Below are 57671 nucleotides of genomic sequence, written 5' to 3'. Positions count from 1 at the left end.
GACTCCGTCTAATAAAATTAAAAATCTTTTTAAAAATGCGTAATTACTTTTACAGGCATAACATCAGTGAAGTTACAGGAGCAGCAAAACCAACTAATTAAGCGCCTCGATGGCATTTTTTAAACCTTGTGGCACTTGGCTGGCGTCTTCTACGTCTTTCACGATCGCCTGCCCGACGATCACATCTGTCCCATTAAAACTCATGGTTGGCGAGCCATACAATTCATAGCCTTCATTTAAAGCTTTGGTCACACGGGCACAGAAATTGACATCATCTTTACCAGTTAAATAGCGATACACTTTCATCGTTCAGTTCTCTTCTAGCGACGCGATATTTTAAACCATTCAGCGTGTGGCTTAAATTTGCCTGAATTATTTTCAGTATTTACATTTTTGCCCATCATTTTATCAATAGAAATAAAGTCTTAACAATTTAAAGTAGGCAGTTTGTGTTTTGTCGCCTATGATCGGTATTAGATAATAAATGATGATCTTGAGGAACATCACATGGCAAAAACGGCTAGCACACCGGGTCGTCGCTTTATGAAACTTGCCAGTATGACGGCAAGCATTGCTACTAAAACCGTTTCCAATTCCATCCGCAATATCACTGCCGATGAAGAACAGAAAAATGCATCTCGCAGTAAACTTTTTCAGGACATCGGTCTGCAAATTGCAGACACTTTGGGTGAAATGAAAGGTGCGGTGATGAAAGTCGGACAAATTGCCTCGCAGTACAAAGACATTTTTCCACCTGAAGTCGCAAAAGCGATCAGTAAATTACAACGCCAAGCGCCAGCCATGCCTTTTGCTGAAATTAAGGCCCAAGTAGAACAAGAACTCGGCAAACCCCTCGCGCAAATTTTTAAAAGTTTTGAAGAACAACCTTTTGCCGCTGCATCCATTGGGCAGGTGCATAAAGCCGTGTTACCTAATGGTCAGCAGGTGGTGGTGAAAGTGCAATATCCGGGTGTCGAAGAAGCCTGTGAAAGTGACTTAAAACAAGTTCGCCTTGCCCTTCGTCTGATGGGCGTATTGAAAATTGATCGGAAGTTACAAAACAAGCTATTTCGTGAAATTCAGGACAGTTTGGACAACGAACTGAACTACGAAATTGAAGCGCAAAACTTAAATGTGGCCCGTGCGTTTCATAGTGCGCTGGATGACAAAATCATCATTCCACAGGTCTATAAAGATTATTCTTCACGTCATATATTGACTTTAAGCCTAGAGCTTGGCGACAGTATAGAAACTGCCAGCACATGGTCACAAGAAACACGAAATGCCTTGGGAAGACGCTTATTCCGTACCATTGGCCGTGAAATTTTCTTCCTTAAACGTTTCCACTGTGACCCACATCCGGGCAACTTCGCCTTTCGTGAAGATGGTTCAGTCATCGTGTATGACTACGGCGGTGTGAAAACCCTGTCTCCTGAAATCGTGTCGCACTTTAAGCAATTGATTAATGCTGCACGCAAGCACGATATTCCACTGATGGAACAGCAACTTGATGCCCTACATTCCCTCAATGAACTCGGTAAATTCCCTGCGGACTTGTATGAACAATGGCTTGAAGTACTGATGCGTCCACTGACCACACAATACGACTTTGCTGAAAACTCAGCGCACCATGACGGGGTAGAATTAATTAAGCCTTCTCTTAAATACTGGGATGTGTTTAAACCGTCACCGGATACCTTGATGGTGAACCGGACTGTTTCAGGACATTATTGGAATTTGATTCATTTGAAAGTGCATGACAATCTCAATGATCTTTTTGATGAGTTGGTCCCACCTAGCGCTTAAGTGAATATGACGCGCTGATTGCCTGATGAATTTCGGGCAATATTTGCATTTTATATTGTTATGTTATAACATTTCTTTAATCAATAAATTTAAGGAACAGAAGAATGCGTGCCAACATCCATCCCGAATACCGTGAAGTGCTCTTTCATGACACCAATGCCAATGCCTTTTTTGTGATTGGCAGTACTTTAAGCACCAATCAAACCAAAGAGTTTGAAGGCAAAACTTATCCATATGTGACGCTCGATATCTCAAGTGCATCACATCCTTTTTATACAGGTGAACAACGCCAAGTGAATAACGAAGGACGTATTGCGAACTTTAATAAACGCTTTGCGCGTTTCAAACGCTCACAATAAGTTCAGTTTCGATTAAGTTTTTTCTTTTAAAATTAAAACATTAAAGAAGTTCAGGGTTACCCTCCTCCAGCCTGAGCTTCTTTTTTTTATGTCTGAAATTTTGTGGATTTCAAGCGTTGTTTTAAACATCTATTTTTAAAATCGACTGAAATAAGTAATATCCCAGTCCCAATACGATGACGCCAATCACCACACTGGAAATGGCATAACTAAATGCCAGCCCACTTTGCCCTTGTCTAAGCAGTTGGAAGGTTTCTAAGCCGAAACTTGAAAATGTGGTAAAGCCACCTAAGATCCCGACCATAAGCAATAAGCGTGCTTCATTTTGTAGAACGGGATATTTTTGGCTAAATGCAAAAAACACACCTGCACAAAAGCAACCTAAAATATTCACCCACCATGTTGCCCACGGAAAGAGCACGGTTGGCTTGGCCAATAACAGTCCTGCTGCATAGCGAAGTGTTGCCCCAATTGCGCCGCCACATGCGACCAAAAGCCAGTTCATAGTTGTCCTACTTCAACATCATTGGTATCTACAATTTAGGCAACAGACTGCCTAAGGTCTCCCTTCAATATACACGCATTTAATTTACGCAAATAGTGTTAAATGTTTGGGCCAAAGCTTGCTATAGTCTGCAACACTTTGCGGTATTTTTTATTGAAAGAGGACATTATGGCTCAGGAATTATTAGATCAACTTCAAGCAGGGACTGCGAAATTTTCAGATGTGATTGCATTTATTGAAGCGCGTTATAACCACACAGCAACCGCTTTTACCAATGGCAAACAAGCCAATGCAGCAACTGAAAACCAAGGCAGTGCCAAAGTATTTTCTTTTGCCCAATTGAATGGTCTAAACCAAGCTGAAACATTAAGTCTTTTTGCTGAACATTATGCTGCTGTTTTGGCGACACCAGACGCAACTGACCACCAAAACATTCGCCAATTTATGCAAAATGGTTGGGAAGGTATTCAATTTGACGGTCAAGCGCTCAGCGCGAAATAATGCTTAGGTGGACGTTCTAAATCTGTTCGTCTGCAATAAAAAAAGCCAGTACAAATACTGGCTTTTTTTATCGTTGGTCATCAGTTCAAATCAAGACACTCGAACTCTGCAAGTCCATTCAGCCATCGCGGTTTTTTCCCAAGCTCGTGCATGCTTCAAATGTAGTAATTCTTCACCGGCAGTCAATGCGGTAAAACGATAAGTTTTTTGACCACCGGCACCAAGCACTGGTGTCGCATCTGCAGCAGCTTGTTGTTGAGCTGATTGAAACACTTCTTCAACTTTAAAAAGTTTCGGTTGCTCAGCCAAAGACCATACATATCCGGTACTTGGATTTTCGTTTAACAGTACTTCTAAAGTTTGTCCACGATCCATCTCAAGCAAGGTCGGACAACTTTGCTGTTCAGTAAATACATGGGTTTTCCCATCTACAGTTGAACTCATACTGGTACATCCACCAAGTGCCAAACCACTCGCCAACATTAGACTCAAAATAAGCTGTTTCTTTATCGTCATTTTCATCATCAAATTATTTTACCTTGAATCTAATGCACACCGATTTCAATACGATCTCGATGCAATCGAAGTTTAGCCTTTGACTTTTTCAATCCACTGAATCGAACTTACACGAAAAACCTCACAAGCCCCATCACCCGTATCTGTTGGGGTCAAAGATGAAGTCCAAACTAAATCTTTGTCTTTCACCTCAACCAAATCCCCTTTTAAACGCACGAGATCGCCACGTTTCACTTGAGTAATTTGCTTCGCAATTTGCGGGTTTGCAGGAATGATGTGCATATTCGACACCATCATCATGGCTTGCTTTTGCGGTACAGGAACGCGATCCATTTTCCAATTTAAGAAACGGTCATATTGATTGACTGAAATCGTCCGAGCAATTTCTGGCTCTGCAAATAAGCCCCAACTGACCGCATAATCGATCGGAGAAAATTTTGCTTGTTCATCTGTTTGATAGGTTTTAGAACCTAAAATTCGGAAATCACCTTTAAATTCTTTCAAGGTAGAAATCGACTGGCCTTTGGCAGCAGGTGCTAAGCCTTTGGCAATATTATAATCTGAAGACGCTTGGACACCGACATTCAATAAAAAGCCTGCAAGCACAGTACTTAATGCAATTCGCTTGATCATCGCGTTATCCTCTTACCCTGTAATACTTCACATTACTCAATTTTAATTCTGCAATTGAGCCGACTTCATCTATTCATAATGCCCCAACCTGAACATGAGCTTAAAATCGCGTAGGTTGAGCCTGATGAATGTCGTTTTCACTAGTTGTAACTCTATATTACGCACACAGTCTGCATAAACCTTATGAACTTGGTAACAAAATGCTGTTATTCAGTCAATTGGCCCATATTCATGCTCCACGACATGATTTACACTTAAAAAAAAGCCAACAATAATGCCCCCTATGATTTATAAATTTTATCAACAACACATTTTTCCGCATCTTTTAAATCAAGTCATGCAAGTACCAAGCTTGATGGATAAACGACGCGAACTCCTGTTAGCTATATCTGGTGAGGTGCTCGAAATTGGCTTTGGTACAGGTTTGAATTTAGCGTTTTATCAAAATGTCGATACGGTTTTTGCCCTTGAGCCCAATCCCGATATTTTTCATTTAGCTGCTGAACGTGTACATGCAGCACCTTTTGAGGTACAGCATATTTTAGCTGGTGCTGAAAAATTACCCTTTGCAGATGAAAGTCTAGATCATGTCGTGAGTACATGGACCTTATGCAGCATTGCCGATATTGAAACTGCGCTTGAAGAAATCTACCGTGTCCTTAAACCAACAGGGACATTTCATTTGGTTGAGCATGTACAACACAATGAAAATCGAAAAATTAAGCAGTTACAGCATTTACTCACGCCCATTCAAAAGAAAGTCGCGGATGGCTGTCATCTGGATCGTAATATGCAAAAGTTGCTTGAAGATGCCCAGTTTGAATGTTTTGAAACGCAGTATTTTGATGCTGAAGGCATTCCAAAAATTGGTCAGCGCATGTTGCTCGCCCGCGCACGGAAGTTGAGTTAAAGCGTCCAAGGCCATGTTTAAGCACAATCAAATCTAGATAAAAATACCTAGTCTTTGATTAATCGAATGGCATTAATTTTTAGGATATGACAGGGCTTTTTATTCAACACATTATAGGTGTTATACGACTTCCCTGTTTTGATGGAATGTACATCCACCCATGCACCCAAAATCTCCACACGATCCCCTGATTTTAAACGACGAATACGATTTGCAACGTCTTCGGATTGAGCAATCACACTGACATTTTGCAATTCGGAGTTGAGCTGTTCAACTTGTGTCGAGGGCACGTTTTTCGCTTGCACGTTAAAACAGCGGTTCTGCTGCGACCACTCAAGATGATATTTTAAAGACTGGATATCATTTGCACCTGAACTCAGTAGCAGATCAATATTGCTGACATAGGCCAAGTCTTGAAAGCCACCCACCACGGTCGGTGCGGCCGGATGTAATGTACGACTACTCGCACTGTAGTAGCGTTTATCCAACAGCAAATATTCACCGGAAAATGCCTGAGTCGCTGTGACCTGAAAATTTTTCAGCACACCAGTTTGCTCTAAATGTGGAATGGCACGAAAATATTCAGACCATATCCACAGCATGAGCGCAAAAACGGCTGCAGTCGCTAAGAGTTTTTCCATGTGGATATTCTGTCCTTATTACTTTTCGACGGTTCTGAGGCTGAGTCACGCGAGCTTAAATATGCTCAAAATCAATTCGGATGGTTTCAAAACGTACTCGCCCTTCGGCAATGGCTTGAGCAATCGCTTGTTGCCCTTTGGTCAAACGTGCCCCACCACTTTTAATATCAATCAGCACCACTTCGATGTCTTCAGCGAGTCCATCACCATCACGAAAGTCGGTATAGCCATCAAAAACCACATAATCGATCGGGTCACCGAGAAACTTTGCATCGCTAGGTAAATATTGAAATTCGGGCATGATCGGCGCCATTTGTTCGGCCATTTTGCCTTTTAAAACAGCACGACTGGTATTTACACTGCGTTTTTGTGCATGGGCCAATGCCTGCTGATGTTCCAATTCTAGTTCTGCAATATATTGCTCATATTCTGCCTTAATCCTTCCATTGCGACTGCCACTTAAAATTAAGGTGGTCAGTACAATCCCAATACACGCGCCAATGAGCATGGCCATCCAGACAGACATTTAAAATTCCTAATCTTTTTAAGATATTACAGCGAAACCTATAGAAAAAACTTAGACTTTGGTTCTTTGTCATATTCCCCGCATTAAACAATGATATGCTAGGGATGAGCAGAATAAAATCTATTTAGGTCGATGAAAACGATATTAATTGCCAATCAAAAAGGTGGTTGTGGCAAAACCATCACAGCAATCAGTTTAGCCTCTGCACTTGCGCAAAAAGGTTATAAAGTGGCCTTGGCAGATGCTGACAATCAAAAGTCTGCACGTCAATGGCTCAAACAGCGCCCAGAGACTGCCGCCCCAATTCAGAGCCTAGATTGGCGTCATGAAAAATCGATTGGTGATGTGCCGAAAGGGATTGAATATCTAATTATCGATGCTCCGGGTGCGTTATCGGGTGAACATGCAGATCAGTTGGTGAGTGAAGCTCACGCCATCGTTACCCCGCTACAACCATCTTTCTTCGACATAGACTCGACCCGTCGTTTTTTAAAGCATTTACAAGAAATTAAACGGATTCGTAAAGGTAAAGTCCAAATCTTATTGCTTGCCAATCGTGTAAAACACAATTCTGCTCATTCCAAAGAAATTCAAGATTTTTTCAATAAAGTTGAACAACAGCCCGTTGCTTGGATTTCTGAACGTACCGCTTATGGTCAACTTGCCATGCAAGGTCTTTCGGTTTTTGATAAAACGCAAAAATTGTACCTCGGAATGCAACAACAATGGCAACCTGTGCTCAATGCCATTATTGAAGACGAAGCCGAGTGGTTTTAACACATCATTCCACATTTTGTTGATATAAAGGCCAATCTTGCAAGGATCTAGCCTGAAAGATATTCACCATAAGTTAACAAGCTCTCGTTTTCGGGAGCTTTTTTTTCGGTTAAGATTGAACACAACATGATGAAAAAATCAGAGCACGCATTGCCAACGTTCGCACCTACATTACAAAAAGTCTTATTGTTCGGATTATTTTTTATCCTGATTTTTTTGAGCTTTAGCGTACTCAAATACTTTATTGTGCCCGTTGTTTGGGCAGCGATTATTGCTTATATGACTTGGCCGCTGTATCAATCGGTGCATCGTTTTTGTGGCAATCGTGCAAATCTAAGTGCGGCGCTGATGATCTTACTGGTGGTGCTCGTGGTGGGTCTGCCGGTGATTTTTGCGATTTTCTTGCTACAACATGAAGGCCGTAACTTGTATTTTGAATTACAAAAGCAAGTTTTCTCTGGTCATGTCAATGTGCCTGATTTTATTCGCCAACTGCCGTTTATTGGTAAAGAAGTCAGTCGTACCCTGCATGAGCTGAACAATGACCCGAACAGTATTATTCAATCGGTACAAATTTGGATTCAGGGGCATTTGAACTACGGTAAAGTTTTGGTCGGCGAAGTCAGTAAAAATATCTTTAAGCTGTGTTTTGCCGTGATGTCTTTATTTTTCTTCTATCGTGATGGTCAAACCATTTTAAGTCAGGTCAGTAAAGCCCTCGAAATGGTCATTGGGCCACGTATTCATCATTATCTTGCCACCATCTCGGATACCACACGTGCCGTAGTGTATGGCATCGGCCTCACCGCGATTGCCCAAGCTTTACTTGCCGGCCTCAGCTATTTTGTTGCCGATGTGCCTAACCCGATGTTATTAACCATCATTACCTTCATGTTGGCACTGATTCCTTTTGGCCCACCGATTTCATATACCGCTGTGTCGTTGTGGTTATTTTCACAAGGTCAAACCATTGAAGCCATTGGCGTCATGGCTTGGGGTGTTTGTGTGGTGAGTACAGCCGATAACGTGATTCGTCCTTTAGTGATTTCAGGGGCAACGCAGATTCCATTCTTATTAATCATGTTTGGTGTTTTGGGTGGGATCGCCAGTTTCGGTCTTGTCGGTTTATTTATCGGCCCAGTGATTTTGGCAGTATTGTTAGCCATTTGGCGTGAATGGTTGCATGAAACCCAAATTGAAGCCGTCATGATGCCCAAAGCAACATTGGCACATAACTTAGACAATATAGATGATAAGCCTGAACAACCTTAATTCAGGCTTGAATTCATTAAACAAATATTACAATCAAATACTTAAATTATCTGTCATCCTGTATCCGCATCTGTTTCAATAGTTGAAACTCCATAAAAACAGACAGGATGCCAAACATGTCTTCACTATTTAAATTCGGTGCGCTTGCTGCGGTCAGTGCCCTGATGTTTACAGGCTGTGCGAGTACCTCGACTTCAACAGGTCTGAATGCAAAAACCGTGACGGTCAATGCCGTGACTGCTCAAGGTATTGGTCAAAGCATCGGTCAAATTAACTTGGTTGATAGCCCTGCTGGCTTGGTTATTCATACCAATTTAACCCAGCTTCCTCCGGGTCCACACGGTTTCCATATTCATGAAAAAGGCTCTTGTGCCCCAGCTGAAAAAGATGGAAAAGCGGGTGCTGCACTCGCTGCGGGTGGTCACTTTAACCCTAAAGCTGCACCTCACCACGGTACACCGTTAACCGGTCACATGGGTGACTTACCGATCCTTCAAGTTCAAACGGATGGCACAGCAAAAGTGAATTTAATTGCACCGCGTTTGAAATTGGCGGATGTACAAGGCTTAGCCATCATGGTCCATGCCGGTGGTGATAATTACTCTGACGACCCTAAACCTCTAGGCGGTGGCGGTGACCGTATTGCCTGTGGTGTGATTCAATAATCAACCTTGCACATAGATTTGAATAAGCGGACTTTAAGTCCGCTTTTCTATTGAATAAAAATTGACAGTTCACAGAAAAAAGCTCAGTCTAATTTACAAAATCATTCGAATACTACAGAACTCTGTGAACACGCGACTCTCTTGGTTTCAACAGTTTCAATCCAGTGCAATCATTATGTATTGCCTGCAAATTTGTATTGTTTTGAGTGGCACCACGCTCGGATTATATTTTCTCGGTTTTCATAGTTTTATTGTTCCCGTCACCTTAGGTGCGATTGCTACCGCGCTCACGGACTTTGATGACCGGCTCAGCATCCGACTGCGTAATTTGCTCTATGTCTGCGTACTCTTCTTTAGTGTCAGTAGTATTTTAGATTTTCTCTATCCCTATAAGCTGCTGTTTATCTTATATCTTTCACTGTCCAGTGCAGGATTTATTTTATTAGGAGCTTTGGGGCAACGCTATGCCACGATTTCTTTTGGCACGATTTTACTGTCGATTTACACCATGTTCGGCTTGGGCGAATATGACACCTGGTATTTTCAACCCAGCTGCTTTGTTCTAGGGGCCTTATGGTATGGCCTGACCTCAATTCTCTTTTACCTGATTAAACCTACCCTACCTGTACAGGACAATCTCTCGCGTTGTTTTTTACAAATCGCCGAAGTACTGAATGCAAAAGCACGCTTATTTGACCCAGATAATGTCAACAATGTGGAACACTTACTGTATGAATTATCGCTCAAAAACAGTGATGTCATCCCGAGTTTAAACACGACCAAAGCTTCTTTACTCACCCGTTTAAAAGCCTCAAGAGCCAATAAAAATACCATCTACTGGCTGAATTTATATTTCTTGGCACAAGATATTCACGAACAGGCCAGTGCGAATTATTTACACTACGAACAAATTCATCAGAATTTTAGCCGTACCGATTTAATTTTTCGTTTTCAAAAAAATATTCGATTACAAGCGCAGGCTTGCCAACAGTTGGCCTACTGTATTTTGCATCGGCAGCCCTATCAGCCTGATCCCATTACTGCGCAAGCACTGGCACATTTGCATGCCTCTTTGCAGGAGTGGATGGCGAATAATCCGCAAAATATAGAAGTGAAAAACCTACAGCTGATCTTGAGTAATTTGGACAGTGTGCAAGAACGTTTTTCGCATGTGCAGGATTTAGATCATTCACAGCAACAGGCCTATCAGCAGCATATCGACAACCTCAATTTACTCGATGACGATATTCACGGTTTGCATGATTTATGGCTCAAATTGAAACAGCATTTGAGTCCAGAATCTGCCTTATTTCGCCATGCTGTTCGCATCGCTTTTGTCTTTGCTATGGGTTATGCCATTTCACTACTGCCCTTTGCCAAAAATGGCTACTGGATATTATTGACCAGTTTATTTGTCTGTCAGATGCGCTATTTTGCGACCAAAAGTCGTTTAAAAATGCGGACTTTGGGAACCATATTAGGGGTCTTACTTGGCATTCCTATTTTGTATTTTGTGCCGAGTGTCGAAGGTCAATTACTACTGACGATTATTTTTGGCGTGTGCTTTTTCTATCTGAGTGCCAAAAAATATGCCATGGCGACCCTCATGGCAACCTTAATGGTCTTGCTGATTTTTAATTTAAAAGGCGCTGGTTATGCGGTCATTTTACCGCGTATCGTTGATACCCTACTCGGCTGTTTTATTGCATGGTTCGCAGTGAATGTGATCTGGCCAGATTGGGACTTTCGCAATATTTCCAAGACCATTCAAAAAAGCTCTGCTGCGACCCTGCATTATTTTGATGCCGTGGTTGAGCAATATCTCCATGGGAAAACCAATAGCATTGATTATCGGCGTGCCCGTCGTTCAGCCCATAATGCTCAAACTGAACTGTCGAGCATGATTTCAAGTTTAAGTACCGAGCCTGAACCCGACCAAACTTTGATTCAACATGCTTTTCGCTATTTGGTCTATAGCCATAGTCAGCTCAGTTATATTTCGGCATTGGGGAGCCACCGTGAACAGGTACAAGACCAACAAGTCCTTGAACTGCTGCAATGGTGTCAAAGCACCTTAGACGACGTCTTAATTCAGCAAAAACCGCTTAACCCTGAGAAAATTCAGCAAAAACTTTTCGAAATTCAAACACTCAGCACTGAAGAAATGCGGTCTAATCACCTGCAACTGGTGCTCAAGCAGATCAGTTTATTATTAGAAACATTAGCCGAACTGATTCAGCTTCGAACACAGCTGATTCAGGCAGAAATAAAATAGAATCATTTGAGACTCATAATGAAAATGCTTAGTTTAGGTCTTAAACGCCTCATATTACCCACGATTGTGGCGACCTCATGTTTAGCTGCGTCTTCTGTTTTTGCAGCACCGACAGCACAAGATTTGAAGCGTATTTTGGAATGTCAGGCCGATTACGACACCTACCATGACACTTTACTCGATTATGAAAAGGCTCTGGGGCAATTGGGCTGGAAACGCCATGATGACCCACATCAACCGTTTATTTATATCTATAAAAATACGCAAGCTGTTGAATTTTTTGGCATGCCGACCCAAGAAATTGGCCTGTCTTCAAATGCAGTATTCGCGATCTATCGCCAAGCCGATGTGAAAAAAATTGCCCAAAAATATGGTATTGAACAACATCCGATGTTTGCCAATATGCCATTTTTCCGTGGTGAAAAAATCCTACGTACGGAAGCTGAAACGGATGATCTGCATGCCATCAATCACAAACTAAGCCTGTCTGAAATGACCGGAAAAAGCCCGATGATTTTACTCGGCTGTAACTATGAATTTGATCAGGGTTCGATTGAAGACGCCTTAGCGGATCTTGAGGATTAATCCGAGTAGATAACTCAGAATTAACTTTAAAAACATTTACTTAGATTCAATATGCGAATCAATTATTTCAACATGAACGCTTCGTTCCTGCTGTGCTTTCAGGTACACTCAAGGCTGAAATCACTTTGAATTTAGACTTCGCATGAATATCAAGACCTTACGCTTTGTGGGCCTACTCGAAGGCATCTCCTTTTTATTATTATTGTTCATTGCTATGCCAATGAAGTACCTAATGGATAATCCAATATTGGTCAAATACGTCGGTATGGGACATGGCGTCTTGTTTATTGCCTTCTTGGTGGTGCTATTTGTGGTCTGTGAAAAGCAAAAATGGTCGCTCAGTGTATTTCTAATGGGCCTGATTGCATCGATTTTGCCTTTTGGCCCGTTCATTTTCGATCGCAAATTAAAAAATGCAGAACAACCGGCAACATCAAATTAAGACGGTATACAGCAAATAAAAAAGCCCAATATTGTTCTACACAGCATTGGGCTTTTTCTATGATGGCATGAACTCGAATTTAAAATTCACCCGTCAATTTGCGCTGCCGCATAATATCTCGCACCACCAAGCGTGGTAGGCTGAACCACAAGATAATGAGGGTAAATCCCGCCAAACTATAGGCCCAAAGGCCAAAGTTTTCATACAGCACGCGCACGATTTCGATCACGGCAAAGAACGTCAGCATCATGATTACAGACACTGCCGCAGCCACTGTGCCCTTCGACATTTCAGACGACATTAAGGCAAAACGATAGAGCACAGAAAAGCTAATCCCTTCACCAAAACTGACCAAACTCATGCCGAGAATGAGAAAGGTCAGAAAATAACTTTCAGTCATCGTCCCAATCACCACGAGGCTCGTTCCGAGTAACATCAGCGGTAGCCCGATCATCACAGACTGACCTAGAGGCAATTTGTCGATGATTTTAATCAGGACAATATTACCGATGATCAGCCCGCCCAAAACAGGAAACTGTGCCATGCCGTATTGCATACTACTCAGTCCAAGCTGCTCCACCAATATGACTGGAGATAGCGCAATCCAGAGCATCAGTGGCATTGCCACCATCGGTAGGCCCAGTGTCAGTGCCAAAAAGCGTTTATTTTTTAACACCTGTTTAAAGTCATCAATGATATAGCCCACCGGTTGCTTGGGGATGCTGATGTGTTGAGTCGGCATCTTGGCTTTTAAACCAAACCAACTCAGAAAAGATAAAAATGCGATTCCAATAAAGCCCCAATGCCATGACACATGATCAATCATAAAAGCACCGAGGACAGGGCCGATCAGTGGTGCCAGTAGTGAAATATTGGCCATGATCGCCATGACTTTGATGGCATCACGCTCTTCAAAAGTTTCCTGAACAGCAGCATAGCCCACGGCAGAAATGACCGACAAACCAAAACCTTGTAAAAAACGCAACGTTAAAAAGCTTTCGATATTATGCGTGAGCAATATCGCTAGACAGCATAAGCTAAAGAATGCCACACCACCCAACAGGACTTTTTTACGGCCTAATCGGTCTGACAATGGCCCTAATATCGCAGCAACACACGCACCTCCCAATAAGTAAAATGACATCGACGAGGGTGCCCATGCACTACTCACGCCAAACTCTTGGGTAATCGCAAGCATGGCGGGTTGGACTAAGTCGTTTCCGATATAGACAGAAAATTCAAATAAAACCAGTGCCAAGGGAAACATTAAGGTAGCACGACTTAATTTTGTGGTTTGTACGTTTTGCATTGTTATCTACATATCAAATGTGTGCTGTCGAGCTTGAAATGACAAATAGGGAGAGACACTTCAGCCCAATGACGAGCACTGTAATATTAATTTTAAAAATGAATTTTCGGCGTATCCGCCATATGTGCGTCGTATTCACAAGACGCTAGATAGAGATAAAATGAACTTCAACGAACCGATCTGTCGGTTTGAGTCCGACTATTTTAACAGTGTTTGCTGGCGTTGTATTGGTCTTTTTAAACTACCGTTTTTATGGTTTTTCATTGTCTGCTTTTTGGATAAAGCGACCTTGTTTTAGGTCCTCATAGGCTTGCATGACTTCTGCAAAATGATTCATCACAAAATAACCTCGCCCATAGATGGGCTCATTTAAAGGCTGCGCTGATAAATACAACATGTGACTATCTTCGACTGCCGTCAATTCTACATTTTCACCTCGGCTCGACATGACTGCCATATGCTGTGCATTTAACGGTTCATCTGTTTCAGTAAATTTCAGTTTGCCTGAGCGTAAATATACCAGCGTGGTATCCCCTTCTTGTGCAGGCAGTGTGATGCTTTGATTGGCTCTGACAAAGACATCAAATACTTGCATAGGCGTATGTGTTTCTGCGGGGCCGTGGGCTGTTAAATATTGCCCTGCAATCACCCTTACATAACCAGCATCTTGGGCTAAATTCACAATAGGAATACTGGCTTTGGCTAAGCTCTGATAGCGTGCAGGATTCATTTTATCTTTAGCAGGTAAATTGACCCACAATTGCAATATTTCAAATGCTCCGCCCCGCTGTGCAAAGGCATGGCTAAAGACTTCTTCGTGTTGTATGCCTGAAGCAGCAGTCATCCACTGCACATCGCCCTCACCAATGACACCACCGCCGCCAGTCGTATCATGATGTTCAAGTTCACCTTTAAACACTAAGGTGACGGTTTCAAAGCCTCGATGTGGATGTTCCAATACGCCTTTTTTCAGTTTGGTTGGTTGCAGTACTCCAGGCCCTAAATGGTCGAGCAATAAAAACGGCGAAACGGTATTGCCCAACTCATAATGGGAAAAAACTGAAGTCACAGGTGCAAAGTCACCGACAGGTGAGCCTGATTCATTAACGTGAATAAAAGCGAGGGTTTTCATCATAAATTTGAAATCTGATCATGATTTGAATTCGATTCAATATTATTAAAAACTATACGAACTCACGAGAATATTTTTAGGATTGAATATTCTATGTTTAGGATGAAAATTAAGATACGCGGAAACTCATCCGCAACTGTCCGAGTCAGGACACATTCAATATGTAAAGTTTCTGCGACCTACACAATTGAAGATGGTATTTGACGAGTTTTGCGGATGAAAGATGGTTTTGCTACTTTTGCCGAAACAAAAGTAGATACGAGCTCCAATCATCGAATTTAAAATGAAAGGACCCCGTCATGCTGAATATTTAGTAAGAAATTTAGACCTTAACTTTTTATAATTTAAGGACACTTCGCCGATTGGAAAGTCTTGGTATTTTTACCACGTTGGCACTGATATTCCTTCTGCGTATTTACACGCTGCCAGTCACCATCCACCAATCTAAAACTATAAATGGTACGAACCGATTTCACCGAATCATCCATTAAACCCGTTTCCGTCACTTTCACCTGCCCCGCATTTGGCGACTCAACACGGTTAAAGTACTGACGAATTTCCACAGTCGACAGCTCTTTACGCAAATCAGGACGTTCTTTTAATACCTGATCGAGTGGCGTAGCAGAAGAACCGACTTTAGACACAATTTTCTGCGTTGTCGCACAACCCGCCAACATCCCCACACACAATGCAGACACAGCAATTAAACGATACATAGAAGCAACTCAAATTTATTATTCAGACCTATCATGCCGAACATTTGTCCAAAACACTATTTAAGCAATGTAAAAGAAGTACCTCACTCCACAAATCAACGTGCGGTCTCTCATCCATGTGCGGCTAAAAAGGCCTGCTATAACCATAAAAAAACGCATCCGAAGATGCGTTCTATTAGGTCTTTAAAAATTAAAGATCGAACAATTTACCTGGGTTCATAATTGCATTTGGATCGAATACTTTTTTCAATGCTTTCATATATTCGATTTCTTCTGCTGAACGTGTGTAATCGAGGTAAGGCTTTTTAGTCATACCCACGCCATGTTCTGCAGAAATTGAACCGTCATATTTTTTCACGGTTTCAAATACGTATTTGTTTACCACTTGGCATTTTGCAAAGAATTCATCTTTACTTAAATCCGCAGGTTTCAAAATATTTAAGTGCAAGTTACCGTCACCAATATGACCGAACCAGCAAATTTCAAAGTCTGGGTAGTTCGCTTCCACAATTGCATCAATTTCTTTAATAAATGCAGGAACATGTGTAATCAGAACTGAGATGTCATTTTTGTATGGTGTAAACGGTGCGATTGACTCTGAAATGTCTTCACGTAAACGCCATAAGCTGTGTACTTGGTCTAAGCTTTGGCTCATCACGCCATCCAGTACCCAACCTTGTTCCATGCAATGTTCAAAGATTTCCATTGCCGCATCCATGATCGGTTCAAATGGTGCTTCAAACTCAAGTAATACATAGAACGGACATGGTGTTTCAAACGGACGTTGTACATGACCATTGTCTAATACTTTTTGCATCGCAAGTTCACCAAAGAACTCAAATGCAGTCAGGTCGATTTTCTTTTGGAAGGCATGTAGAACAGGCATAATCGCATCAAAATCAGGCACACCGAGAACCAATACTTGTAAGTCATGGGGTTGGCGTTCAAGTTTGATTTCAGCTTCAGTCACGAGGCCCAAAGTCCCTTCACCACCAATAAATAAGTGTTGAAGCGCATAACCAGTCGCGTTTTTGATCATGCCTTTGTTCAAGCGCAGGACGTCACCTTTACCTGTAACAACCGTCATGCCCAACACCCAGTTACGAGTCATGCCGTATTTGATGACTTTAATACCACCGGCGTTGGTACCAATGTTGCCGCCAATTTGTGAAGAACCTGAAGATGCAAAATCAACTGGGTAGTACATGCCTTGTTCTTCAGCATAGTTCTGAAGTTGTTCGGTCACCACACCTGCTTGTACGCGAACCATCCGGTCAGCTGGGAAGAATTCCAAGATTTGGTTCATCTTGTCCATGCTCACCACGATTTCACCGTTAGCAGCCACAGCACCCGCAGACAAACCTGTACGACCGCCACTTGGTGTGATCGCTACATTAAATTGGTTGGCAAGTTTTACAATCTGTTGAACTTGTTCTGTGCTTGAAGGGAAAACGACGACCGACGGGTTTGGATCGAAGTGCTTAGTATGGTCACGACCCCAATTTTGGAGACTATCCGCATCGGTTTTAATTCGGCTTTCGCCAACAATAGCGGTCAATTGGGTCAATAACTCTGGGGTTAAAGCGACTGGAGCATTCATCGTTTTCAGACCTTGCAAGAAGTAAACAAGTTTTTTAAAGGTCCAGACTTCATTCAGTCAAAACTGCGGTAACGCATATTTCAAGGGAAAAAGCCTGAAACAGAGCGCATCAAAATGTCAGGGAATTGGTCATGATGATTTTGAGCGGCACCATTATAAGCTATAACTGGGCTTTTTTTGACAAAACCCAAAGAAAAACGTGATTTCAAAATGTCACGAGGAATATGACCAAGTTAATTAGACCAAATCTAAAAAGTATTGACTCATCATTCGCCAAAATAGCCATGACGTCGGTCATAAAGGAAATGTATATCAGGCGACTTCCTATGCTATTATATGCGCACTAAATTTGGCCTTTGTAGCGGAGCCGTAATGAGCCAACATCTTTCTTTACCTAAAGATAAAATTCGTTTCTTGTTGTTAGAAGGCGTTCACCAAAACGCAATCGACACTCTAAATGCTGCTGGATACACCAACATTGACTACCGTAAAACTGCGCTTGAGGGTGAAGCGTTGAAAGAAGCGGTTAAAGATGCTCACTTCATTGGTATTCGTTCACGTACTCAATTAACTGAAGAAGTTTTTGAAGCGGCGAACAAACTGATTGCTGTGGGTTGTTTCTGTATCGGTACAAACCAAGTGAACTTAAATGCTGCAATGATTCGCGGTATTCCAGTATTTAACGCACCATACTCAAATACTCGTTCAGTTGCTGAACTAGTACTTGCAGAAGCGATTTTATTGCTTCGTGGTGTTCCTGCAAAATCTGCTTCAACTCACCGTGGTGGTTGGAACAAGTCTGCAGTTGGTTCATTTGAAACCCGTGGTAAAACTTTAGGTATTGTTGGTTACGGTTCGATTGGCTCGCAACTTTCTGTACTTGCTGAAGGTTTAGGTATGCACGTAATTTATTACGATGCTGTAACTAAACTTCCAATGGGTAATGCACGTCAAGTCGGTTCTATGGGTGAACTTCTTGCCAATGCAGACGTCGTATCTCTACACGTTCCAGACGTTCCATCAACTCGCAACTTCTTCGGCAAAGACCAATTTGCTCAAATGAAAGAAGGTGCAATCTTCCTCAATGCTGCACGTGGTACATGTGTCATCATTGAAGATCTTGCTGATGCAATCAAATCTGGTCATATTGCTGGTGCAGCTGTAGACGTATTCCCGAAAGAACCTAAAGCAAACGGTGAAGAATTCGTTTCTCCACTTCGTGGCTTAGACAACGTGATTTTGACTCCTCACGTGGGTGGTTCAACAATGGAAGCGCAAGCGAACATCGGTCTAGAAGTAGCTGAAAAATTCGTTGCTTACTCTGATAAAGGTATGACTTTATCTGCAGTGAACTTCCCAGAAATCGCGTTACCGTTGACTGAAGGTAAACACCGTTTACTTCACATTCACAAAAATGTGCCGGGCGTTCTTTCAAAAATCAACAACTTGTTTGCTGAACACGGTATCAACATCTCTGGTCAGTCTTTAATGACCAAAGGTGATGTGGGTTACTTAGTGATGGACGTTGACGCAACTGCCTCTAAAGAAGCATTGGATACACTTCACGAAGTTGAAGGTACGATCCGAGTTCGCGTATTGTTCTAATCGTATTAGACACTGAAGCCACAGCCTTCGGGCTGTGGTTTTTTTATTGTTATAAACTTTTAAAATCTGGCTAGTGCCACTCTCCCGCTCTTCGAGTCATCGAAACAAATTTAGTTTATGCCAAATTTTAAAGTTGCACCGGCTGTCCAAGCACCGCTGATCTTGCTTATTGCCATGATCAGCATGCAAAGCAGCGGTTCATTTGCCAAATATCTTTTCGGTCAATTTCCCATACTGACCGTTTCGGCCATGCGTTTAATGCTAGGCGCTTTGATTTTGGCGATTATTTTTAAAGTTTGGCAGATCAATTTTAAACAAGTGAAATGGTCGTCGATCCTCAGCTATGGCTGTGCCTTAGCAGGGATGAATGTATTATTTTACTTGTCGATTGATCGTCTCCCGCTCGGCATTGCCGTCTCTTTTGAATTTATTGGCCCGCTCAGTGTCGCACTATTTGCTGCACGCCGAAAATTTGACTTTATTTGGGTCGGACTGGCTATTTTAGGCCTTATCCTACTTTTTCCTTTTGACCAAGCTGCACAAAGACTTGATCCCGTTGGCATTGCCCTCGCCCTTGGTGCAGGTGCCTGCTGGGCACTCTATATCGTGGCAGGTCAGAAACCTTCTGGCGTTTCAGGCAACCATACAGTTTGTTTAGGTATGTTTGTCGGCATGTGTATGCTTATGCCGATTGCATTATTTGTAGGGATTCCTGCGCATGCCTTTGAACCGATGAGTCTCCTCTATTTTCTTGCTTTAGCCACCTTGGCCAGTGCAATCCCCTTTAGCTTAGAAATGATTGCACTCCGCAATTTAACGGCGCTCAGTTTCGGAACGCTTATGAGCCTAGAACCTGCAATTGCAGCACTCTCTGGTTTTGTCTTTTTAAATGAACAATTACTTTGGACCCAGTGGTTAGCCCTTGCTGTCATTATCTGTGCCTCGATTGGGTGTACCTATACCACGCAAAAAGCCAAAGCCATTTAAATTCAAAATATGTTCCCATGACAATGGATGAACTACATGAATCTCAGACTCAATTTTTTGAATTCAAATTGAATCATGACGTGCTCAGTCCTGCTCTTACATCAGCCGAGCCATAGAATTTTAAATTCAAAATCCATCATGATTTGATCAAATGTTAAAATTCACTCAATTGTCAGCATTACCCGCTATACTGTACTGATTCAAAAATAGGGCTTAACACCGCCCAACAACTGTGTGCCACATGCCAAATTCACAACTTCTTGCTGTTGTTTTCATGGTGCTCTCCATGATCTCCTATCAGATCAGTGCTTCCTTTGCCAAACAACTGTTTTTGGTACTAGACCCACTGAGCGTGACCATTTTAAGGCTGTGTTTTGCCTCGATTATTATTTGTTTGATGTTTCGCTCTTGGCACATTTTAAAACGACTTTCATTTTTAAAATGGCGTGATTTACTCTGCTATAGCGCAGCCCTGTGCCTCATGAATGTCTTATTCTATATGTCACTGGGCAAACTCCCTCAAGGCATTGCCGTTGGACTGGAGTTTATTGGGCCGCTAGGTTTGGCGCTGCTGTCGATAAAAAATCGTAGCGACTATATTTGGGTGTTTTTGGCGATCTTAGGGATTGCGTTGATGGTGCCTTGGGGACAGGCTCAAAGCGGCAATTTCTCACTGATTGGTGCAGCTTGTGCATTGGCTGCCGGACTCTGTTGGGCCTTTTATATTTATTTCGGGCAAAAAGTGGTACACCAAAATATTGGCATGCATGCACTGACCATTGCCATTAGTTTATCGGCATTGACCTTATTACCTATCGGCCTCTATAACAACGCAGCAGCTTTAATGGACACACAATATTGGCCTAAAGCACTGTTGATTGCCATTTTAGCCACAGCGATTCCCTATGCCCTAGACCTCAAAGCCTTAAAGATTCTAAGCAAGCTAAGCTATGGCACATTGTCGAGTATCTCACCTGCTTTGGCAGCTATTACGGGTATGGTTTTATTGGGAGAACGTATCGGCATGTGGCAATGGATCGCACTGCTGTGTATTATGCTCGCCTCAGTCGGGGTGACGATGCGTTCCTCTAAATCGGAAACAGCCAACTAAATTTTTAAAGGCAAAATAGTTAAATAAAAATGGCGGGATTGCCGCCATTTTTCAACACCTTGTCTAAGAACTCCTACATCTAAGCTTTTAAATACAAGGCTTTTAAATACAAGGTTCGAAAAAGTCTAGCTTCTATAAAGGACTTAACCAGTCAGGCTGTCTTTATCTGCTTTTTTATATTTTTTATACTCGGCTAAGTATTGTTTAGCCAAAGCTTCTTTTTGCTTATCATCCAATATTTTACCGGCTTGTTGAAAGAAACCGTGTTCCTCTTCCTGTAAATGATGATGCACAGTTTCTGAAAGTTTTTTGGCAATGGCCAGCCAGCCCGGATTGCTAAATTCAGTCTCAGTCAACTGCTCTAAAAGTTCGTCCATTTCATGATGTTCAGCCAAGGCATGACGGGTAATATTCAGCCCCGAATCGGTCATCATTAAAGGAATATAAAAATATCGGTCTTCCCCGACAGCATGCGCGAATAATTCATTTTTAAGTCGGTCAAACAAATCCCGACGTTCTGGACTATCACCAGAAGTTTGTACTAATTGTTCTGCAAGCGCTCTTTGTTGTTCATGACTTTGACGTAAAGCTTCAAAAATATTCATTCTGATGATGCCCTCTGATGCTTAGCGATAGCTGAGTATTTTTTTAATTCAGCAAAATAAAGTGCTTCATTTTTATACTAAACATATCCGCATCAGAATACAGCGCAGCTCTGTTAAGTTTTGTTTTAAGCTTGTCCTGTAAAGGTTTGATAACCCAACCGTACAATCAAAATACTCACCAAAATCAAAAATAGAATTCGAATAAAGCCACTGCCGTATTTAATCGCTGCACGTACACCAACGATCGAGCCTAATATATTCGCCACAGCCATCATTAAGCCTATAGCAAATAACACATGGCCTGTGGGCGCAAAAAAACTCAGTGCAGCCAAATTGGTGGTTAAGTTGGCCACTTTAGACAAAGCAGAGGCATGCAAAAAGTCGGCTTGTAGATAACGAATAAAAAAGAAGATAAAAAAACTGCCCGTCCCAGGCCCAAAGATGCCGTCATAAAAGCCAATCACCAGACTACCCAGAGCGGCAAGACCGAGGATTTTAGGGGTCAGTTCTTGGCGTACATGCACCTGACCAAATTGTTTTTTGGCAAAGGTATAGATCGCAATCACGATCAACATGACCAAAACAAAAGGACGTAAGACTTCTTTAGGAATCATTGATACACAGGCTGCGCCCACAAAAGAAGCAACAAATGCACAGCTCGCAATGACCGCAAGTAATTTCCAACGGAGTTTGACTTGGCGTAAAAAGGAATAGGACGCTGAAGCCGTACCAAAGATCGAAGACAACTTATTGGTGCCAAACACCGTCGCCGGAGATAAGTGCGGCATGGCATTCATAATGGCTGGAATTTGAATTAATCCTCCGCCCCCCACTGCTGCATCAATTGCACCGGCAAAAAATGCAAAAAATAAGAGGCTTAAAATAATTTCAATTTCCATAATTTGGCTTCAGTGGCTGTTGATGACTATTCAAGATTTAATACACGTTTTGGTACTAAGCGCTTACGATCGGTAATTTCCGCTAGACCTAAGCAACGTTCCCCATCAAATACCAAAACCTGCGCTTCCGCAGCATGCTCAATATTACTTTCCATTCCACGACTAAAATATTCAGCTCGACCTTCCGGCGCTTGCACTTTGCAGAAATGATCGACAGGTGAATACACCGGCAGCAATAATGCTTCACGCTCAGCTTCGGTCAGACTCTCTAAATATTCAATAGTGTAAGTTGGATTGAGATCAAAATGCCCAGTTTGCGTACGGTGTAGATAGGTCAAATGTCCAAAAGTACCCAATGCTTTGGCAATATCTTCGCCTAAAACACGAATATACGTGCCTTTGGAACAGGTGATGTCGAGTGTAATACTATTCTCATTAAATGATAATAACTCGATGGCATAAATCGAAATTGGACGTGCTTCACGCTCTATTTCTATGCCTTTACGCGCCAACTCGTACAGCGGGCGACCTTCTTTTTTCAGCGCAGAATACATCGGTGGAATTTGTTGAATATCCCCTACAAATTGCGCCAAGACATTTTGAATATTTTCTTCAGTCAATGTTGGAACAGCTTGCTCTAATAGTATTTCACCTTCCACATCACCCGTCGTGGTACTGTGTCCTAAAAAGACGGTGGTTTTATAACGTTTAGTCGAATCCAATAAAAAATGCGAAAACTTTGTTGCTTCACCCAAACAAATCGGCAATAAACCTGAAGCCAGCGGATCAAGCGCACCAGTATGTCCTGCTTTTTGTGCACGAAACAACCAACGCACCTTCTGTAAGGCTGCATTCGAGCTAATACCTAATGGCTTATTCAAAAGAAATACACCATGTACAGGACGACGTTGGATCTTAGGAGAGGCTTTTTTCATGTCAAAATTTGGCTAATACAGGAACAGCGCAATGGTAACAACCCACATCTAACGTTTACAACTCTTCTATGTTTTTATCTGCATTTTATGTCATATTGAGTTCGCATTTAGAACTCTAAAACAATTAAAAACGGAATAAAGGTGCATTGGGATATGCAAAAAAATAAACTTTGGCTCATCATTGCCTTGGTCGTTATCGCAGTTGCTGCATTCATATATTGGCTTGCGCCAAAAGCATCACAAAATGATCCTTCAGATCAATCGATTCAACAACAAAATACGCCTTTAGCTCAGGGCGAAACCGCTACGGCTCAAGCAACAAGCGGTTCTTCGCTGCTCAGTCCAAGTCAACAAGACACGGAAGTTAACTGTCAAATCAGTATGGATGGTTCAAACCGTTTGATCGTGAATGAACAAACACGGAATTGCTTTGAATATTTCATTACTCAGTATGGTGAAAAGTCGATAGATCAAATTAAAAAGGATTTTAAAGCCTACATTGCACAAGGTCATAAAGAACCTGCGCTGTCCCAAATTTATGATTTGTGGGATCGTTATATGAAATATCGTGAACAGTTAGGTCATTTACAGCCACCAAGCGACGACAAAGAATCACCACAATATTATCGCTCGATCTACAGCAGCACACAAAATTTAAGAAAACAGTTCTTTTCTGATTATGAAATTGAAGGTTTATTTGGCAAGGAAAATACTTATCACGAATACACGCTGAAACGGATGGAAGTAGTAAATGACAAAAAACTGTCTGAATCAGAAAAAGCCAAAAAACTAAAAGCCCTGTTTGATGAACTCCCAGAAGATTGGAAAGAAAATCTGGAACAAATCAATAAACTTGAAGATTTACGCAAGCTCACAGCAGACATTAAAGCCCGTGGTGGTTCAAGCGAAGAAATCCATCAAATGCGGTTAAATTTAGTGGGTCCAGAAGCTACTCAGCGCCTTGAAAATCTAGACAGCCAGCGCAGCTCTTGGAAATCTAGCGTAAATCAATACCTCACAGAGCGTGACAGCATTGTGAAAAGCAATATGAGTGACAGTGCGAAACAACAAGCGGTGCAGCAACTCCGTAATCAACATTTTAAATCGAAGGAAGATCAGCTCCGCGTCAGTACCTTTGAATCTGTGCATGATCAAGGTGGAAAATTACCTTTCGCAGAATAACTGCAAACAACAATTTAAAAACAACTTCAATTTCAGGATGAAATGATGAAAAAACCACAAGCTCTTTTATGCGCAATCATCGCTGCATCAGCAGTGATCTCCAGCACACAATCCCAAGCGGCGCCAGGACTCCAACATGTCACCGCCAACAGCTCGGCAAACTATGCCAAGACCAAATATCCGATTGTGTTTACCCATGGTATGTTCGGGTTTACTCGCATTGGTTTTGACAGCTTTGGCATGGATTATTTTTATCAAATTTTGCCAGATTTAGCTCGTAATGGGGCCAATACCTTTGCTGCCCAAGTTTCTCCGCTAGAGTCGACAGAAGTCCGTGGTGAGCAATTGCTCTCTCAAGTCGAAGAAGTTCTTGCTCTGACCGGCCAACCCAAAGTGAACCTCATTGGTCATTCACATGGTGGACCGACAACTCGCTACATTGCAGCGATCAAACCTGAATATGTGGCTTCGGTGACTGGGGTTGCAGGCACTTATCGTGGCTCTCTAGTCGCAGATAAAATCCAAGCGAATAAAACTATTAACTCAGTCTTTGGGGTCCTTGGCGATCAACTCTTAGCACCGATTATTACTTGGGCTGAAGGCAACTCGAGTCTACCCAACAGTGTTGATGCATCACTTACCGCGATCAGTGAAAAAGGTTCTGCTGAATTTAATGCAAAATTTCCAACCGCAGCACTGGCTGCGAACTGTAATCAGTCGGGTGCCAAAGTCGACAATGGCGTGTATTACTACTCATGGACAGGTACAGCACAAACCACGAATGTATTAGATGTACTAGATACAGTGATTAGTCAGCTTGCCCCTTTGGCCTATGGAAATCGTGACAATGACGGTTTGGTTGGACGCTGTAGCACCCACATCGGACAAGTAATCCGTGATGACTACAATCACAACCACTTAGATGAAGTGAATATGGTCTTTGGTCTACGCAGCCTATTTTCACCTGACCCAGTTGCGCTCTACCGCCAACATGCCAATCGTTTAAAATTACAGGGACTGTAACTTCAAAAGTTGGCTCCCTTTCAGCACTGAACAGGACGTCTTTGGACGTCCTTTTTTGTTTACAATTTTTTTATTTGTACGCATTAAACAATTTAATTCAATAAGTTATTAAATGATAACAACTAAAATAAATAGCAAAAATAAAAGACGAATGTATATAAATATACTTGTCACCTCAATGCCGTCCATGTCCTAAAATGACATGGAATTTCAAACCGAGCATGAAAAAATGACAAGGCATCTTTGTCTATTCAAACTCTCTAAAATCAAAGATATGGCTTGGCCAATCACAAAGATGTTGCTTAAAAACAGAGAGTATTTTCATTATTAAAAAGTAATAAAAACAACATCAGATCAAGGAACATTTATGCGATCTTTAGTAAACACGGCCAAGATGGCCTCTGTAGCTGCAGTTGCAGGCTTAGCGATGAGTATATCGGCAAGCACTCAAGCTGCGCCTAGCGTCCTTCAGGTGAAGGAAACGGCAAAATCTGACTACGCAAAAACCAAATATCCAATTTTAATGGTGCATGGTTGGCTCGGTTGGTCACGTATCGGCACCGACACCATCGGACTAGATTATTGGTACCAAATCTTGCCAGATATGGCACGAAATGGCTCAACCGTATTCGCAGCGCAATTATCTCCTGCAAATACCACAGCACATCGTGGCGAGCAGTTAATTGCACAAGTTGAAGATGTTTTGGCTATTACAGGGAAGCCAAAACTTAACTTAATCGGTCACTCTCATGGCGGCCCAACTGTATTGTATGTTGCTCAAACAAAACCACAGTACATTGCGTCTATTACAGGTGTTGCAGGAACCTATCACGGCTCTAAAGTAGCGGATGATATTCAAGGCAACTCACTTTCTCGCACTGCCTTTAATATTTTAGGTGACTATATTGTCGGCCCACTGATTGCTTTAGGTCAGGCAAAACCTGAGCTTGAAATTGATTTCGATGCTTCTATGAAATCATTATCACAAACAGGTTCTGCTGCATTTAACAGTACGGTTGCAAAATCTGCTGTAGCTGACGGTGTTTTGGCATCTTCAGAAAATTGCAGCAAAAACTTAAAGCAAGTCGACAGCAAAGGCATTCAGTACTATTCATGGACCGGTGTTGCACAAACCACGAATCTACTTGATATCGATACGATCCTGATGCAACTCGGACCATTGTCTTACGGCAATAAAGACAATGACGGTATGGTTGCACGTTGTAGTGCTTATATCGGTAAAGTCATTAATGACAGTTACAAACTTAACCATACCGATTTAGCCAATATGATGTTCGGCTTAACAGGTCTATTTGCACAAGATCCTGTGGCGCTGTACCGTCAACATGCAAACCGTTTAAAACTGCAAGGACTTTAATTCTTATCATTGAAATTTAAATGCAATAAGGGGGCTTCGGCCCTCTTATTTGCTTTTATCAATCTGAAAATTCATGATCTTTTATTTTGTTACATTTAGCGTCACAGTTAATCTCTTTCAATTTGCAACAGGTGGTCTTTATTGCTTTATTAGAAATGACAATAAATATTGTCATAAAACAATAATACATTGAGGATCGCTCATGAAATACGGATCATTTTTAGCAGGTTTAATTGCAGCTACATTCATCGGTAATGTATCTGCATCGCAAGCAACCCAAGTCACTGCCAAAGCTAGTTCCAGCTATGCAAAGACCAAATATCCAATCGTATTCAACCATGGTATGGGTGGTTTCATTACCGTTGGTACGGACTCATTTGGACTCGACTATTGGTATCAAATCCTTCCTGATCTTGCCCGAAATGGTGCAAATGTTTGGGCAACTCGCGTATCGCCTTTTAACTCTACCGAAGTGCGTGGCGAACAGCTTCTACAACAAGTTCTTGAAATCCAAGCACTCACAGGTGCGGATAAGGTGAATTTGATTGGACACAGCCATGGTGGGCCAACAATTCGTTATGTTGCCGGTGTGCGCCCAGATGTGGTGGCTTCATTAACCAGTGTTGCAGGACCTCATCAAGGCTCCCCTGTAGCAGACTTAATTTTAAAAGCTGAAGGCACCGCTGTCGAAGCACCCTTAGTCGGAGCTGTGAATTTTGTCTCTAAAGCCATTGTTTGGGCGCAAGGTCTAGATCCAACGACTTATCCTCATGACGCATTGGCAGGTGGTTCAAGTTTAACGCTAGCGGGTTCTGCAAAGTATAACGCCGCATTCCCTCTGGGCTTGCCTAAATCCAATTGTGCTGATGGCAATAGCGTGGAAAAAGGCATTTACAACTATTCATTTACAGGCGTTGGCCAAATCACCAATATTTTAGATTTAGACTCAGCCCTAAAAGTGACCGCATTACTGATCGATGGCGGAAAAGACAATGATGGCCTCGTATCACGCTGTAGTGCCAAATTTGGTAAAACCATTCGTGATAACTACAACTGGAACCATTTAGATGAAGTCAACCAAGTGCTTGGTCTCAAAGCGTTGTTCGCACCAGATCCTGTCGATGTTTATCGTCAACATGCCAATCGTTTAAAACTTCAAGGTTTATAATTTAGTAAAGCTATACATTAAACCCTGTAAATTCAGGGTTTAATGATATTTTCATTAATCAATATACAAAATATCTTTCATTCTATCGATTAGTTCTCACATTTTTCTTTCCTTTTTTATAATCCTTAATGACAATAAAAATTGTCAGATAGGCAATTTTGTCTATTTCCAAACTAAACTGAATCAAAGTTTGAAAACCAAAACAAAAAGAAAGGAATGAAAAATTGCTCTGTGCCACGCTCCTTGTAAGTATGGCAGTGACCCAAACGCATGCTGCATTGGGTATACAGCAAGCGACCACTAAAAAAGTCATCGACAATTATGCTGAAACCAAATACCCCCCTAGTGTTTGTACACGGGATGTTTGGTTTTAATCGCTTAGGCGGTGCCGTTTTTGGTCTAGATTATTGGTATCAAGTTCTCCCTGATTTAGCAAGCCATAAGGCTACGGCCTTTGCTACACAAATCTCCCCGTTGGAGTCCATTGAAGTTCGCGGTGAACAACTGTTAGACCAAGTTGAACAAGTGGTTGCGATTACTGGCAAACCTAAAGTGAATTTAATTGGTCACTCACATGGTGGCCCTACGGCTCGATATATTGCGGGTGTACGACCTGATTTGGTTGCCTCTGTCAGTACGGTCGCAGGAACCAATGACGGTTCACCTGTGGCAGATTTAGTACAGAGTGTCCCGATTTTAAATGGCGTATTAGCGACTGTTATGGATGCCTTAATGACCCCAGTGATTAACTTCGCCCAGCAGTCTAACCTCCCTTCAAATTTTAAAGCTTCGATCTACAGTATGTCTCAACCGGGTGTGAAAGCCTTTAACGCAAAATTTCCACTCGGTATGCCTGCAACCAAATGTGCTGATGGCTCAAGTGTTGCCAATGGCATTAGCTTCTATTCATGGACAGGTATATCTAACACCACCAACTTACTTGATCCAGATACGATCTTTACTGCAATGGAGCCAATTGCATTTAGCGGACAACCGAACGACGGCTTAGTGAGCCAATGTAGCAGTAAATTGGGTAAAACCGTCCGTGATAATTATAAGTGGAACCATTTCGATGAAGTCAATCAAGTATTGGGCTTGAAAGGACTATTTGCACCAGACCCTGTTTCAGTCCACCGTCAACATGCCAACCGTTTGAAACTTGAAGTTTTATAACTTTCTTTCATGCATAAAAAAATGCGCCTAAAGGCGCATTTTTTTACAGCGTTGTAAAACAAATTATTTTGCTTTACGAGCTGGTAATTTTTCACGAATACGTGCAGCTTTACCAGACAATTCACGTAGGTAGTAAAGTTTAGCACGACGAACGTCACCTCGACGTTTCACTTCGATACCAGCAACGATTGGTGAGTGAGTTTGGAATACACGCTCAACACCGAAACCGCTAGAAATTTTACGTACTGTGAACGCAGAGTTCAAACCACGATTTTTCTTAGCAATTACAACACCTTCAAATGCCTGAAGACGTTCACGCTCACCTTCTTTTACTTTAACTTGAACAACTACTGTGTCACCAGGAGCAAAAGCAGGGATGTCTTGTTTCAACTGTGCATTTTCAACAGCTTGTACTAAAGGATGTTTACCGCTCATGGGGTATCTCCGATTATGCGAGTTAGAAGAGGTCTAATCATCGCTGGGGCTAGAGGCTAAAGCGCATAGACCCGATTGACTTTCCCTTTATGCTTGACCGCTTCAATGCATAAAGAGCCTAATATAAGATTTAAAAAATTAAACCTTGGAATCTTTTAGCCATTTCTTTTGCTGCTTGGTCAATTCAACTTTTTCAACCAACTCAGGTCGGCGTTCTAAAGTGCGTTGATATCGCTGCAAAAACCGCCACTTCTCAATATTGGCATGATGTCCCGATTTTAATACTTCAGGAACATCTAAACCTTCAAAATGGTCTGGCTTGGTATATTGTGGGCAATCTAAAAGACCATCCACAAATGAGTCTTGCACATGTGATTGCTCATCAGACATTGCACCCGGAAGTCTCCGAATCACACTATCCAATAAAACCATCGCAGGGAGTTCACCACCAGATAAAACGTAATCGCCTATTGACCATTCCTGATCAACATATTGTTGGATCAAACGCTCATCTACACCTTCATAACGACCACACAATACAATCAATCCATCATATTTGACGAAATCTTGTACCGAAGGTTCATTTAAGGTTTTTCCTTGCGGCGACATATACACCACAGGGACATGAACAGCACCCGCTTGCTTGGCAAGCTGTTTGGCACGATGAATTGCTTTCGCTAATGGCTCAGCCATCATCACCATACCTGGACCACCACCAAATGGACGTTCATCCACTCTTTTGTAGTTGCCCTCAGCAAATTCGCGTGGATTGATACAATGAACTTGCACAATGTCACGTTTTGCTGCGCGCCCGCTAATACCGTAGGCTGTAATCGCTTCAAACATTTCAGGAAAAAGCGTAATGACTGCAAAAAACATCGCAGACTCCTCTATTTTCCTGCTGCGTCAATCCTTAAAGGATTAATAATCTACGCCCCAATTTACGTAGATACGACCAGCTTCGAGATCAACACGCTGTACTACATCTTTATGCCATGGAATCATTCGCTCTTCGCTATCGACACTGTCAGCAGTAGCGCGAACTACCATCACGTCGTTAGCACCTGTTTCAAACAATTCGTGGATTTGACCGAGGTTGACTTCTTGTTCATCTTCTCCAAGACCTAACACTGTTAAGCCCTTCAAATCTGACCAGTAGAACTCATCCACGCCTGCTTGAGGCAGTTGCGATTTAGAAATCCAGATATTTGCGCCAACCAAGTTATCTGCCGCGGTACGATCACTCACACCTTTTAGCGAAACAACCAAGCCTTTGCCATGTGGTTTCCAACGTTTTACATCTACTGTTTGCCAACCTGCTTTGGTCTCAATGTACCAAGGGAGGTAGTCAAAAATATTGCTCATAGGTTCTGTATTGGAATAGACCCAGAGCCACCCATTTAATCCATATGCTGAACGTAGCTGTCCAATCTGAATACGATCTTCGGGAACATTCTGTGTTGGTGTCATGGGTAACCTACTACTAATTAAGCAGTAGCTGCAGCTTTCTTAGCTTCAGCAGCTAAAGAAGCAACACGTTCTGAAGGTTGAGCACCTTGTGAAACCCAGTGAGCAAAACGGTCAGCATCTAAACGAAGTTTTTCTGCTTTACCTTGAGCTGTAGGGTTGAAGAAACCGATACGTTCGATGAAACGACCGTCACGTGCATTACGGCTATCAGTCACAATGATTTGATAGAACGGACGTTTTTTAGCACCACCGCGTGCAAGACGAATAACAACCATGATAGAACCTTATAGTTTTTACGGATTATCCTTGTACCGACCATCGATACAACTCAAACCCCTTTCATAGAGGGCAATATTTTACGTGATATTTGCCCTGAATGAAAGATCATTTTTTGTTTATCCACAGTTTTGAATTTGGATTATTTGCCGTCCCAGTTAGAGGTGGCTGATGGGATACATGGTGTGCCAGAATTTTTGTCAGAGCCTTTAGTCCAACAACGCTCCCCTCGGGAGTTTAAAACCAGATGTCCATTACCCGATTGTTGCTGCCCATCTACTGGTGTCGCAGTTAAAACCCATGCATCGCCCGTCATTACTCCATTTTCAGAGGGAGTAATGACTAAATTATAAAGTGTCTGACCATTACGGGGTAAGATACTTGGAACGTTTAAATTAGCAATACTCACACCATTAAGACTGTAATTATTAACTTTAAAGTTAATTAAGTTTCTTGATACTTCCAATATTTCTGCTTGAGCTGCAACCCTTTTTGTCTTTTGTGTATATTCTTGGTAGCTAGGATATGCAAAAGCAGCTAAGACGCCAACAATAGCAACAGCTATCATTAATTCGACCAACGTAAAACCACGATTTACCATTGCTCAGCTCCATCACCACAACCCGTACGACTAACTAAATTTGCTTTATTTTTACACTTATTACCTTCGCTCGTAAGCAAAAAGTTAAAACTCTTATCTTTTACAAGTGAGTTAGACGAATTTTTCGTTACAACAATCGCCCAGTGTTGAGCTAAACCCAGCGTATCAGTATCAGGATCATTACAGGAAGCATCAACTAAAACTTGATTATTTGCACCATTATCAACCAAGTTTAATGTGAACTGCACATCTGCACCCACAGTATTAATTGGATAGTTAATAGCCGTTAAATTATCTACTGTACCACCATAGTAATCCTGTAAATCAAAGCATTTATAAGTAAAATTTTTTGCCTTATGCTTTTCCAGAAGAGTGGAAATTTTAAGCATCTCTTGTGTTACACCAGCCTCTGCTGCTCTACGAACGTAGGCTTGATAACTTGGAAAAGCTATAGCTGCAATAATAGAAATAATTATAATAACAACCATTAATTCTATTAATGTAAAACCACGATTAAAAATTATCTTCACGTGTTCCTACCTTTTCTCAAACCAACGTGTTGGATTTAGCACACGATTACATTGCCAAGTACCTATACCAGCAGTATTTGTAGATAAAGTAAAATTACCGCAACTGTTTCCAGAGCCGCTAGAATCTCCTTTGTTAGCCAATGCTAACCCCTGAATCCCTTTGCCAACAACATTTGAATTTTTGTATTCACCACCTACCAATTGAACTCTGAACCCAGATTTTTTTTCTTGAGCAGAGTCAATAGCTCCTGCTGTCGTTATGCAAACACCAAAAGGCAAACAGTACTGCTGGCGATCTGTTTCACCAATGACACGTGGTAAGCATGGATCTTGAGGACTAATACCAGTACCTTCTGGATCATACACAGGTATAAACAAATTATTTCCAATTGCAATCGGTTCCTCAAATGCTTTTAAACCACCAGATTGTCTAAATGTATTATTCGCCAATTCGCCTGCTTCTGTAGTATCCCAACTCCAAGACAGTGAGCGATACCATCCCTGCTTATGCGTTGTTGCATTAAAAAACTTGCTATAGATTGTTTCGTTACCAGAAATACTATTTTGTGGATTCTGAAGTAAATCAGCCAGTGTCAAGTCACGCGTCTTTAAGCGGTTCTTACTTGGTAAAGCTTCCTCTGTAGTAGCAGATGTATAATCGCCAGTAAGTGCTCTATTCGTGATCAAATCTTTATTAATAAAGTCCAAATCAAACAAACCATAAACTTTATTGGTCGGACGGTTTGCTAAAGCTACTAGTGGACTTAAACCATCTCGCCCTTTAACAGGAGCAACATCTAATGGCGTACTGCGATCTCCAGAAGCAGCACCAACCAAAATAAATGTTTTGCCATCCTCATCATGGATTGTCAAAGTCACTGGTTCATATAACCGTGGGTTATCACCATTCGTTATTGCTGCCCCTGCTGATGTAGTTGCTAAATTCGCCAATCTAACGGTACGAACACCGAAATTCGAATATGTGGTAGCACCACTAGATGTACTTTTGGTTTGATAGTTATCCATATCAACACGGAAAACCTGGCCACCTAAATCACCAAAGTACAAATGATCCACATAACCATCGCCGTCTCGGTCTAAAGTACTAATACGTGAAACAATACTATGTTTTAAATTAGGATTATTCGCATCAGAGCCAGTGTTACTTACCCAAAATAAACGCTTTCCAGTTTCAGCATCAACTACATAAACAGCATTACCTTTTGCCTCTGTTTTATTACAGGTATCAACAACATTTCCAGCAGGATCTTTTAGTTGATATTCTGAAGGATTAGCTACACCTAATTTAAAACGTGGATATTCATAACACGCATCATATCCACCGCCAACAACCATCGCCCGAGTCGGCACACCTTTATAACGAATATTAATTAATACAGGTTTAGACCAAGACTGCCCCATTCTAGTGTAATTTAATTGATCTGTTCCTATTCTAAATTTAAGCTTCGGCGCACTGGTATCGAGTACATCTAAGGCATAATAGCTAGACCCCCCCATTCTTAACCCGCCAAAAACATTCATTTTAGTTGCTTTAATCTGCGCATTTGGATAAGTCCCTTCTGTTCTGTATTCAGAATCAACTATCCATGGTGAATCAACTCCATGTGCAGGTGCTGGTGTACCGGAACCTGCTTTAACTAGAGCATTAGAAGAAATTTGGTTATTTAATATTTCTGTTGGCAAGAACACCATTTGTTCCTCACCAGTTGCTCCATCAACAATATGCAAACCACCTTCCATCGAACCATACAAAACAGATTGCTTACGTGGTTTTAATATTGTTTTGTCTGGAAGCTCAATATCACTTGTTGCCAGCTCGCCTGACTCAGTTACAGTGCCTGAATATGTCATTTGTACTGGAAATGAATGAATAATTCCTCCCATTGAAAAATATGGAGAACCTTCATAATTTACTTCCGAATCTGTAGGTATAGCTTCCAAAGCGGTGTCTACTTTAAAACCAATGTAATTTAATAGTTTTAATCTAAGCGCTATTGGAAAACTTTTTAGAATGTCTTGACTCTTAAAGCGATCTAAAATTGTACTTTTCGAGCTGGTTGTTCCAGCTGATAATTTAGGTACCTGTAGCAGTGGTTTAGCTTCATCATAATCACCATTACTTTTTAAAGTAGATAAAGCCGTAACCTTAGTAGCATCTGCACTTGCAGCATCAGTAAATACTTTTCTAAACTTTGCAGTGCTTGATACAATAGGAACTGGCATCATTTCATAGGCGCCGCCTACGTTAATTTTCCCACCATCATTTTGAGTCCGCGCACCCCATAAATTTTTTGTTGCGGTTTCAAAGTCACCTTTCGCATTAAAAATATTAGTAGACCCATCAACCAACACGCCGTTGTTAAGACTATATTTTTTTAAGTTTCCAACCCATGCCAATAAACTTGGCTGCGCAGGATTTGGCTCTAACATACGGAGGTAACCTACGTTTTGTAATCCATTCGGGTTCAACGCATCGACAGGTACAGAAATTGTTCCTGTCGGTAAAGGCGCTAATGGATCCGTTCCTAGATTATCAATAAAGTTTAAAACACTAGTTGTTACATCTGCTGCTGAATTCCCTGTATAAAATCCACCGTTACCATAACCGCCAACTGGATTTGCATAATTAACATTATTTTTAGTTAATCCGTCTGTTTGATAGTACGAACAATCATCACCTTTCAAACGAGACCCTAATTTACAAGCATTTTTAACATTATCTTTAGCCAAACTATTAAAATCAGAGCCAAATCCAACAAAAGCTGTTTGAATTTTTACTCCAGCATAATTGGTATTACTATATAATTTTTGCGCAAATGCTCCCATGCATTGCCAACCAGTATCATTTTTAATATTAGATAAATTAGTACCAGTTGATGAACAACTGAAATCAGATAATGTTGAACTGTTTGGATTTGTTAAAACCTTCTGCATAATTTCTTGAGATTCCGAATCGCTAGTACCATTGGGTTCGCCATCGGAAAGAATATAAATACCTTGTCCATCACAGCTAACACGCTTAGACGCTTCTGGCAAAGGTGACTTATACTTTGAACCATCTCTTGCATTAATGGTAGATTCATAAAAAGATGAATTTTTCAATGAATAATAATATGTATACGTATTATCTGAATCTGAGGTTAATTTATTGAGAGTAGTATCAGATGGCGCATTAATATCTTTAATATCTTTCCAACTACAACTATACCAGCCACAGTCTTGTTTATACCATTTAATCGGAGCCACTTTCGTTTTTCTATATAATGCTGTTGAAGACTTTATAATAGGACTAGTCCCCATTAAATAAGCTGCAGCCTCAGCATATGCATGTGCTGTAGGAGTGTTTCCATCTGCAGATAATCCACTCACGGCAGTTTTCAGAGCTACACGTTGTTCCGAACCCACGGCCCCTAATTTTTTTGCTTCTACTTTTATTACACCTGTTTTACCATCTCCCCCATAAGAATAATGCCCTAACCCCATTACAATATTTTCTAATTTGGGATCCGTACTATTTAAGACAGCATTTAAGCCATTTTTCATTGCCTTCAAACGATTAACGTTTGATACGCCTGTACCATTCGTCATACTGCCAGATGTATCTAACATCATTACAATAGTCTTCTGCCCTGCAGTAGGCATTGCATAAATTTGTAAATCGCTCGCTTGAGTGACACCACTGCACATCAGTGCTGTCAAAGAAGCACTTAGCACAGTCATTTGAATTTTTTTAGGTTGCATAATATATCTCCGACTTTGCTTAAGGTGCTTCTGTTTGGTTTAAAAATGCCGCCAAAGTAAACTCTTGTACCTGACTTACTACAGGAATATTGTATTCACTAAGACAATCTCTAAGCGTTTTCTTATTTGATAAATCTTCATTCAAATTATCAGATATATAGGTTTTATTTGAGGATAAACAATTTGTTTGAACATCATCCAAACTTACATTTGCATAAGCAGGTAAAAAAGCTGTCGTAGTTACTCGAATAGTATCCTGAGATATCAAATTTTTTGGTAAACCTGTCCCTTCACTTAAGTTAGTGCCCCTCACTAAATTATCGCCTGGACTTTTTGTGACATCTATTGATTTAGGAATAGTAATTGCTACTTGGGTAACCACGGCCTGTCTAGCACTACCAAAATCCCTTTTAATGTTGCAAAACCCAGAAACACCACTATTGACCAATCTAGCATCATCTCCACTATCATTCGCAGTAATGACTGATGTATCAGCATTTAATCCAAAAGCCCTATTATTGGTTGGCTTATAACAGAAAATAAATTCCTTATTTACACCTTTATCATCAATAGCTGCACCAACCGCTGTCGTATAACTAACAAGCCTACTTAAATCTGCAGTATTTAAATATTTATTTAATGGTGTATCTGCAGATTGACTAAGCAATTGGTTTATCTGCGCATTTGTTGCTACACCTAAAGAGGTAATCCCCATTTTAATAGCATAAGTTCCAACGACCATAATAATTAAAAGCAAAAAGAGAACGACTATTAAAGTTGCTCCTTTTTGTTTATTGTTAAAATTTATATTAGTTTGATTAATCATTGTTTCGCCCCAAACCATTTCTAAGTGCTACTGTCGCAATATATAATTGTCGTGGAACTCTGTTCGCATCAGTTGTATCAGTCAATGTACCTGATAGCTGAGGTATTGAAGAACCAAATAAATCATATATTTGAGCAGGATTAATATTTTGACTCGGCACTGAACTATCAGAACGAATTAATGTACTTAATTTCACTGCAACTAAACGCATATTGTTTTTTGTTTTAAATGTATCTATATCGTAATACGCCAAATTTCCAGTATCAGTCATCCCACCTAACAAAACTTTAAATTGATCAACTTTGGGAATAACAATTTGGGAATTAACACCCAATCCACTAATCTCTGTTGGGTTATTCTGTACTGGATTATCTTTTACAATCTCTTCAGTAGTACCATCCCCATTTGTTTTTTGTTCAGTAATAGTTGCTGGTGTTGGTGTATTAGCATCACAAACTAGTGATAAAAAGTTATTATCCTCTCTTAAAAAATATCGCTGAACAATCAAATCACCTGCTCTAACAGAAATACCCTCGCAATTGAACATTGTAGTAGGCGCAACAAATTGTATCGTCAATTGATCACTTTCAATATCTGACATATTTGATGGTCCATTAGTTTGACTAACAAGATTCTCTGCCGAAATAGTCGCACCAAGGTTCGCATTTAAATTAGATGTATTAGTCCCTGCAGTTAAAATTACTCCACCTCTAGGAGTATCTGATTTTATTTCATATTGATTACTATTTCCAAAATTCAACATTTGAATATCTTTAATAATATAATCAATACCAAACAAACCACTATCTTGTATCTGAGAGTTAGCTTCTTGCAATCTAGTTGTAATAAAACTCCCTAAAATAAGCTGAACGGCTGCAGCTGTTACAATTAATCCTAAAACCAATGCAATCATTAACTCTAACAATGTGAACCCTCGTTGCTTTTCATGAATAGTCATTAATAAACCTCCATCATCATGCAACTAGAACCAACTACATAAACACCGGCAGCGCTCATACATTGACTCGTATTTTGACGTATATCTGTGTCACCCCAAGCAGCAAAAATACAATTTCTACGATCAGCCGCAGCAACACTTGTCGTACCCGGACAATTCTCCATACGCAAATGCAGTCCAAAATTACGTGCATTTGCTTGAGCTTGCTGAACATCATTTCTTGCCATTGCAGTTACATCACACCCAGTATTCGTTGGATTTATGCACGCTGTGGAAATTGTAGTAGGTATATCTTGATTAACTAAAGCCATGTATGAAGCTCTGCCTGCGTTGTTCGCTCGCATGCTTTCAGCAAGACCTTTTAATACAAAAATAGCATGTGATCTTTGTGCTGCTTCTGTTGATGCTTCAACTGCTTTTACTTGCAGTGCGGTATATCCAAGAACGCCAATAGATAGTAAGAGCAATGCCACTAAAACTTCCATCAGACCGACACCTTGTTGACTTTGACTTATCATCAACATTCCCCTTCTTCCATTGACTCAAATGCACCAATAATCGAAAATGTAATAATCTTTGCTTTTTTTAATTTTTCTGAGCATAAAGTTATTGTTCTAGGATAATTCTCTATCTGATCTTTTAATGCACCATCCACTAAAATTTGATCAGAAACCCATTCTTTCTCACCATTTTGATTAGTTTTTTCTTTCATTTTTACAAAATTTCTTGGCAACATCATACCCTGTGGACTAAATATGATATTAGGTGGGGAGCTATATCCTTGTGGGATTTGCTCTAACTTAATATTGACATTATTAGATACCCAAAAAAAATTAGTTGGTGTTACAGTCGTACTACCATTTAATTGAACAACCGTATTCGTCCTAAGTAAAATAGCCTGACTACGCGCTTGGCTTAAGACCAAAACCAACTCTTTTGCATTTGCTTCTAAAGCTTTTTTATTGAGCAAATCCCCAAACGAAGGCGCAGCCATCATGGCAATAATTGCCATCACAGCAATCGTCACAATCAACTCAATTAACGTAAATCCATTATTTTTCTGCATACTCCCCCCAAGGCGCGCCAAACTTTACCCTATTAAAAATAATATCTAATTAAATTACAAAACAAACACAAATAAGGATAAAAGGCATAAAAAAACAGATAATTGCCAAAAAGCAATTATCTGTCAATTCTTAAAAAAATTCAGAATGTTAAGTCATTAACACTTTATGCCTGAGTTACAGGAATACGTAACTCTTTTGGCAAACTAAATGTAATATTTTCTTCGCGGCCATCCAACTCTTGCGGCGCTTTTGCTCCCCAATCTTGTAGTCGCTGAATTACTTGTTTAATTAATATTTCAGGTGCAGATGCCCCAGCCGTCACCCCGATTTTGGTATTTTCAGCAAACCACTCGTGTTGAAGCTGATCTGCATTATCGACCAAATAAGCATGCTTACCCATACGCTCAGCCAGTTCACGCAAACGGTTAGAGTTTGATGAGTTTGGTGAACCGACAACTAAAACAACATCGCATTGCTCAGATAAATCACGCACTGCATCCTGACGGTTTTGCGTCGCGTAACAAATATCATCCTTACGTGGTCCTTGAATTTCAGGGAATTTTTGACGCAACGCATCAATCACTTTTGCAGTATCGTCAATAGAAAGCGTGGTTTGCGTTACAAAAGCCACTTTTTGTGGATTGCGCACGACAAGTTCAGCAACATCTTGCTCATCTTCAACCAAGTAAATTGAGCCGCCATTTTTATTATCATATTGACCCATCGTCCCTTCAACCTCAGGATGACCTTCATGACCAATCAAAATTGCTTCAACACCCTCTCGCGCATACTTAGTCACTTCAATATGCACTTTAGTCACCAATGGACAAGTCGCATCAAAAACTTTTAAACCGCGATGTTCCGCTTCTTGTTGTACTGCTTTAGAAACACCATGTGCACTAAAAATCACAATATTGTCATCAGGCACTTCATCAAGCTCATCTACAAATATCGCACCGCGTTGACGTAAATCATCTACTACAAATTTGTTATGTACCACTTCATGACGCACATAAATTGGCGGGTTAAAGCATTCAAGCGCACGGTTCACAATCGCGATAGCACGATCTACCCCTGCACAGAAACCGCGTGGATTAGCTAAAACAATTTCCATAGAATCCTCAATGCCCACTCATTTTTTACGGGTATCACTTGAAATAAATGTAAACAATAGACGTCTGACTATTTAGTTTGGCGCGCGTCTACTCTAAAATAGAGAAGATATTTTATCATATCAGGAAAAATATCATGTCGGGTCTCTTGTTTGTCGTTTCTGCTGCATCGGGAACGGGCAAAACATCCCTCGTTAAAGCCCTGCTTGAACGTGTAAACAATTTACATGTCTCTGTTTCTCATACCACTCGTGGTCAGCGTCCTGGCGAATTAGACGGCGTACATTACCATTTTGCAAAAAAAGAAGACTTCTTATCTTTAGTTGAAGAAGGTGGTTTTATTGAATATGCAGAAGTTTTTGGTAATTATTACGGCACAGCACAACGTACAGTTAAAGAACAATTGGCGAAAGGCCATGACGTTTTACTTGAAATTGACTGGCAAGGGGCTGAACAGGTTCGTAAACTTTTTCCTGAATCTAGACAAATCTTTATTCTCCCGCCAAGTCAGTTTGACTTACGTCAACGCTTATCAAACCGTGGCACTGACTCAGTTGAAGTGATCGAACACCGCTTAAGCTGCGCAGTTGAAGACATGCAGCAGTATGTAAATTTTGATTACGTCATTATTAATGATGATTTCAATAAAGCCTTACATGATTTAGAGTCTGTAATTATTGCCAATCGTTTGGTTTTAAAACAGCAAGCGACACGTCATCAGCAGTTAATTGAAAAATTAATCACGCCGACTGAGCAGTGATTAAAACTTGAGTCTATAGACAAAGCACCTTATACTGCACAGTCTGTTAAAAATTTATATTCAAACGAGAATTCTTATGGCACGCGTAACCGTTGAAGATTGTTTAGACCATGTAGACAACCGCTTTGAGCTTGTACTAGTGGCAAGCAAACGCGCGCGTCAATTGGCACGTCAAGGTATCGAACCTACTGTTGAGTGGGACAATGACAAACCAACCGTTGTTGCTCTTCGTGAAATTGCAGCGGGTCACGTTTCTAAAGACATTTTGAAACAACGTGAACAAGACTACCAAACTTCAAGTTTAGACCTTGCACTTTCTGCAAATAACCTAAACTTAGACGGTTTTTCTTTCCAATAAGATAAACCTGACCTTAAAAGCCTAGTTTTTAACTAGGCTTTTTTTATGGATTCTCTTTAATATTTTACTCAGAACAGTTATAACATAAGCTTAAGAAGTGCAAAGTAAGCGAAAAAGATTTTCATTTTTTTCAACTAAAAAATTGACAAGTCATGCAATATGCATTTCATTAAAGTATTAACCGTTTCATTTGTAAATCAGTAGTAAAAGGGTGTTCTATGCCAGGCCCAATGGTCAGCCAAGCCAAGCAACAGTTAAATGTGATTATCGACGCTTACCTTTCAGGAAGTGATGTCGAACGCGTGCTTGAAGCTTGCGACTATGCGGATATTGCCCATGATGGTATTACGCGTAAAAGTGGCGAACCCTACATCCTCCACCCGATTGCGGTGAGCTGTATTTTGGCCCATATGCGTCTTGATGCGGAAACTTTAATGGCCGCTTTACTGCATGATGTCATCGAAGATACCGAATTTACAAAACAAGATATTACTGAAAAATTTGGTCTGACCGTTGCTGAACTCGTCGACGGCGTCACTAAACTCAGCCACTCTAGTGATAAAGAATATAATAAAGCCGCATCCTTCCGTAAAATTTTGCAAGCAACCCTACAAGACCCACGTGTCATTATTATTAAACTGGCAGATCGCTATCACAATATGACCACACTGGGTGCTTTACGCCCCGACAAACGTGCTCGTATTGCCCAAGAAACTTTTGAAATTTTTGTGCCTATGGCACGCCTTGTCGGTATGAATGAAATGGCCGACAACCTTGAACATTTGTGTTATCAAAATCTCGACTTAGATATGTATAACAATGTTCAAGAAGCGTTATTACAAACCAAACCGAAACGCTGCGAATACCAGACCAAGTGGGAAAACAACCTCACCACCTTGCTAGAACAACACCATATTTCAGGTCGAATTAAAAAGAAGAATAATAATATTGAATTACTTCGCCACTTTGTAAAAAACGATATCGATCTGCAAGAGCTCACCCATAGTCATGCCTTTGAAATTATTTTACAAAGTATCGCAGACTGTGACCGACTTGCAGACATCCTCAAAGAAAGCTTTAAAGTTCTTAATTACGCCGATCATATCCGTCGCCCACTCCCTGGTGGCAACCAGTCACTGATGATGCGCTTAAAAGGTGAAAAGACCATTTTATCGCTAACCATCCAAACAGAGTTGATGCGTAAAGCGGCGCGCTTTGGTGTGGTTCTCGGTGAAAATGCACCACAAGCTTGTCGCTCAGCGATCCAAGCCTCCATGCAAAATTTAAACGTGTTAGTCGATGGCGCATGTGCCAAGACCACATTTAGTGAATTACTCGATTATCTACATCAAGAGAAAATTTGGGTTTATACCCCACATGGTCATTTGCATGAACTCCCTCAGGGTGCCACAGCGGTTGATTTCGCTTATTCAGCAAGCTTATTTTTGGGCAACCATGCCGTTGGTGCGAAAATTGATGGGGAAACCAAGCCCCTTTCAACACCATTACTGAGTGGTCAAGTGATTGAAATTATCACTGATGTTCTTGCAACACCAAACCCTGACTGGCTAAGCTTTATTAATACCCAAAAAGCCCGCCGCGCATTACAAAATATCCTCCGTGACCAAGACCAAGATGAACAACGTTTAGTTGGTCAGCAAGCTTTAAATCGCGCATTAAAACTCTTTAACCGTTCTGTAAGTGATTTGACATTAGCGGATTGGGAAAATGTGCTGAATTGGCGTCATTTAAATGATAAAGAACAATTATTTGAACAGATTGCCGTGGGTGATTTACTGCCTCAATTGGTTGCCAATCACTTATATGCTCAAGACACCATTCAGACTTCAAACTCTGCACGCTTGATCTTGGGCACTGATGGTGTCGACGTTAAATATGCGCACTGCTGTAACCCAGTTTTAGGCGATCCAATTCAAGGGCATTTATCACGTCGCGGTTTGATTGTGCACCGTTCTCGTTGTCATAATTTATTGCATGAACAGCATTTACATCCTGAAAATATCATGCCTTTACACTGGACTACAGAAGACAGTGAGGACATTAGTTTTACAGCCTATTTATGCTTAAACATGCTGTTAAATGATGAACAAATTTCAGAGCTGATCTATCTATGCCGTAAAGAAAAAGTCGGTGTAGAAACTGTCCGTTCACATGAAGAAAAAACCTATGTGAATATTGTTGTACACAATCGTAAACAAATTGCCGAAATTATCCGTAATTTAAGAATGTATTTTGGCTTCCCACGCATCAGTCGTTTGGCACAACCTGTTGCCATTGCTGAGCCTGCGAAAGTTGCCAGCTAACCTGACACCGCATTTTTATATATGTTGTGTCTGTGATGATAATAGGAGAAATAGATGTCCCGCCAGGTAATCCATACTGAAAATGCACCCGCTGCAATTGGTACTTACTCACAAGCCATTTTAGTGGGCGACACTTTGTATTTATCAGGTCAAATTGGCTTAGATCCATATAGCATGGAGCTGGTAGAAGGCATTGAAGCTCAAATTCGCCGTGTATTCGACAACTTAAAAGCGGTATGTGAAGCTGCAGGTGGTACGCTAGCCGATATCGCTAAGCTGAATATTTTCCTCACTGACCTTTCTAACTTCCAATTGGTCAACCAAATTATGGGCGAATACTTTGCTCAACCTTACCCAGCACGCGCAGCACTCGGTGTTGCTAGCCTACCAAAAGGTGCCCTAGTTGAAATGGATGGCGTGGTGATTATTAATCAATAAGTTAGTAAACATCGCTTAAACCCTTCACTAAATATCACATTCTAAAAGATCAAAAACCTTTCATGGAAATCTGAGCATTACTCAGATTTCCACTTAAATGACATTTTTTATTCAAAAACCCAATCACCTTAGAAGCATTTTTAAATGATTTTTATTGACAAACGATAATAATTATCAATAATATTACTTATCCTATTTATTCACTTGGTTTGATTTCATGTACGTTTGTTTGTGCCGTGGTATTACTGATCAAGACATTAAAGATGCAATTGCCAATGGTGCAGAAAGCTATCGTGAAGTTCGCGATATGCTTGATTTAGGCACCTGTTGTGGTCGCTGTGCTCCTGAAGCTCGTATGATCATCAGTGATGAAGTTGCGCAAATTGTAGCCCGTATCGCAATTGCTGCTTAAACCAAGTTTTTAATTTTCATCTACAATCATAATTATAAAACCAATGGTCTTCGACCATTCCTCCTCCCCCGCTTCTAACTCTAAGCGGGTTTTTATTTATTAAAGCACTGAAAATTAGTGCCTTGTTTTGATTGTGATTTTCATTTGCTGTTCTATAAAATACTCGCTAATTTGCACTTTGTTGTTTAAGATATTTCTATTCTAATATCGAATTTATATTGCTTAGTTCGAGCTTTATTGCAGTTAAGGAGTCAGACATGAAAGGCAATCGTGATGTAATTAATCAGTTAAATCAGGTGCTGTACCATCATTTGACTGCAATTAACCAATATTTCCTGCATTCCCGCATGTTTAACGACTGGGGCATTGAACAGTTAGGCGCTGCGGAATACAAAGAATCGATCCGCCAAATGAAACATGCCGATAAAATTATTGAACGCATTTTATTTTTAGAAGGTTTACCTAACTTACAACACCTAGGTAAGCTCTATATTGGTCAGCATACTGTTGAAGTCCTTAACTGTGATGTACGTAAAGTCAAAGAGAACATCGAAGCCATTCAAGTAGCAGTTAAGCTAGCAGAAGAACAGTTAGATTATGTCACTCGAGATCTGGCTCAAGAAATCTTAGAAAAAGAAGAAGAATGGTTGGACTGGGCTGCTACACAGTTAGACTTAGTCGAAGCAGTAGGCGCTGAAAATTATATTCAGAGTCAGATTTGAGATTAATTGATTAATATAAAAAAACCTGCTTAAGCAGGTTTTTTTATACTTATTTTGAATACCGCAAATCTACAATTTTTACAATTTCCGCCTTATCTTTATCAATTAAAACAACTAAAGGTAAAGTATATGTTTCTAACGGTAACCACGCTGTCGCATGGGGGTTTTCCTTTAAAATTTTTTCAACCTCTAATTTAGAGTTTACCTCATAAAGTTCAGATATATTTCTGGCTTCTTGACGCAAATCATGACTCAGCCGCGTAAGCGGCGTGTAGCGTTCTGGAAATTGCGCCAATGACGTTCCATTTAATAGTGATGACATTTGCTCAACTTGCCGCTGTTCAGCATTTTCAGCTTGTTTTACACCCACAAATTGCGGGTAAAGTAGCGATGGTCTGGAAAATTCTTGTTCGACCGCTGTATCAGCATTAGTTTGCATTTCATTATTACGAACCAGCTCAAATTTATCTGCATTAAAAGCAATCCATACTGGACGGGCTTGCGCAATGCTATAAACCCCATAACCAAGAGCAGAGATTTGAATCAATATAATGACCGTCAAATCAAATTTTAATGTCTTTTTCCCTTCTTTAAAGACTAAAAACCCCAACAATGGCCCCAAAATCACATCAATGATCAGCAGCATCAGAAAAATATGAGTAACACCAACTGCCTTGGCTAACGGTGATGGATACCATACAAAAAAAACAAAGCTCATCACTAGCAATGCTGCAAATACAGAAATCAATAAATGGCTTAGAAAAAATTTTTGCCGCTTGGACATACGCCAACTCTTAACACATAGGTAAACCTAATCTACGCAAATTTCAAACACAGTCAACTGGTTTCAATTTAGCTTCAATGCCAATAGAAGTACCGCACCGCCATGTGCCATTTAAATCACGGCTTAAATAAACATAGCTGCCATTTATAATCGTAGCTGAATTCTGCAATTTACAGACTAAAGCCTGGGAAGAATTTCCTGAATTGTCAGGCGCATTTACAGCATACACACAAGTCTTAGATTGTGCGCCAGAAAAAAACATATTGGGAACACTAAAATCATTATCACCTGAAGCTGAGCCATTATTAATAATGAGTTCATATTGCGGCTTTGCGCCATTTAACTCAGCAATTGCTACAGTGATTTGCGATTTCGCAACATATGTCTGGTACATAGGAATTGCAATTGAGGCCAAGACACCAATAATTGCAACGACGATCATTAACTCAATAAGAGTAAAGCCTTTTTGCATTAGATTACCCTCTAAATAACAGCAACAATACAAAAAGTATGCCAAGATTTATTTTTATATATTTCAACAACCTAAGACTATAATGAGTTATTTCACGTCAATAATTTACATTTTTTGTCACAAAGGTGAACTATTTATCTAAAATTTGATAGAACTTTTTTTCCAGCAAATTTTCATCAAATTTTTTATCTAAAAGTGAAGCTCCATTTCCAACCCACACTACCACCTCACCCGCCTCACTAATCGCAGTCAAAGAGGTTGCGGCGGGCAATCCGCCATTTCTAAAAAAAACCTTTTTAGAGCTGTTATCACGTTGATATACCCACATTGCAAATCCATTGCAGGATTTAAAAGTATTGATATTACAACTGCTTAAGCTTTTATCACTAATGCTTAATATATTATAGGGATGCTTATTTAACATTGGTTTAATCAACTGAGCCAAAGCACTGGCGCTGCCTGTTAAACCAGCAGACGAAGAAAGCTCATTAAAATGAAATGAGTTATCATCTGCCTCCATCCAATAATCATTATTTCTAAAGTCGTATTTCACCTCATCAGAAAAATAACCTGAATTGATGAATTTAATATTATTTTGATTTAATTTGTAGTTTTGTGACATATACTCACGGTAACTCATGGCTGATATACGCCCTATCACTGCACCTAATAGACAGCTATTACGGTTATCATATGCATAATATTCATTTGGATCTGAATCTAATTTTATTGCCAGCAATTTATTTAAATTTCTGGGGCACCAAGGTGTTTCTGCTGTAGAGAACATGATGTCTTCACTTTTTAAACGGTCAAACCCGCTTCTTTGCTGCAACAAGTCGCCGATCGTTATTTTTTTTATCCGTTCATCTTTAAAATTCTGATTCTGAAATTCATCAAATCTATCTACAAAAGGTTCATTTAAATTGAGTTTTTTTTGATTCAGCAAACTGATTACAGCATCATTCGTTAAAATTTTCGTCATACTGGCATAGCGAAATCGTGTGTTCTCTGTCACTAATTTAGAAAACCCGGTTGTTCCGACCCATCCACTTTGACATGCAAATAATTGATTATAATCATTTATATATGCCAATTGATTAGATAGATTTTTCTGTTCCAAAATAATTTCACTTAATAAGCTGCGCATCCATTCTGGAGATTCATCTGAACATTGAATGGTCATTATTGATAAACGGGCCTGTACAGGGTAAATCAAGCGCCAGAAACTATTTCGATCAATCAATATGAAATGTGCAGAAATACCTACTAATATTAAAGTAAATATAATAAATACAAATTCGTAAAATTTCAGTTTTCTAATTTTCATAATTTAACTTTTTATATGCGAATGCTATAGCCACAAATAAACAAAATGTACTGATCGTAACAACGTAATATGCTCCACCATTAAATAATGATGCAACAAAAATATTTATAGTTACAGCTACGCATATAGCATAGATAGCATTAGTTTTCTCATATCGAAATTTTTTTAAAATTTTATATAAAAGCATACTCAAAAAAATTAAACCCATAAGCCCAAACTCAACTAAAATTTGTAAAATTGAATTATGAGCTTGCGCTGTCAATCTATTGTCTCCTTGATAAAATCCTAATTCTTTTACAGATTCAGCTCCAAGCCCCCAAAGAGGATGATAACTAAACCATTCAAAGATTGTTTTATATAATTCGACCCTATTTGAAGAAATACTATTTAAACTATTACCGGCAGAACGGCTAAAAGCACTAAAAAAACCTACATTAAAATGTGTAGTTTGAAAAAATAAAGTTAACACCGCAGATGTTACACATATAAAAGCTATAGAAATTAAATTACTGACTCTTTTTCTTAACAAAAAAAACAAAACTAAAATTGAAGGGAAAATACCAATATAGGCAGCTCTAGATCCAGTCCAAAATACGCAAGTTAAAATAATTATACTCATTAAAAGCCAAAACAGCTTGGCTTTCTTTCCGATTGCAGTTAAAAAAAGAAAAAGCGCACAAAGAAAAGAAATAGATATATAATCAGCTAAATGCCTTATATTGCTAAAAAAAGGAATCCCATTTATCCAGTTATATTTCGCAGGAATCTCCTCAGAAAACCAGATATTCAGCAAAACTATTGTATGAAATAGACCGAGCGCAGCAATAACAGCAATAACACTTCTAATATTAACAATTCTATTAACAATAACAATATAAGATAAATATGAAAATAATAAACATGCCGCTATGGCATAATATCTTAGCCATACATCAGCATTATTTTTAAATTCAGTATAAAAACATGAGATAAAAAAACTAACCATCATAATCGAAATCGGATAAAGAACCTCCTTATTAATATTAGAAATCATCTCTTTACGAAAGAAAAAAAACATCAATATAAATAAATACAGAAATCCATATGAAATATCCTTGTTATTTTGTATTCCAGCCCCTGTACTCCCCACTCCTATATATATAATTGTGAGATAAAAAAATATAATCGTTAAATATTTTTTTATATTTATCAACTCAAGCATTACTTAACCTTAAACTTCAAAATGGAAACCTGATTTTCAAAAAAAACTGTCTTATTTTCACCATATGTTGGCGCCTCATGATCTCCAACAACAATTACATGCACACCCTTCATTTCTGGTTTTTCTATTAACGCTCCTAAATAGTAAAAAAACTGTTTTTGCAATTTCAAATTACGGCAACTTGAAGAGTTATTTTCTATATTGTACCTAACACAATTAAAATGATCTTTCTTTAGGTCATTTAAATCATAATTCATATGTGTGTTTAAAGTTAACCAATAAAAGAAAACATTTTTCTCTCTAAATGCATTTGCAACAAACTGATTTAAATCTCTATCACAAAAACCTGGAAATGAATAACATCTTGAATTTAGATTGCTTACTGTATCTCTAAATATTAATGCATCAAACCCTGCTTTTGGGTACCAATATTTACGATCATACATAGCTCCAGTAGCCCCATGCATTGCATAGGTGTGGTAGCCCTTTTTTTTATATATATTTGGTAAACAATTTTCAAAACCTTTTATTTGATTTTTTAAATTAAAATGTTTTAAATCTTTTTGACATAACTCTCTAATTTCAGCATTAATCGTAAACCCATTCACATTCATAGCGCTCAAGGAATAATATTCTACTAAATTATTTTTTATTATATCGCCAACTATATCAATATTTATTGAATTATCTAATGCATGGCCCCATGATTCATTTACAATTAATAGTATTTTATTTTTTTTATCATCAACTTGAAATAGATCTTCTGATGCAGATTTTAATTTTATATCATTAAATGCATCACCTTCAATGCTAAATCCTTGTATAAAACCATCGCTTCGCAACTCATAAGCATTCAGCAATTGAGACTGAACTATATATTTTGAATCATATTTCCACAATCTATTACTTTCAACATCAAAAAAATAATTTTGTATAAACAATAAAAATAATAATATATTAAATATTAAAAATATAAACACTTTTTTTATTTTCAAAATAAGCATATTTAGTAATGCAAAATAAGTATATATAAAAAACAAAAAAAACATAGGAATTAAAAAATTAATCCAAGATGAAAGCAATGAAAATTTAACTAAATAGATTAAATCCCCGAAACGGATAAAAGGAAAAATTTGAGAGAATATATTAACAAAATCAAAAAAATTTAAAAAAATAAAAAAAATAATAGCCCATGTTTTACGTCCATAAATATAAAGAAGTACAGAAAAAAAGTAATCAATATTAATATAACTTCTATTTGTATTTAATATAAATGACAATACCCCCCAAAATAAATTTGGGCTGATTACAATTAAAATATTATAAACGTATTTCATAATTGAAACCAAAAAAAGAGGGATTTCTCCCTCTTTTTTTCGTACTTAAAAAATTAAGAACCTGAACCAGCACAACCAGATGGACGGTATTTAGTTTCTACTTTAGTCGTACAAGTCCAAGCGCCTGTTTGACCATTACGCGTCCAAGTTAAAGTACGCTTGTTAGCAACTTGCAATGCTTGTGCTGCGCTTGCGCCAAATCGAGCCTCAATTGAGCTATCTTCAACACCAGTGCCCAAAGTTACTTTCAAGCCATCGCCCTGTACGCTTGTAGGAGTCGCAGCCGCACCCAACAGATTACTGTTTGTCCAGCCTAAATCACATTCGGTAGCTCCAGTACCAATAGTCGTTTTACCATCTAACAAACAGCTTTCAATTGCTGTTTTCAAACCGCCAGTTTCTGACATTACACGGCTAACTTGAGATTTAGCGATATAGTTTTGATACTGAGGAATCGCAATCGCTGCAAGAATACCGATAATTGCAACAACGATCATTAATTCGATAAGAGTAAAACCCTTTTGAACTGATTTCATAACATTCTCCACAAATGTTTTTTAATTTAATTATTTAATAAAGCTATGTAGCTTGTTTTATAAATAGCACAGAGCGTGCCAAGAATTATTATAGTGAAAATGACAGAAAAAACAGCACTTTAAAAAAATATTTTTATTTTTTGTAATCATTACGTCTCTTTTTGTGTTTAAAAGTGACGATTTGTGTCACTTTATCACCGTTTTTTAGCGCAAAATTATTGGCGCATTTGCGATTTCATTAGCTTTATCTACAGACTTCCCTGCATAAAAGTGATCCATCACTTCACCAATCTCTTTTACACCAACCGTCAAAGCTATTCGGTATTGTTTATTTTGCATGCTTTGGATAATTCGCGCGCAAATATCCTGCCACACTTGGGCATCGGTTGCCTGCCTCATCCCACGATCAATGACAATTTCAACCTGACGTTCACATAAGTTTAAATAAAGCAAAACACCACTATTAAATTCCGTATCCCACACACCCAGTTCAGCAAAGAGCTGTTCAGCACGTGCACGGGTATTTTGATAATAGGCTTGGTTCGAAGGAATATGCCCTTCGATCACCACCTGTATTTCACCTACATGTCCATGTTCAGCTTCTGTCACCGCCTGAGCAATGGCCTGCTGATCTTGCTTATTAAAAAACCGGTTTGCTGCAGGCATATAAAAGAAGTGCTTCAACCAGCGTTTAAAACTTGGTTGCTGTATTTCCTGTGTTTTAGGACAGGTGACAATTTCTGTTGTTTCTGTTTTCGTTACCATGAACCTGATGCTCCCCCACCGCCAAAGCCACCACCGCCTCCGCTATAGCCGCCGCCACCAAAGCCACCACCTCCGCTACGGCCACCACCGCCCCCACCACCGGCAAGGAACATTTGAAAAATGGTTTGAGCAATGGCAGTGATGAGTAGAAAGAAAATTGCCCCACCCATCAACAGACTTGTAAGGATTCCAGCACCATTGACCAAACCAGCAACGGTACCTGCAACAGCAGCAGTTGACGCACTTAAGCGCTTACCCACAATAAAGGATGCAAAAATACCAATCACCAAAATAATGAGAACCGTTGTAAACGTTTTCTCTTTGGCTTGTTGTTCGTGTAAGGCTTGTTCCTGACGCTCTTTTAACTCTTGGGCTGCCTGAGCTGCAACTTCAGGGTCTTGATTTAAAATACGTGTTATTTCCGTTAAGCCAGCATCTATGCCTTGAGCATACTGAGCTTGCTTAAAATACGGTGTGATTTGATTACGAATAATGCGACTAACGATGATATCGGGCATGATTCCTTCTAGCCCATAACCCGTCAGGATTTGAATTCTGTGATCATTCACAGCGATCGCTATCAATATCCCATTGTCACGTTTTGCTGAACCGAGTTGCCATTTTTCTGCAACACGCATGGCGTAATCAAAAATATCTTCTTGACCTGTGGTTGGCACAATCACGACACCAATTTGTGCCTTACCTTGTTCGTGTAACTGTAAAATTTTCTGACTAATGGCTTGCTTTTCAGCAGCCGAAAGTAAATTTGCCTGATCAACTACCGGTTCATTTAGCGTCGGCAAGCCACGAATCGACTCGCCATCTGCCATATCATTGGCGATATTCGGCTGCTGAATTTTGATTTCAGGCTGTGCTGTTGTTTCTTTTTGCGTAACTGACTGCTGATCTTTTAATATTTTACCGACAACAACTGTTTCAGCATCTACATCTGTAGCGGTGGCAGTTTCTGCATGTGTGAAACCCACCACACACAATAAGCATGCTAAAACCATGCGCTGCAGCCACAACAAACCTGTATGTTTTAGCTCAAAATCCACCATCAGCCCACCTCACAATGCAGTGATGCCAATTAATTAAAATCAACTTTCGGTGCAGTTTGTGCACTTTGCTCTGCGCTAAAGTTAGGCTTGGTATCCATACCGATAACTTTAGCTGTCATCACTTGCGGGAACTGGCGTGCATAGCCATTAAAGTCTTGTACCGTAGTAATGTAGCGATTACGTGCGACAGCGATCCGGTTTTCAGTGCCTTCAAGCTGTACCTGTAAATCACGGAATTGCTCATTGGCTTTTAAGTCTGGATAATTTTCCGAGACTGCAATTAAACGAGAAAGTGCGCTGGTCATCTGCGCTTGAGCTTCTTGATATTTTTGGAACAGTGCTGGATCTTCCAAAACTTCCTTATCCACTTTTAAGCCCGCAACATTGGCACGTGCTTGAGTCACTTCGGTCAGTACTTGTTCCTCATGTTTCGCGTAACCTTTAACCACATTGACAAGGTTAGGTACCAAATCTGCACGGCGTTGATATTGGTTTTGCACCTCAGACCATGCTGCTGTAACGGCCTCGTCTTTGACTTGTAATGTGTTATAGCCACAACCACTCAGGGTCAACGTACTGACTAATGCGATTGCGAGCATGCTTTTTTTCATTGAATTCATAACCCTTAACCTCAAGTATTTATTTGTAATTGTTTAAATAAATTCATTCTAACCTTATTTTTCGAATGAATTATGTATTTTCTTTGTGATTAAACTGATCTACTCGAAAAATATTTAGCATTAAAAAAAGCCCACAACTCGGGCTTTTTTAACATTTTGAATTAATTATACAATTGCGGTGTAATTTCAGTCTGAAAACTTTCCATTTGATATTCATCAGCAAGGCGTTCTTTCCAATATTTCACGATCTGACTGTAATCAATTTCGCTCGGATGGAATTCTGCTTTGTAATATGACAAATATTCAGGCGCTAGTTGAATAAACATTTTTACCAATAAATACGCGCCGAAAATATTTCCGCCAATCTTCGGTAAACTTTTTTTCTTATCCTGCATAAATAGCTTCGTTGCAGAATAAAACGTAAGACTTGCAAAACCCGTGGTCACACTGCGCATAATCATGCGACGTATTTTGTCATCTCCATAGACATGTTGATATACATCAAATGCCACTGCGCGATGCTCAATTTCTTCAATCGCATGCCACACCCAAAGTTTCACCGCATCATCATCTAAAGTACTGAGTACTTCAGGATGTCTTAAAATATAGCCACCAAGCAAAGCGGTAAAATGTTCAAATGCACAGGTAATTGCCAACTGTATTTTTGGATGTAAGTTTTTTACATAGCTGTCTTTACGTGCCAGCCATGCTTGGAAACGATCTAAATTATAGCTTTCACTGCGCCAAGCATCGTTAAATTCAGCATGGGCTTTGGAATGCATCGCTTCTTGCCCAATGAATGCTGCGATCTCAGCTTGTAATTTTTCATCACTGACTTGATCGCGTACATTGCGCACGCTATGCACAAAGAATTGCTCACCAATGGGAAAGGTCGATGACAATGCCGTCAACAAATGCGACATCACCGGTGAGTTGGCAAAATAATGCCGGCGAATCGCTTTAGGATTGAATTGTGCTCGACGTACCGTAATGCCTATGGCTTTAGGACGATTTAAATATACTTTTTGTGTCGTCACTTGCGTCATGGTCGCTTCCTAAGATTTAGATCATGATCGCAGTATGTAATTCCTAAGCTCTTTCACACATGGCAAAATGTGCTAGCACACTTGCATAATTCACCATTCTAAAGCGCTGTCTGACAACTTTTCAGCGTATTTATCTGCAAAATCCATTCACGTGTCATTTGAGGTAAATTCCAAAAAATAAAAAACCCGCCGAAGCGAGTTTTTTGAATGAATCCAGTTCAATCACTGGCATGTCATGACTTAAACATCTAAGTAGTCAAGAATACCTTCTGCAGCTTGGCGACCTTCCCAGATTGCGGTTACCACAAGGTCAGATCCACGTACCATATCACCGCCGGCAAAAATTTTCGGATTCGATGTTTGGAACTTAAATTCTTGCTGTTCAACAGCAATGACGCGACCTGAACCATCCATACTGATGTTTGATGTAGTAAACCAATCTGCAGGGCTGGTACGGAAACCGAAGGCAAGCAATACTGCATCTGCTGGTAAAATTTCTTCTGAACCTGGAACTGGCTCAGGGCTACGACGACCGCGACTATCAGGCGCACCAAGCTGTGTAGTCACAACTTTAACACCCGTTACTTTGCCATTTTCACCCACAATTTCAATCGGCTGACGATTAAATTGGAAATCCACGCCTTCTTCACGCGCATTTTTCACTTCACGACGTGAACCCGGCATGTTTTCTTCGTCACGACGGTAGGCACAGACAACGGATTCGGCACCTTGACGGATCGAGGTACGGTTACAGTCCATCGCGGTATCACCACCACCCAGAACAATCACTTTTTTGCCTTCCATGCTGATGTATTCAGATGGATCTTTTTCCCAACCTTGCGTACGGTTGACATTGGCAATCAAGAAATCTAGTGCATCATGAACACCAACAAGGTCTTCACCCGCGAAACCGCCCTTCATGTAGGTATAGGTTCCCATACCCATGAATACAGCGTCGTAATCAGCCAATAGCTGATCTATCGTCACATCTGTACCAATTTCGGTATTTAGACGGAATTCAACACCCATGCCCGAGAAAATCTCACGGCGACGTTTCATTACGTCTTTTTCCATTTTGAATTCTGGAATACCAAATGTCAGCAAACCACCAATTTCAGGACGCTTGTCAAATACGACTGGCTTCACACCATTACGTACAAGAATATCGGCACAGCCAAGGCCAGCAGGACCTGCACCAATAATCGCAACTTTTTTGTCTGTCCACTTAACGTGTGACATATCTGGACGCCAGCCCAATGCAAAGGCTGTATCGTTAATGTATTTTTCAGCATTACCAATGGTGACTGCACCAAAGCCGTCATTTAGCGTACATGCGCCTTCACATAAACGGTCTTGTGGGCACACACGACCACAAACTTCAGGCAAGGTGTTGGTTTGATGACACAATTCAGCCGCTTGGAAAATGCGACCTTCTGCAATTAGTTTTAACCAGTTTGGAATGTAGTTATGTACTGGACATTTCCATTCACAATATGGGTTACCGCAACCTAAGCAGCGGTGCGTTTGGTTTTTTGCAACTTCAGCTGTAAACGGTTTATAGATTTCCACAAATTCTGCTTTGCGGACAACTAGATCTTTTTTCTCTGGATCTTGGCGTGCTACATCCAGGAACTGAAAGTCATTATTTAGGCGCTCTGCCATGTCTCTCTCCGTGGGTAGGTGTAAGCATGTTTGGACTTACACCTGCCTATCAAATCTGCAGTAGTGGAATTATTGTGGATCAGCTTGAGTTGTTTTCAACAAAGTCTGCAAATTAGCAGCTTTTGGTTTCACAAGCCAGAATTTGCGGCTATAGAAGTCAAACTCGTTGCGGATCTTATACGCCCAAGCACTACCTGTTTCTTTAATATGTTCATCTAAGATACGGCACAAGAACTCTTTATGTTCTTCCATCGACTCTGTAGAGATACGGTTCAATTCAATCAGTTCGTGGTTGTAATGGTCTACAAAGTCATTATCAAGGTCGAGCACGTAAGCGAAACCGCCTGTCATACCCGCACCAAAGTTATGACCCACTTTACCCAATACAGTCACGATACCACCTGTCATGTATTCACAGCAGTGGTCGCCTGCACCTTCAATCACGGCAAACGCACCTGAGTTACGTACAGCAAAACGCTCGCCTGCTGTACCTGCAGCAAACAATTTACCGCCTGTTGCACCATATAAACAGGTGTTACCAATGATCGCAGTGTTTTGCGTTTGGAACGGTGAACCTTTCGGTGGGAAGATCGAGATACGACCACCTGCCATGCCTTTACCGACGTAGTCATTCGCATCACCTTCAAGGCTAATATGCAGACCACCTGCGTTCCATACACCTAAAGACTGACCAGCTGTACCATTCAGATTCACCTTAACTGGATGTGCTTCCATGCTCAGGTTGCCATAGCGTTTTGCAATTTCACCCGAAATACGCGCGCCAATTGAACGGTCACAGTTACCAATAGTGAAACCGTATTCACCGCCTGTACCTGCTTCAATCGCCGGCAGCATTTCCGCCACCATTTTTTCAGCCAAGAGACCTTTATCAAATGGTGCATTGCCTTGTACTTCACAGTACTGAGCTTTGCCTTCAGCCGCAGGATGCGATTGAAGCAATGCGCTCAAATCAAGGTGTGCATGTTTTTCAGTTTCACCTGGAAGCATTTCCAGTAAATCTGTACGGCCAATCAAATCTTTCAGACTTGATACGCCTAGCGCTGCTAACCATTCACGTGTTTCTTCCGCAATAAAGTGGAAGAAATTGATCAGCATTTCAGGCTCACCGATATAGTGTTCCTGACGTAAATGATCTTGCTGTGTTGCAACACCGGTCGCACAGTTGTTTAAATGGCAAATACGCAGGTATTTACAACCCAATGCGATCATCGGTGTAGAACCAAAACCGAAACTTTCAGCCCCAAGAATCGCTGCTTTCACAACGTCTAGACCTGTTTTCAAGCCACCATCAGTTTGTACACGGACTTTGCCACGCAGGTCATTCACACGAAGCGCCTGATGCGCCTCAGATAGACCAAGTTCCCATGGAGAACCTGCATGGTGAATTGAAGAAAGTGGAGAAGCCGCTGTACCGCCGTCATAACCAGAAATGGTAATGAAGTCTGCGTATGCTTTTGCTACACCTGCCGCAATCGTACCGACACCCGGCTCAGAAACCAGCTTAACGGACACCATCGCCTGTGGGTTAACCTGTTTTAAATCGAAAATTAAC

At 40.3% G+C, this 57671-nt stretch carries 60 protein-coding genes and 1 pseudogene (1 of these 61 cut by a window edge); 24 read left to right on the top strand and 37 right to left on the bottom strand.

Annotated elements, in window-relative coordinates; all coding sequences use genetic code 11:
• Positions 1 to 93 precede the first annotated feature (93 nt).
• The gene (locus FTU65_RS00845) at positions 94 to 306 is read right to left on the bottom strand and encodes a DUF1737 domain-containing protein (protein ID WP_180064830.1); all 213 of its coding nucleotides are present in this window, start codon (positions 304 to 306) and stop codon (positions 94 to 96) included.
• 201 nt (positions 307 to 507) lie between these two features.
• Between FTU65_RS00845 and FTU65_RS00840 the strand changes: the two genes are divergently transcribed.
• Complete coding sequence (locus FTU65_RS00840; RefSeq protein WP_180066163.1) at positions 508 to 1806, top strand: AarF/ABC1/UbiB kinase family protein; 1299 nt, start codon at positions 508 to 510, stop codon at positions 1804 to 1806.
• A 104-nt stretch (positions 1807 to 1910) separates the two neighbouring features.
• Positions 1911 to 2165, top strand: a complete 255-nt coding sequence (locus FTU65_RS00835) for a type B 50S ribosomal protein L31 (protein WP_078189321.1) — start codon at positions 1911 to 1913, stop codon at positions 2163 to 2165.
• Positions 2166 to 2286: 121 nt separating this feature from the next.
• On the opposite strand, the gene crcB is transcribed toward FTU65_RS00835, so the two are convergent.
• Positions 2287 to 2670 carry a fluoride efflux transporter CrcB gene (crcB, locus tag FTU65_RS00830; RefSeq protein WP_078189322.1) on the bottom strand — a complete coding sequence of 128 codons (384 nt, stop codon included), beginning with the start codon at positions 2668 to 2670 and terminating at the stop codon, positions 2287 to 2289.
• A 168-nt stretch (positions 2671 to 2838) separates the two neighbouring features.
• Here crcB and FTU65_RS00825 point away from each other — a divergent pair, with 168 nt between their 5' ends.
• Positions 2839 to 3171, top strand: coding sequence for a HopJ type III effector protein (locus FTU65_RS00825; protein WP_078189323.1), 333 nt, complete (start codon positions 2839 to 2841; stop codon positions 3169 to 3171).
• Between the two features lie 90 nt (positions 3172 to 3261).
• Here FTU65_RS00825 and FTU65_RS00820 read toward each other — a convergent pair whose 3' ends face one another.
• Both FTU65_RS00820 and FTU65_RS00815 read right to left on the bottom strand, forming a co-directional pair.
• Positions 3262 to 3687, bottom strand: a complete 426-nt coding sequence (locus tag FTU65_RS00820) for a protease inhibitor I42 family protein (protein ID WP_249680054.1) — start codon at positions 3685 to 3687, stop codon at positions 3262 to 3264.
• 72 nt (positions 3688 to 3759) lie between these two features.
• The gene (locus FTU65_RS00815) at positions 3760 to 4320 is read right to left on the bottom strand and encodes a hypothetical protein (protein WP_078189325.1); all 561 of its coding nucleotides are present in this window, start codon (positions 4318 to 4320) and stop codon (positions 3760 to 3762) included.
• Between the two features lie 283 nt (positions 4321 to 4603).
• On the opposite strand from FTU65_RS00815, the gene FTU65_RS00810 reads away from it, so the two are divergent.
• Complete coding sequence (locus FTU65_RS00810; RefSeq protein ID WP_180066160.1) at positions 4604 to 5230, top strand: class I SAM-dependent methyltransferase; 627 nt, start codon at positions 4604 to 4606, stop codon at positions 5228 to 5230.
• Positions 5231 to 5277: 47 nt separating this feature from the next.
• On the opposite strand, the gene FTU65_RS00805 is transcribed toward FTU65_RS00810, so the two are convergent.
• Together FTU65_RS00805 and FTU65_RS00800 are read right to left on the bottom strand one after the other, a co-directional pair.
• Positions 5278 to 5871 (bottom strand): hypothetical protein, encoded by a 594-nt coding sequence (locus FTU65_RS00805; RefSeq protein ID WP_180066157.1) that lies wholly within the window; start codon positions 5869 to 5871, stop codon positions 5278 to 5280.
• Between the two features lie 55 nt (positions 5872 to 5926).
• On the bottom strand, positions 5927 to 6397 hold the full coding sequence (locus FTU65_RS00800) for a Holliday junction resolvase-like protein (protein WP_078192492.1): 471 nt from the start codon (positions 6395 to 6397) through the stop codon (positions 5927 to 5929).
• A 132-nt stretch (positions 6398 to 6529) separates the two neighbouring features.
• On the opposite strand from FTU65_RS00800, the gene FTU65_RS00795 reads away from it, so the two are divergent.
• From FTU65_RS00795 to FTU65_RS00770, 6 genes are all read left to right on the top strand, one after another.
• Complete coding sequence (locus FTU65_RS00795; RefSeq protein ID WP_180066155.1) at positions 6530 to 7174, top strand: ParA family protein; 645 nt, start codon at positions 6530 to 6532, stop codon at positions 7172 to 7174.
• A gap of 150 nt (positions 7175 to 7324) precedes the next feature.
• Positions 7325 to 8446 carry an AI-2E family transporter gene (locus FTU65_RS00790; protein ID WP_180049315.1) on the top strand — a complete coding sequence of 374 codons (1122 nt, stop codon included), beginning with the start codon at positions 7325 to 7327 and terminating at the stop codon, positions 8444 to 8446.
• Positions 8447 to 8562: 116 nt separating this feature from the next.
• Positions 8563 to 9111, top strand: coding sequence for a superoxide dismutase family protein (gene sodC, locus FTU65_RS00785; RefSeq protein ID WP_180026077.1), 549 nt, complete (start codon positions 8563 to 8565; stop codon positions 9109 to 9111).
• A 124-nt stretch (positions 9112 to 9235) separates the two neighbouring features.
• Complete coding sequence (yccS, locus tag FTU65_RS00780; RefSeq protein WP_373683436.1) at positions 9236 to 11386, top strand: YccS family putative transporter; 2151 nt, start codon at positions 9236 to 9238, stop codon at positions 11384 to 11386.
• Positions 11387 to 11404: 18 nt separating this feature from the next.
• Positions 11405 to 11971, top strand: coding sequence for a hypothetical protein (locus FTU65_RS00775; RefSeq protein ID WP_180064835.1), 567 nt, complete (start codon positions 11405 to 11407; stop codon positions 11969 to 11971).
• A 142-nt stretch (positions 11972 to 12113) separates the two neighbouring features.
• On the top strand, positions 12114 to 12413 hold the full coding sequence (locus FTU65_RS00770) for a DUF3817 domain-containing protein (protein ID WP_078189335.1): 300 nt from the start codon (positions 12114 to 12116) through the stop codon (positions 12411 to 12413).
• A 79-nt stretch (positions 12414 to 12492) separates the two neighbouring features.
• Here the strand turns inward: FTU65_RS00770 and FTU65_RS00765 are convergent, their stop codons facing one another.
• The 4 genes from FTU65_RS00765 to FTU65_RS00750 form a co-directional block, all read right to left on the bottom strand.
• A complete protein-coding gene (locus FTU65_RS00765; RefSeq protein WP_180024318.1) occupies positions 12493 to 13722 on the bottom strand; it encodes an MFS transporter in 1230 nt (409 codons plus the stop codon).
• A gap of 250 nt (positions 13723 to 13972) precedes the next feature.
• Positions 13973 to 14854 carry a pirin family protein gene (locus FTU65_RS00760; protein ID WP_180064902.1) on the bottom strand — a complete coding sequence of 294 codons (882 nt, stop codon included), beginning with the start codon at positions 14852 to 14854 and terminating at the stop codon, positions 13973 to 13975.
• 344 nt (positions 14855 to 15198) lie between these two features.
• A complete protein-coding gene (locus FTU65_RS00755) occupies positions 15199 to 15570 on the bottom strand; it encodes a hypothetical protein (protein ID WP_180004761.1) in 372 nt (123 codons plus the stop codon).
• A 190-nt stretch (positions 15571 to 15760) separates the two neighbouring features.
• Complete coding sequence (locus FTU65_RS00750; protein ID WP_180026080.1) at positions 15761 to 17170, bottom strand: FAD-binding oxidoreductase; 1410 nt, start codon at positions 17168 to 17170, stop codon at positions 15761 to 15763.
• A 372-nt stretch (positions 17171 to 17542) separates the two neighbouring features.
• On the opposite strand from FTU65_RS00750, the gene serA reads away from it, so the two are divergent.
• The 3 genes from serA (at position 17543) to FTU65_RS00735 (ending at position 20873) form a co-directional block, all read left to right on the top strand.
• Positions 17543 to 18775, top strand: coding sequence for a phosphoglycerate dehydrogenase (gene serA / locus FTU65_RS00745; protein ID WP_078189340.1), 1233 nt, complete (start codon positions 17543 to 17545; stop codon positions 18773 to 18775).
• Between the two features lie 117 nt (positions 18776 to 18892).
• A complete protein-coding gene (locus FTU65_RS00740; RefSeq protein WP_180012356.1) occupies positions 18893 to 19762 on the top strand; it encodes an EamA family transporter in 870 nt (289 codons plus the stop codon).
• Between the two features lie 241 nt (positions 19763 to 20003).
• Positions 20004 to 20873 carry a DMT family transporter gene (locus tag FTU65_RS00735; RefSeq protein WP_180008737.1) on the top strand — a complete coding sequence of 290 codons (870 nt, stop codon included), beginning with the start codon at positions 20004 to 20006 and terminating at the stop codon, positions 20871 to 20873.
• 143 nt (positions 20874 to 21016) lie between these two features.
• On the opposite strand, the gene FTU65_RS00730 is transcribed toward FTU65_RS00735, so the two are convergent.
• From FTU65_RS00730 to truB, 3 genes are all read right to left on the bottom strand, one after another.
• Positions 21017 to 21478 (bottom strand): hemerythrin domain-containing protein, encoded by a 462-nt coding sequence (locus FTU65_RS00730; RefSeq protein ID WP_168378156.1) that lies wholly within the window; start codon positions 21476 to 21478, stop codon positions 21017 to 21019.
• Between the two features lie 125 nt (positions 21479 to 21603).
• Entirely contained in the window at positions 21604 to 22377 is a 774-nt protein-coding gene (locus tag FTU65_RS00725; RefSeq protein WP_180021548.1) for a TSUP family transporter, read from the bottom strand.
• Positions 22378 to 22403: 26 nt separating this feature from the next.
• The gene (gene truB / locus FTU65_RS00720) at positions 22404 to 23312 is read right to left on the bottom strand and encodes a tRNA pseudouridine(55) synthase TruB (protein ID WP_180064836.1); all 909 of its coding nucleotides are present in this window, start codon (positions 23310 to 23312) and stop codon (positions 22404 to 22406) included.
• Between the two features lie 153 nt (positions 23313 to 23465).
• On the opposite strand from truB, the gene FTU65_RS00715 reads away from it, so the two are divergent.
• From FTU65_RS00715 to FTU65_RS00695, 5 genes and pseudogenes are all read left to right on the top strand, one after another.
• Entirely contained in the window at positions 23466 to 24494 is a 1029-nt protein-coding gene (locus tag FTU65_RS00715) for a lipase secretion chaperone (protein ID WP_180004766.1), read from the top strand.
• A gap of 42 nt (positions 24495 to 24536) precedes the next feature.
• Positions 24537 to 25517, top strand: coding sequence for an esterase/lipase family protein (locus FTU65_RS00710; RefSeq protein WP_373683060.1), 981 nt, complete (start codon positions 24537 to 24539; stop codon positions 25515 to 25517).
• Between the two features lie 367 nt (positions 25518 to 25884).
• Positions 25885 to 26895 carry a triacylglycerol lipase gene (locus FTU65_RS00705; RefSeq protein WP_078192506.1) on the top strand — a complete coding sequence of 337 codons (1011 nt, stop codon included), beginning with the start codon at positions 25885 to 25887 and terminating at the stop codon, positions 26893 to 26895.
• Between the two features lie 202 nt (positions 26896 to 27097).
• Positions 27098 to 28063: a triacylglycerol lipase gene (locus tag FTU65_RS00700; RefSeq protein WP_180064837.1), complete on the top strand. Its 966-nt coding sequence runs from the start codon at positions 27098 to 27100 to the stop codon at positions 28061 to 28063.
• A gap of 251 nt (positions 28064 to 28314) precedes the next feature.
• Positions 28315 to 29236 (top strand): annotated as a pseudogene (locus FTU65_RS00695) (esterase/lipase family protein).
• Between the two features lie 63 nt (positions 29237 to 29299).
• On the opposite strand, the gene rplS reads toward FTU65_RS00695, so the two are convergent.
• The 12 genes from rplS to ispH all read right to left on the bottom strand — a co-directional run bounded on the left by rplS (position 29300) and on the right by ispH (position 40275).
• Positions 29300 to 29671, bottom strand: a complete 372-nt coding sequence (gene rplS / locus FTU65_RS00690) for a 50S ribosomal protein L19 (protein WP_078189351.1) — start codon at positions 29669 to 29671, stop codon at positions 29300 to 29302.
• Positions 29672 to 29809: 138 nt separating this feature from the next.
• Entirely contained in the window at positions 29810 to 30550 is a 741-nt protein-coding gene (trmD, locus tag FTU65_RS00685) for a tRNA (guanosine(37)-N1)-methyltransferase TrmD (protein WP_180064838.1), read from the bottom strand.
• A 42-nt stretch (positions 30551 to 30592) separates the two neighbouring features.
• Complete coding sequence (gene rimM, locus FTU65_RS00680; RefSeq protein ID WP_180011363.1) at positions 30593 to 31141, bottom strand: ribosome maturation factor RimM; 549 nt, start codon at positions 31139 to 31141, stop codon at positions 30593 to 30595.
• Between the two features lie 17 nt (positions 31142 to 31158).
• A complete protein-coding gene (rpsP, locus tag FTU65_RS00675) occupies positions 31159 to 31416 on the bottom strand; it encodes a 30S ribosomal protein S16 (protein ID WP_078189354.1) in 258 nt (85 codons plus the stop codon).
• A 143-nt stretch (positions 31417 to 31559) separates the two neighbouring features.
• Entirely contained in the window at positions 31560 to 32018 is a 459-nt protein-coding gene (locus FTU65_RS00670) for a type IV pilin protein (protein ID WP_180064839.1), read from the bottom strand.
• Positions 32012 to 32548 (bottom strand): type IV pilin protein, encoded by a 537-nt coding sequence (locus tag FTU65_RS16435; RefSeq protein ID WP_373683437.1) that lies wholly within the window; start codon positions 32546 to 32548, stop codon positions 32012 to 32014. The genes FTU65_RS00670 and FTU65_RS16435 overlap by 7 nt, the downstream gene beginning before the upstream one ends.
• A 6-nt stretch (positions 32549 to 32554) precedes the next feature.
• Positions 32555 to 36310: a PilC/PilY family type IV pilus protein gene (locus tag FTU65_RS00660; RefSeq protein WP_218949622.1), complete on the bottom strand. Its 3756-nt coding sequence runs from the start codon at positions 36308 to 36310 to the stop codon at positions 32555 to 32557.
• A gap of 19 nt (positions 36311 to 36329) precedes the next feature.
• Positions 36330 to 37136, bottom strand: a complete 807-nt coding sequence (locus tag FTU65_RS00655; protein ID WP_180064840.1) for a PilX N-terminal domain-containing pilus assembly protein — start codon at positions 37134 to 37136, stop codon at positions 36330 to 36332.
• Positions 37129 to 38094, bottom strand: coding sequence for a prepilin-type N-terminal cleavage/methylation domain-containing protein (locus tag FTU65_RS00650; RefSeq protein WP_180064841.1), 966 nt, complete (start codon positions 38092 to 38094; stop codon positions 37129 to 37131). The genes FTU65_RS00655 and FTU65_RS00650 overlap by 8 nt, the downstream gene beginning before the upstream one ends.
• Positions 38094 to 38612 (bottom strand): type IV pilus modification protein PilV, encoded by a 519-nt coding sequence (gene pilV, locus FTU65_RS00645; protein WP_180064842.1) that lies wholly within the window; start codon positions 38610 to 38612, stop codon positions 38094 to 38096. The genes FTU65_RS00650 and pilV overlap by 1 nt, the downstream gene beginning before the upstream one ends.
• A complete protein-coding gene (locus FTU65_RS00640) occupies positions 38612 to 39160 on the bottom strand; it encodes a Tfp pilus assembly protein FimT/FimU (protein WP_180064843.1) in 549 nt (182 codons plus the stop codon). Before FTU65_RS00640 ends, pilV begins: the two co-directional genes overlap by 1 nt.
• Positions 39161 to 39324: 164 nt before the next feature.
• Positions 39325 to 40275, bottom strand: coding sequence for a 4-hydroxy-3-methylbut-2-enyl diphosphate reductase (ispH, locus tag FTU65_RS00635; protein ID WP_180064844.1), 951 nt, complete (start codon positions 40273 to 40275; stop codon positions 39325 to 39327).
• Between the two features lie 134 nt (positions 40276 to 40409).
• Here ispH and gmk point away from each other — a divergent pair, with 134 nt between their 5' ends.
• The 6 genes from gmk (at position 40410) to bfr (ending at position 45287) form a co-directional block, all read left to right on the top strand.
• Positions 40410 to 41033, top strand: coding sequence for a guanylate kinase (gene gmk / locus FTU65_RS00630; protein WP_067762988.1), 624 nt, complete (start codon positions 40410 to 40412; stop codon positions 41031 to 41033).
• A 76-nt stretch (positions 41034 to 41109) separates the two neighbouring features.
• Positions 41110 to 41391: a DNA-directed RNA polymerase subunit omega gene (gene rpoZ / locus FTU65_RS00625; protein WP_067762989.1), complete on the top strand. Its 282-nt coding sequence runs from the start codon at positions 41110 to 41112 to the stop codon at positions 41389 to 41391.
• 218 nt (positions 41392 to 41609) lie between these two features.
• Entirely contained in the window at positions 41610 to 43715 is a 2106-nt protein-coding gene (locus FTU65_RS00620) for a bifunctional (p)ppGpp synthetase/guanosine-3',5'-bis(diphosphate) 3'-pyrophosphohydrolase (RefSeq protein WP_180066133.1), read from the top strand.
• Positions 43716 to 43769: 54 nt separating this feature from the next.
• A complete protein-coding gene (locus tag FTU65_RS00615) occupies positions 43770 to 44153 on the top strand; it encodes a RidA family protein (RefSeq protein ID WP_078189365.1) in 384 nt (127 codons plus the stop codon).
• A 217-nt stretch (positions 44154 to 44370) separates the two neighbouring features.
• Positions 44371 to 44565 carry a bacterioferritin-associated ferredoxin gene (locus FTU65_RS00610; RefSeq protein ID WP_218949624.1) on the top strand — a complete coding sequence of 65 codons (195 nt, stop codon included), beginning with the start codon at positions 44371 to 44373 and terminating at the stop codon, positions 44563 to 44565.
• A gap of 257 nt (positions 44566 to 44822) precedes the next feature.
• Complete coding sequence (bfr, locus tag FTU65_RS00605; protein ID WP_180064846.1) at positions 44823 to 45287, top strand: bacterioferritin; 465 nt, start codon at positions 44823 to 44825, stop codon at positions 45285 to 45287.
• Positions 45288 to 45336: 49 nt separating this feature from the next.
• Here the strand turns inward: bfr and tfpZ are convergent, their stop codons facing one another.
• The 12 genes from tfpZ to gltB all read right to left on the bottom strand — a co-directional run.
• Positions 45337 to 46071 (bottom strand): TfpX/TfpZ family type IV pilin accessory protein, encoded by a 735-nt coding sequence (gene tfpZ / locus FTU65_RS00600; RefSeq protein WP_180064847.1) that lies wholly within the window; start codon positions 46069 to 46071, stop codon positions 45337 to 45339.
• Between the two features lie 43 nt (positions 46072 to 46114).
• Positions 46115 to 46543 carry a pilin gene (locus FTU65_RS00595; protein ID WP_180064848.1) on the bottom strand — a complete coding sequence of 143 codons (429 nt, stop codon included), beginning with the start codon at positions 46541 to 46543 and terminating at the stop codon, positions 46115 to 46117.
• A gap of 130 nt (positions 46544 to 46673) precedes the next feature.
• The gene (locus FTU65_RS00590; protein WP_180064849.1) at positions 46674 to 47870 is read right to left on the bottom strand and encodes a serine hydrolase; all 1197 of its coding nucleotides are present in this window, start codon (positions 47868 to 47870) and stop codon (positions 46674 to 46676) included.
• A complete protein-coding gene (locus FTU65_RS00585; protein ID WP_180064850.1) occupies positions 47860 to 49071 on the bottom strand; it encodes an O-antigen ligase in 1212 nt (403 codons plus the stop codon). The genes FTU65_RS00590 and FTU65_RS00585 overlap by 11 nt, the downstream gene beginning before the upstream one ends.
• Complete coding sequence (locus tag FTU65_RS00580; protein ID WP_180064851.1) at positions 49071 to 50408, bottom strand: sulfatase-like hydrolase/transferase; 1338 nt, start codon at positions 50406 to 50408, stop codon at positions 49071 to 49073. Before FTU65_RS00580 ends, FTU65_RS00585 begins: the two co-directional genes overlap by 1 nt.
• 53 nt (positions 50409 to 50461) lie before the next feature.
• Entirely contained in the window at positions 50462 to 50944 is a 483-nt protein-coding gene (locus tag FTU65_RS00575; RefSeq protein WP_180064852.1) for a pilin, read from the bottom strand.
• Positions 50945 to 51148: 204 nt separating this feature from the next.
• On the bottom strand, positions 51149 to 51709 hold the full coding sequence (locus tag FTU65_RS00570) for a TPM domain-containing protein (RefSeq protein ID WP_180064853.1): 561 nt from the start codon (positions 51707 to 51709) through the stop codon (positions 51149 to 51151).
• Positions 51703 to 52770 carry a TPM domain-containing protein gene (locus FTU65_RS00565; protein ID WP_180064854.1) on the bottom strand — a complete coding sequence of 356 codons (1068 nt, stop codon included), beginning with the start codon at positions 52768 to 52770 and terminating at the stop codon, positions 51703 to 51705. The genes FTU65_RS00570 and FTU65_RS00565 overlap by 7 nt, the downstream gene beginning before the upstream one ends.
• Positions 52771 to 52799: 29 nt before the next feature.
• Positions 52800 to 53390, bottom strand: a complete 591-nt coding sequence (locus FTU65_RS00560; RefSeq protein WP_078189372.1) for a LemA family protein — start codon at positions 53388 to 53390, stop codon at positions 52800 to 52802.
• 161 nt (positions 53391 to 53551) lie between these two features.
• The gene (locus tag FTU65_RS00555; protein WP_180066130.1) at positions 53552 to 54436 is read right to left on the bottom strand and encodes a metal-dependent hydrolase; all 885 of its coding nucleotides are present in this window, start codon (positions 54434 to 54436) and stop codon (positions 53552 to 53554) included.
• Positions 54437 to 54676: 240 nt separating this feature from the next.
• A complete protein-coding gene (locus FTU65_RS00550) occupies positions 54677 to 56098 on the bottom strand; it encodes an FAD-dependent oxidoreductase (protein ID WP_180064856.1) in 1422 nt (473 codons plus the stop codon).
• Positions 56099 to 56167: 69 nt separating this feature from the next.
• Positions 56168 to 57671, bottom strand: the 3' portion of a protein-coding gene (gltB, locus tag FTU65_RS00545; protein WP_180064906.1) for a glutamate synthase large subunit. 2972 nt of this gene lie beyond the right edge of the window; only the last 1504 of its 4476 coding nucleotides appear in the window; its start codon lies beyond the right edge, outside the window; its stop codon occupies positions 56168 to 56170.

Source organism: Acinetobacter sp. YH12129, assembly GCF_013418685.1.
Lineage (GTDB): Bacteria > Pseudomonadota > Gammaproteobacteria > Pseudomonadales > Moraxellaceae > Acinetobacter > Acinetobacter amyesii.
This window is presented reverse-complemented; position numbering and strand designations above follow the sequence as displayed.

What these genes read in the sequence shown, in the direction of transcription:
- FTU65_RS00760 (WP_180064902.1), bottom strand. Translation starts at nt 14,854, where the DNA reads ATGAAAACCCTCGCTTTTATTCACGTTAATGAATCAGGCTCACCTGTC.
- FTU65_RS00650 (WP_180064841.1), bottom strand. Translation starts at nt 38,094, where the DNA reads ATGACTATTCATGAAAAGCAACGAGGGTTCACATTGTTAGAGTTAATG.
- pilV (WP_180064842.1), bottom strand. Translation starts at nt 38,612, where the DNA reads ATGATAAGTCAAAGTCAACAAGGTGTCGGTCTGATGGAAGTTTTAGTG.
- FTU65_RS00845 (WP_180064830.1), bottom strand. Translation starts at nt 306, where the DNA reads ATGAAAGTGTATCGCTATTTAACTGGTAAAGATGATGTCAATTTCTGT.
- tfpZ (WP_180064847.1), bottom strand. Translation starts at nt 46,071, where the DNA reads ATGTCCAAGCGGCAAAAATTTTTTCTAAGCCATTTATTGATTTCTGTA.
- FTU65_RS00725 (WP_180021548.1), bottom strand. Translation starts at nt 22,377, where the DNA reads ATGGAAATTGAAATTATTTTAAGCCTCTTATTTTTTGCATTTTTTGCC.
- FTU65_RS00765 (WP_180024318.1), bottom strand. Translation starts at nt 13,722, where the DNA reads ATGCAAAACGTACAAACCACAAAATTAAGTCGTGCTACCTTAATGTTT.
- FTU65_RS00560 (WP_078189372.1), bottom strand. Translation starts at nt 53,390, where the DNA reads ATGAATTCAATGAAAAAAAGCATGCTCGCAATCGCATTAGTCAGTACG.
- FTU65_RS00820 (WP_249680054.1), bottom strand. Translation starts at nt 3,687, where the DNA reads ATGACGATAAAGAAACAGCTTATTTTGAGTCTAATGTTGGCGAGTGGT.
- FTU65_RS00670 (WP_180064839.1), bottom strand. Translation starts at nt 32,018, where the DNA reads ATGGTAAATCGTGGTTTTACGTTGGTCGAATTAATGATAGCTGTTGCT.
- FTU65_RS00615 (WP_078189365.1), top strand. Translation starts at nt 43,770, where the DNA reads ATGTCCCGCCAGGTAATCCATACTGAAAATGCACCCGCTGCAATTGGT.
- FTU65_RS00800 (WP_078192492.1), bottom strand. Translation starts at nt 6,397, where the DNA reads ATGTCTGTCTGGATGGCCATGCTCATTGGCGCGTGTATTGGGATTGTA.
- FTU65_RS00710 (WP_373683060.1), top strand. Translation starts at nt 24,537, where the DNA reads ATGATGAAAAAACCACAAGCTCTTTTATGCGCAATCATCGCTGCATCA.
- gmk (WP_067762988.1), top strand. Translation starts at nt 40,410, where the DNA reads ATGTCGGGTCTCTTGTTTGTCGTTTCTGCTGCATCGGGAACGGGCAAA.
- rpoZ (WP_067762989.1), top strand. Translation starts at nt 41,110, where the DNA reads ATGGCACGCGTAACCGTTGAAGATTGTTTAGACCATGTAGACAACCGC.
- FTU65_RS00595 (WP_180064848.1), bottom strand. Translation starts at nt 46,543, where the DNA reads ATGCAAAAAGGCTTTACTCTTATTGAGTTAATGATCGTCGTTGCAATT.
- FTU65_RS00805 (WP_180066157.1), bottom strand. Translation starts at nt 5,871, where the DNA reads ATGGAAAAACTCTTAGCGACTGCAGCCGTTTTTGCGCTCATGCTGTGG.
- FTU65_RS00565 (WP_180064854.1), bottom strand. Translation starts at nt 52,770, where the DNA reads ATGGTGGATTTTGAGCTAAAACATACAGGTTTGTTGTGGCTGCAGCGC.
- FTU65_RS00555 (WP_180066130.1), bottom strand. Translation starts at nt 54,436, where the DNA reads ATGACGCAAGTGACGACACAAAAAGTATATTTAAATCGTCCTAAAGCC.
- FTU65_RS00585 (WP_180064850.1), bottom strand. Translation starts at nt 49,071, where the DNA reads ATGCTTGAGTTGATAAATATAAAAAAATATTTAACGATTATATTTTTT.
- FTU65_RS00795 (WP_180066155.1), top strand. Translation starts at nt 6,530, where the DNA reads ATGAAAACGATATTAATTGCCAATCAAAAAGGTGGTTGTGGCAAAACC.
- FTU65_RS00815 (WP_078189325.1), bottom strand. Translation starts at nt 4,320, where the DNA reads ATGATCAAGCGAATTGCATTAAGTACTGTGCTTGCAGGCTTTTTATTG.
- FTU65_RS00770 (WP_078189335.1), top strand. Translation starts at nt 12,114, where the DNA reads ATGAATATCAAGACCTTACGCTTTGTGGGCCTACTCGAAGGCATCTCC.
- FTU65_RS00715 (WP_180004766.1), top strand. Translation starts at nt 23,466, where the DNA reads ATGCAAAAAAATAAACTTTGGCTCATCATTGCCTTGGTCGTTATCGCA.
- FTU65_RS00735 (WP_180008737.1), top strand. Translation starts at nt 20,004, where the DNA reads ATGCCAAATTCACAACTTCTTGCTGTTGTTTTCATGGTGCTCTCCATG.
- FTU65_RS00755 (WP_180004761.1), bottom strand. Translation starts at nt 15,570, where the DNA reads ATGTATCGTTTAATTGCTGTGTCTGCATTGTGTGTGGGGATGTTGGCG.
- FTU65_RS00590 (WP_180064849.1), bottom strand. Translation starts at nt 47,870, where the DNA reads ATGAAAATTAGAAAACTGAAATTTTACGAATTTGTATTTATTATATTT.
- serA (WP_078189340.1), top strand. Translation starts at nt 17,543, where the DNA reads ATGAGCCAACATCTTTCTTTACCTAAAGATAAAATTCGTTTCTTGTTG.
- crcB (WP_078189322.1), bottom strand. Translation starts at nt 2,670, where the DNA reads ATGAACTGGCTTTTGGTCGCATGTGGCGGCGCAATTGGGGCAACACTT.
- FTU65_RS00750 (WP_180026080.1), bottom strand. Translation starts at nt 17,170, where the DNA reads ATGAATGCTCCAGTCGCTTTAACCCCAGAGTTATTGACCCAATTGACC.
- rplS (WP_078189351.1), bottom strand. Translation starts at nt 29,671, where the DNA reads ATGAGCGGTAAACATCCTTTAGTACAAGCTGTTGAAAATGCACAGTTG.
- FTU65_RS00775 (WP_180064835.1), top strand. Translation starts at nt 11,405, where the DNA reads ATGAAAATGCTTAGTTTAGGTCTTAAACGCCTCATATTACCCACGATT.
- rimM (WP_180011363.1), bottom strand. Translation starts at nt 31,141, where the DNA reads ATGACACCAACACAGAATGTTCCCGAAGATCGTATTCAGATTGGACAG.
- FTU65_RS00580 (WP_180064851.1), bottom strand. Translation starts at nt 50,408, where the DNA reads ATGAAATACGTTTATAATATTTTAATTGTAATCAGCCCAAATTTATTT.
- FTU65_RS00740 (WP_180012356.1), top strand. Translation starts at nt 18,893, where the DNA reads ATGCCAAATTTTAAAGTTGCACCGGCTGTCCAAGCACCGCTGATCTTG.
- FTU65_RS00840 (WP_180066163.1), top strand. Translation starts at nt 508, where the DNA reads ATGGCAAAAACGGCTAGCACACCGGGTCGTCGCTTTATGAAACTTGCC.
- FTU65_RS00640 (WP_180064843.1), bottom strand. Translation starts at nt 39,160, where the DNA reads ATGCAGAAAAATAATGGATTTACGTTAATTGAGTTGATTGTGACGATT.
- FTU65_RS00825 (WP_078189323.1), top strand. Translation starts at nt 2,839, where the DNA reads ATGGCTCAGGAATTATTAGATCAACTTCAAGCAGGGACTGCGAAATTT.
- bfr (WP_180064846.1), top strand. Translation starts at nt 44,823, where the DNA reads ATGAAAGGCAATCGTGATGTAATTAATCAGTTAAATCAGGTGCTGTAC.
- FTU65_RS00655 (WP_180064840.1), bottom strand. Translation starts at nt 37,136, where the DNA reads ATGATTAATCAAACTAATATAAATTTTAACAATAAACAAAAAGGAGCA.
- FTU65_RS00570 (WP_180064853.1), bottom strand. Translation starts at nt 51,709, where the DNA reads ATGGTAACGAAAACAGAAACAACAGAAATTGTCACCTGTCCTAAAACA.
- trmD (WP_180064838.1), bottom strand. Translation starts at nt 30,550, where the DNA reads ATGTTTTTTGCAGTCATTACGCTTTTTCCTGAAATGTTTGAAGCGATT.
- rpsP (WP_078189354.1), bottom strand. Translation starts at nt 31,416, where the DNA reads ATGGTTGTTATTCGTCTTGCACGCGGTGGTGCTAAAAAACGTCCGTTC.
- FTU65_RS00700 (WP_180064837.1), top strand. Translation starts at nt 27,098, where the DNA reads ATGAAATACGGATCATTTTTAGCAGGTTTAATTGCAGCTACATTCATC.
- FTU65_RS00835 (WP_078189321.1), top strand. Translation starts at nt 1,911, where the DNA reads ATGCGTGCCAACATCCATCCCGAATACCGTGAAGTGCTCTTTCATGAC.
- FTU65_RS00575 (WP_180064852.1), bottom strand. Translation starts at nt 50,944, where the DNA reads ATGAAATCAGTTCAAAAGGGTTTTACTCTTATCGAATTAATGATCGTT.
- FTU65_RS00660 (WP_218949622.1), bottom strand. Translation starts at nt 36,310, where the DNA reads ATGCAACCTAAAAAAATTCAAATGACTGTGCTAAGTGCTTCTTTGACA.
- FTU65_RS00730 (WP_168378156.1), bottom strand. Translation starts at nt 21,478, where the DNA reads ATGAATATTTTTGAAGCTTTACGTCAAAGTCATGAACAACAAAGAGCG.
- FTU65_RS00810 (WP_180066160.1), top strand. Translation starts at nt 4,604, where the DNA reads ATGATTTATAAATTTTATCAACAACACATTTTTCCGCATCTTTTAAAT.
- FTU65_RS00620 (WP_180066133.1), top strand. Translation starts at nt 41,610, where the DNA reads ATGCCAGGCCCAATGGTCAGCCAAGCCAAGCAACAGTTAAATGTGATT.
- truB (WP_180064836.1), bottom strand. Translation starts at nt 23,312, where the DNA reads ATGAAAAAAGCCTCTCCTAAGATCCAACGTCGTCCTGTACATGGTGTA.
- FTU65_RS00705 (WP_078192506.1), top strand. Translation starts at nt 25,885, where the DNA reads ATGCGATCTTTAGTAAACACGGCCAAGATGGCCTCTGTAGCTGCAGTT.
- FTU65_RS00610 (WP_218949624.1), top strand. Translation starts at nt 44,371, where the DNA reads ATGTACGTTTGTTTGTGCCGTGGTATTACTGATCAAGACATTAAAGAT.
- FTU65_RS00550 (WP_180064856.1), bottom strand. Translation starts at nt 56,098, where the DNA reads ATGGCAGAGCGCCTAAATAATGACTTTCAGTTCCTGGATGTAGCACGC.
- ispH (WP_180064844.1), bottom strand. Translation starts at nt 40,275, where the DNA reads ATGGAAATTGTTTTAGCTAATCCACGCGGTTTCTGTGCAGGGGTAGAT.
- sodC (WP_180026077.1), top strand. Translation starts at nt 8,563, where the DNA reads ATGTCTTCACTATTTAAATTCGGTGCGCTTGCTGCGGTCAGTGCCCTG.